The sequence below is a fragment of the Marinobacter sp. 1_MG-2023 genome (assembly GCF_030549045.1).
Lineage (GTDB): Bacteria > Pseudomonadota > Gammaproteobacteria > Pseudomonadales > Oleiphilaceae > Marinobacter.
On sequence record NZ_JAUOST010000003.1, the window covers coordinates 57,672 to 114,790 of the forward strand.

Annotated in this window: 53 protein-coding genes (1 of these 53 only partly in view); 32 read left to right on the forward strand and 21 right to left on the reverse strand. The window is 54.6% G+C overall.

Features of this window, described 5'->3' with window-relative positions; translation table 11 throughout:
• Positions 1-619, reverse strand: the 5' portion of a protein-coding gene (gene gmk, locus Q4606_RS09695) for a guanylate kinase (protein ID WP_303607394.1). 26 nt of this gene lie to the left of the window's left edge; the window shows 619 of its 645 coding nt (coding positions 1-619); its start codon is at positions 617-619; the stop codon falls past the left edge of the window.
• A 179-nt stretch (positions 620-798) separates the two neighbouring features.
• Here gmk and Q4606_RS09700 point away from each other — a divergent pair, with 179 nt between their 5' ends.
• On the forward strand, positions 799-1,686 hold the full coding sequence (locus Q4606_RS09700) for a universal stress protein (RefSeq protein WP_303607395.1): 888 nt from the start codon (positions 799-801) through the stop codon (positions 1,684-1,686).
• Entirely contained in the window at positions 1,686-2,501 is an 816-nt protein-coding gene (locus tag Q4606_RS09705; RefSeq protein ID WP_303607396.1) for an RluA family pseudouridine synthase, read from the forward strand. The genes Q4606_RS09700 and Q4606_RS09705 overlap by 1 nt, the downstream gene beginning before the upstream one ends.
• Positions 2,502-2,508: 7 nt before the next feature.
• On the opposite strand, the gene Q4606_RS09710 is transcribed toward Q4606_RS09705, so the two are convergent.
• Positions 2,509-3,375, reverse strand: a complete 867-nt coding sequence (locus Q4606_RS09710) for a YicC/YloC family endoribonuclease (protein WP_303607397.1) — start codon at positions 3,373-3,375, stop codon at positions 2,509-2,511.
• Positions 3,376-3,589: 214 nt separating this feature from the next.
• On the opposite strand from Q4606_RS09710, the gene rph reads away from it, so the two are divergent.
• Complete coding sequence (gene rph / locus Q4606_RS09715) at positions 3,590-4,306, forward strand: ribonuclease PH (RefSeq protein ID WP_303597641.1); 717 nt, start codon at positions 3,590-3,592, stop codon at positions 4,304-4,306.
• A gap of 154 nt (positions 4,307-4,460) precedes the next feature.
• On the opposite strand, the gene Q4606_RS09720 is transcribed toward rph, so the two are convergent.
• The gene (locus Q4606_RS09720) at positions 4,461-5,267 is read right to left on the reverse strand and encodes an exodeoxyribonuclease III (protein WP_303597640.1); all 807 of its coding nucleotides are present in this window, start codon (positions 5,265-5,267) and stop codon (positions 4,461-4,463) included.
• A gap of 81 nt (positions 5,268-5,348) precedes the next feature.
• Here Q4606_RS09720 and pyrE point away from each other — a divergent pair, with 81 nt between their 5' ends.
• Both pyrE and Q4606_RS09730 read left to right on the forward strand, forming a co-directional pair.
• On the forward strand, positions 5,349-5,987 hold the full coding sequence (pyrE, locus tag Q4606_RS09725; protein WP_303597639.1) for an orotate phosphoribosyltransferase: 639 nt from the start codon (positions 5,349-5,351) through the stop codon (positions 5,985-5,987).
• Between the two features lie 3 nt (positions 5,988-5,990).
• Positions 5,991-6,644, forward strand: coding sequence for a DUF4124 domain-containing protein (locus Q4606_RS09730; protein ID WP_303597638.1), 654 nt, complete (start codon positions 5,991-5,993; stop codon positions 6,642-6,644).
• 128 nt (positions 6,645-6,772) lie between these two features.
• On the opposite strand, the gene Q4606_RS09735 is transcribed toward Q4606_RS09730, so the two are convergent.
• Both Q4606_RS09735 and Q4606_RS09740 read right to left on the reverse strand, forming a co-directional pair.
• Entirely contained in the window at positions 6,773-7,189 is a 417-nt protein-coding gene (locus tag Q4606_RS09735) for a hypothetical protein (RefSeq protein ID WP_303607398.1), read from the reverse strand.
• A 197-nt stretch (positions 7,190-7,386) separates the two neighbouring features.
• Positions 7,387-7,725, reverse strand: a complete 339-nt coding sequence (locus Q4606_RS09740; RefSeq protein ID WP_303597636.1) for a DUF2782 domain-containing protein — start codon at positions 7,723-7,725, stop codon at positions 7,387-7,389.
• A gap of 87 nt (positions 7,726-7,812) precedes the next feature.
• Here Q4606_RS09740 and polA point away from each other — a divergent pair, with 87 nt between their 5' ends.
• Both polA and Q4606_RS09750 read left to right on the forward strand, forming a co-directional pair.
• Entirely contained in the window at positions 7,813-10,557 is a 2,745-nt protein-coding gene (gene polA / locus Q4606_RS09745; RefSeq protein ID WP_303607399.1) for a DNA polymerase I, read from the forward strand.
• A gap of 193 nt (positions 10,558-10,750) precedes the next feature.
• Entirely contained in the window at positions 10,751-11,113 is a 363-nt protein-coding gene (locus Q4606_RS09750; protein WP_303597634.1) for a hypothetical protein, read from the forward strand.
• 39 nt (positions 11,114-11,152) lie between these two features.
• On the opposite strand, the gene Q4606_RS09755 is transcribed toward Q4606_RS09750, so the two are convergent.
• The 3 genes from Q4606_RS09755 to Q4606_RS09765 all read right to left on the reverse strand — a co-directional run bounded on the left by Q4606_RS09755 (position 11,153) and on the right by Q4606_RS09765 (position 14,902).
• The gene (locus Q4606_RS09755; RefSeq protein ID WP_303607400.1) at positions 11,153-12,574 is read right to left on the reverse strand and encodes an OmpP1/FadL family transporter; all 1,422 of its coding nucleotides are present in this window, start codon (positions 12,572-12,574) and stop codon (positions 11,153-11,155) included.
• 121 nt (positions 12,575-12,695) lie between these two features.
• A complete protein-coding gene (locus Q4606_RS09760; RefSeq protein WP_303597632.1) occupies positions 12,696-13,817 on the reverse strand; it encodes a PilT/PilU family type 4a pilus ATPase in 1,122 nt (373 codons plus the stop codon).
• Positions 13,818-13,867: 50 nt separating this feature from the next.
• Positions 13,868-14,902: a type IV pilus twitching motility protein PilT gene (locus Q4606_RS09765; RefSeq protein WP_303607401.1), complete on the reverse strand. Its 1,035-nt coding sequence runs from the start codon at positions 14,900-14,902 to the stop codon at positions 13,868-13,870.
• A gap of 138 nt (positions 14,903-15,040) precedes the next feature.
• Between Q4606_RS09765 and Q4606_RS09770 the strand changes: the two genes are divergently transcribed.
• The 10 genes from Q4606_RS09770 (at position 15,041) to Q4606_RS09815 (ending at position 24,104) form a co-directional block, all read left to right on the forward strand.
• On the forward strand, positions 15,041-15,745 hold the full coding sequence (locus Q4606_RS09770) for a YggS family pyridoxal phosphate-dependent enzyme (RefSeq protein WP_303607402.1): 705 nt from the start codon (positions 15,041-15,043) through the stop codon (positions 15,743-15,745).
• Positions 15,746-15,807: 62 nt separating this feature from the next.
• Positions 15,808-16,641 carry a pyrroline-5-carboxylate reductase gene (gene proC / locus Q4606_RS09775; protein WP_303607403.1) on the forward strand — a complete coding sequence of 278 codons (834 nt, stop codon included), beginning with the start codon at positions 15,808-15,810 and terminating at the stop codon, positions 16,639-16,641.
• A 30-nt stretch (positions 16,642-16,671) separates the two neighbouring features.
• Positions 16,672-17,256 carry a YggT family protein gene (locus tag Q4606_RS09780; protein WP_303597163.1) on the forward strand — a complete coding sequence of 195 codons (585 nt, stop codon included), beginning with the start codon at positions 16,672-16,674 and terminating at the stop codon, positions 17,254-17,256.
• Positions 17,257-17,517: 261 nt separating this feature from the next.
• A complete protein-coding gene (locus Q4606_RS09785; protein ID WP_303607404.1) occupies positions 17,518-19,482 on the forward strand; it encodes a dynamin family protein in 1,965 nt (654 codons plus the stop codon).
• A 122-nt stretch (positions 19,483-19,604) separates the two neighbouring features.
• Complete coding sequence (locus tag Q4606_RS09790; protein WP_303597161.1) at positions 19,605-20,753, forward strand: homoserine O-acetyltransferase; 1,149 nt, start codon at positions 19,605-19,607, stop codon at positions 20,751-20,753.
• Entirely contained in the window at positions 20,750-21,355 is a 606-nt protein-coding gene (metW, locus tag Q4606_RS09795; protein WP_303597160.1) for a methionine biosynthesis protein MetW, read from the forward strand. The genes Q4606_RS09790 and metW overlap by 4 nt, the downstream gene beginning before the upstream one ends.
• 8 nt (positions 21,356-21,363) lie before the next feature.
• On the forward strand, positions 21,364-21,810 hold the full coding sequence (locus Q4606_RS09800; protein ID WP_303607587.1) for a DUF4426 domain-containing protein: 447 nt from the start codon (positions 21,364-21,366) through the stop codon (positions 21,808-21,810).
• 7 nt (positions 21,811-21,817) lie between these two features.
• Complete coding sequence (rdgB, locus tag Q4606_RS09805; protein ID WP_303597159.1) at positions 21,818-22,417, forward strand: RdgB/HAM1 family non-canonical purine NTP pyrophosphatase; 600 nt, start codon at positions 21,818-21,820, stop codon at positions 22,415-22,417.
• Between the two features lie 5 nt (positions 22,418-22,422).
• Positions 22,423-23,571, forward strand: a complete 1,149-nt coding sequence (gene hemW / locus Q4606_RS09810; protein ID WP_303607405.1) for a radical SAM family heme chaperone HemW — start codon at positions 22,423-22,425, stop codon at positions 23,569-23,571.
• The gene (locus tag Q4606_RS09815) at positions 23,571-24,104 is read left to right on the forward strand and encodes a hypothetical protein (RefSeq protein ID WP_303607406.1); all 534 of its coding nucleotides are present in this window, start codon (positions 23,571-23,573) and stop codon (positions 24,102-24,104) included. Before hemW ends, Q4606_RS09815 begins: the two co-directional genes overlap by 1 nt.
• A gap of 66 nt (positions 24,105-24,170) precedes the next feature.
• Here Q4606_RS09815 and trmB read toward each other — a convergent pair whose 3' ends face one another.
• The 3 genes from trmB to Q4606_RS09830 form a co-directional block, all read right to left on the reverse strand.
• On the reverse strand, positions 24,171-24,803 hold the full coding sequence (trmB, locus tag Q4606_RS09820) for a tRNA (guanosine(46)-N7)-methyltransferase TrmB (protein WP_303597176.1): 633 nt from the start codon (positions 24,801-24,803) through the stop codon (positions 24,171-24,173).
• Positions 24,804-24,985: 182 nt separating this feature from the next.
• Positions 24,986-26,512 carry a YifB family Mg chelatase-like AAA ATPase gene (locus Q4606_RS09825; RefSeq protein WP_303607407.1) on the reverse strand — a complete coding sequence of 509 codons (1,527 nt, stop codon included), beginning with the start codon at positions 26,510-26,512 and terminating at the stop codon, positions 24,986-24,988.
• A gap of 82 nt (positions 26,513-26,594) precedes the next feature.
• Positions 26,595-26,849, reverse strand: a complete 255-nt coding sequence (locus Q4606_RS09830) for an accessory factor UbiK family protein (protein ID WP_303597155.1) — start codon at positions 26,847-26,849, stop codon at positions 26,595-26,597.
• Positions 26,850-27,238: 389 nt separating this feature from the next.
• On the opposite strand from Q4606_RS09830, the gene glnK reads away from it, so the two are divergent.
• The 5 genes from glnK to Q4606_RS09855 all read left to right on the forward strand — a co-directional run bounded on the left by glnK (position 27,239) and on the right by Q4606_RS09855 (position 32,987).
• Positions 27,239-27,577 carry a P-II family nitrogen regulator gene (gene glnK, locus Q4606_RS09835; RefSeq protein WP_071264623.1) on the forward strand — a complete coding sequence of 113 codons (339 nt, stop codon included), beginning with the start codon at positions 27,239-27,241 and terminating at the stop codon, positions 27,575-27,577.
• 69 nt (positions 27,578-27,646) lie between these two features.
• Positions 27,647-28,915 carry an ammonium transporter gene (locus Q4606_RS09840; RefSeq protein WP_303597154.1) on the forward strand — a complete coding sequence of 423 codons (1,269 nt, stop codon included), beginning with the start codon at positions 27,647-27,649 and terminating at the stop codon, positions 28,913-28,915.
• 172 nt (positions 28,916-29,087) lie between these two features.
• The gene (locus Q4606_RS09845; protein WP_303607408.1) at positions 29,088-29,954 is read left to right on the forward strand and encodes a DUF4123 domain-containing protein; all 867 of its coding nucleotides are present in this window, start codon (positions 29,088-29,090) and stop codon (positions 29,952-29,954) included.
• Positions 29,954-31,801, forward strand: coding sequence for an alpha/beta hydrolase (locus Q4606_RS09850; RefSeq protein WP_303607409.1), 1,848 nt, complete (start codon positions 29,954-29,956; stop codon positions 31,799-31,801). The genes Q4606_RS09845 and Q4606_RS09850 overlap by 1 nt, the downstream gene beginning before the upstream one ends.
• A complete protein-coding gene (locus Q4606_RS09855; RefSeq protein ID WP_303607410.1) occupies positions 31,788-32,987 on the forward strand; it encodes a WD40 repeat domain-containing protein in 1,200 nt (399 codons plus the stop codon). The genes Q4606_RS09850 and Q4606_RS09855 overlap by 14 nt, the downstream gene beginning before the upstream one ends.
• Before the next feature lie 107 nt (positions 32,988-33,094).
• Here the strand turns inward: Q4606_RS09855 and Q4606_RS09860 are convergent, their stop codons facing one another.
• Both Q4606_RS09860 and speE read right to left on the reverse strand, forming a co-directional pair.
• Positions 33,095-33,646, reverse strand: coding sequence for a DUF6231 family protein (locus Q4606_RS09860; protein WP_303607411.1), 552 nt, complete (start codon positions 33,644-33,646; stop codon positions 33,095-33,097).
• A gap of 41 nt (positions 33,647-33,687) precedes the next feature.
• Complete coding sequence (gene speE / locus Q4606_RS09865) at positions 33,688-34,569, reverse strand: polyamine aminopropyltransferase (protein ID WP_303607412.1); 882 nt, start codon at positions 34,567-34,569, stop codon at positions 33,688-33,690.
• 214 nt (positions 34,570-34,783) lie between these two features.
• On the opposite strand from speE, the gene speA reads away from it, so the two are divergent.
• From speA to Q4606_RS09880, 3 genes are all read left to right on the forward strand, one after another.
• Complete coding sequence (gene speA, locus Q4606_RS09870; RefSeq protein WP_303607413.1) at positions 34,784-36,694, forward strand: biosynthetic arginine decarboxylase; 1,911 nt, start codon at positions 34,784-34,786, stop codon at positions 36,692-36,694.
• A 169-nt stretch (positions 36,695-36,863) separates the two neighbouring features.
• Complete coding sequence (locus Q4606_RS09875; protein WP_303597147.1) at positions 36,864-37,463, forward strand: sigma-70 family RNA polymerase sigma factor; 600 nt, start codon at positions 36,864-36,866, stop codon at positions 37,461-37,463.
• Positions 37,460-38,098: a ChrR family anti-sigma-E factor gene (locus tag Q4606_RS09880; RefSeq protein WP_303597146.1), complete on the forward strand. Its 639-nt coding sequence runs from the start codon at positions 37,460-37,462 to the stop codon at positions 38,096-38,098. Before Q4606_RS09875 ends, Q4606_RS09880 begins: the two co-directional genes overlap by 4 nt.
• 23 nt (positions 38,099-38,121) lie before the next feature.
• On the opposite strand, the gene Q4606_RS09885 is transcribed toward Q4606_RS09880, so the two are convergent.
• Entirely contained in the window at positions 38,122-38,865 is a 744-nt protein-coding gene (locus tag Q4606_RS09885; RefSeq protein WP_303607414.1) for an SDR family NAD(P)-dependent oxidoreductase, read from the reverse strand.
• 145 nt (positions 38,866-39,010) lie between these two features.
• Here Q4606_RS09885 and Q4606_RS09890 point away from each other — a divergent pair, with 145 nt between their 5' ends.
• The 3 genes from Q4606_RS09890 to Q4606_RS09900 all read left to right on the forward strand — a co-directional run bounded on the left by Q4606_RS09890 (position 39,011) and on the right by Q4606_RS09900 (position 43,664).
• On the forward strand, positions 39,011-40,786 hold the full coding sequence (locus tag Q4606_RS09890; RefSeq protein WP_303607415.1) for an acyl-CoA dehydrogenase C-terminal domain-containing protein: 1,776 nt from the start codon (positions 39,011-39,013) through the stop codon (positions 40,784-40,786).
• A 187-nt stretch (positions 40,787-40,973) separates the two neighbouring features.
• Positions 40,974-41,765: a tRNA cyclic N6-threonylcarbamoyladenosine(37) synthase TcdA gene (gene tcdA, locus Q4606_RS09895; protein WP_303597143.1), complete on the forward strand. Its 792-nt coding sequence runs from the start codon at positions 40,974-40,976 to the stop codon at positions 41,763-41,765.
• Between the two features lie 21 nt (positions 41,766-41,786).
• Positions 41,787-43,664, forward strand: coding sequence for a sodium:proton antiporter (locus Q4606_RS09900; protein WP_303607416.1), 1,878 nt, complete (start codon positions 41,787-41,789; stop codon positions 43,662-43,664).
• 4 nt (positions 43,665-43,668) lie between these two features.
• Here Q4606_RS09900 and Q4606_RS09905 read toward each other — a convergent pair whose 3' ends face one another.
• The 4 genes from Q4606_RS09905 to Q4606_RS09920 form a co-directional block, all read right to left on the reverse strand.
• The gene (locus Q4606_RS09905) at positions 43,669-44,652 is read right to left on the reverse strand and encodes an NADP-dependent oxidoreductase (protein ID WP_303597141.1); all 984 of its coding nucleotides are present in this window, start codon (positions 44,650-44,652) and stop codon (positions 43,669-43,671) included.
• 101 nt (positions 44,653-44,753) lie between these two features.
• Entirely contained in the window at positions 44,754-45,215 is a 462-nt protein-coding gene (locus Q4606_RS09910) for a thioesterase family protein (protein ID WP_303597140.1), read from the reverse strand.
• Positions 45,215-46,297, reverse strand: coding sequence for an SMP-30/gluconolactonase/LRE family protein (locus Q4606_RS09915; RefSeq protein WP_303607417.1), 1,083 nt, complete (start codon positions 46,295-46,297; stop codon positions 45,215-45,217). The genes Q4606_RS09910 and Q4606_RS09915 overlap by 1 nt, the downstream gene beginning before the upstream one ends.
• Positions 46,298-46,334: 37 nt before the next feature.
• On the reverse strand, positions 46,335-47,138 hold the full coding sequence (locus tag Q4606_RS09920) for an alpha/beta fold hydrolase (RefSeq protein ID WP_303607418.1): 804 nt from the start codon (positions 47,136-47,138) through the stop codon (positions 46,335-46,337).
• A 397-nt stretch (positions 47,139-47,535) separates the two neighbouring features.
• On the opposite strand from Q4606_RS09920, the gene Q4606_RS09925 reads away from it, so the two are divergent.
• The 3 genes from Q4606_RS09925 (at position 47,536) to Q4606_RS09935 (ending at position 50,800) form a co-directional block, all read left to right on the forward strand.
• On the forward strand, positions 47,536-48,585 hold the full coding sequence (locus Q4606_RS09925; RefSeq protein ID WP_303597137.1) for an AraC family transcriptional regulator: 1,050 nt from the start codon (positions 47,536-47,538) through the stop codon (positions 48,583-48,585).
• A complete protein-coding gene (cls, locus tag Q4606_RS09930) occupies positions 48,585-50,015 on the forward strand; it encodes a cardiolipin synthase (protein WP_303607419.1) in 1,431 nt (476 codons plus the stop codon). Before Q4606_RS09925 ends, cls begins: the two co-directional genes overlap by 1 nt.
• An 86-nt stretch (positions 50,016-50,101) precedes the next feature.
• Positions 50,102-50,800 (forward strand): GntR family transcriptional regulator, encoded by a 699-nt coding sequence (locus Q4606_RS09935; protein ID WP_303607420.1) that lies wholly within the window; start codon positions 50,102-50,104, stop codon positions 50,798-50,800.
• Here Q4606_RS09935 and Q4606_RS09940 read toward each other — a convergent pair.
• Both Q4606_RS09940 and Q4606_RS09945 read right to left on the reverse strand, forming a co-directional pair.
• A complete protein-coding gene (locus Q4606_RS09940) occupies positions 50,781-52,958 on the reverse strand; it encodes a patatin-like phospholipase family protein (RefSeq protein ID WP_303607588.1) in 2,178 nt (725 codons plus the stop codon). The genes Q4606_RS09935 and Q4606_RS09940 overlap by 20 nt on opposite strands.
• A gap of 67 nt (positions 52,959-53,025) precedes the next feature.
• On the reverse strand, positions 53,026-53,622 hold the full coding sequence (locus Q4606_RS09945) for a hypothetical protein (RefSeq protein ID WP_303607421.1): 597 nt from the start codon (positions 53,620-53,622) through the stop codon (positions 53,026-53,028).
• A gap of 227 nt (positions 53,623-53,849) precedes the next feature.
• Between Q4606_RS09945 and Q4606_RS09950 the strand changes: the two genes are divergently transcribed.
• Positions 53,850-54,215 (forward strand): hypothetical protein, encoded by a 366-nt coding sequence (locus Q4606_RS09950; RefSeq protein ID WP_303597133.1) that lies wholly within the window; start codon positions 53,850-53,852, stop codon positions 54,213-54,215.
• 30 nt (positions 54,216-54,245) lie between these two features.
• Here the strand turns inward: Q4606_RS09950 and Q4606_RS09955 are convergent, their stop codons facing one another.
• Positions 54,246-57,008 (reverse strand): transporter substrate-binding domain-containing protein, encoded by a 2,763-nt coding sequence (locus tag Q4606_RS09955; RefSeq protein WP_303607589.1) that lies wholly within the window; start codon positions 57,006-57,008, stop codon positions 54,246-54,248.
• Positions 57,009-57,119: the final 111 nt, after the last annotated feature.

The following is a 57,119-nucleotide window of genomic DNA, read 5'->3' on the forward strand; positions in this document are numbered from 1 at the left end:
AAAGCGTCGAGAGCAGATGCCCGTGTCGTTCCTGCTGGGCCACGATCTTCAGGCGCTGGCTGCGAACGATCGCCAGCAAGTCACCCAACGCATGGTGAAATTCATCGTTCACGACCAGGTAATCAAACTCAGCCACGTGGCGGCACTCTTCACGCGCTTCCTGGAGACGGAGCTCAACGACCTCGGAAGCATCAGTACCACGGCCCACGAGACGATCCCGCAAAACTTCAGACGAAGGCGGAACAATGAAAATGCTGACGCACTCAGGCACGAGGCGTCGTACCTGCCCCGCGCCCTGCCAGTCGATCTCCAGAATGACATCACTCCCCTGGGCAAGCATCTGACGGACCCAAACCTGAGACGTGCCATAGTAGTTACCAAAAACATCTGCATGCTCAAGGAAATCACCGCGTGCAATCATCGCCTCAAACTGGTCACGGTTGACGAAGTGATAGTTAATACCGTCTTTCTCGCCTTCGCGCATGGGGCGAGTTGTATGGGAGACAGATACTCCAAGCTTTTGGTCGGCATGCAACATTTCTGCTACGAGACTGGTTTTGCCAGCGCCCGATGGCGCAGAAATGACGAACAAAGTACCCGTTTCACCGACCTGACTCATGACTCGACAACTCCTGAACTGGATCTGGCCGCCATTAATGAGGGCCTGCAAAACCGGTAATTATACGGCCTTTGACCAAACACCGCATCCCGGACGCCTCGACAACTGATAACATTAGGTGAGCGGCAGGAAAAACCGCAGCATCGAACCCAGGCAAAACCAAATTACGGAAAGGCAGCATGGATAAACTTCTGATTGTCATGGACCCGGCCCACAAGCACCAGAAGGCTCTGGCTCGGGGAATCGAATTGGCACGCGCCACCGGGGCTCACCTGGAAATCGTGGCCTTCACTCACGAACACCTTGACGCCCTGCCGTCGGACCCGACTGTTCAGCAGCGCGCCCAAGAAGCCCTTATAGGCCTGCGCCAGCGCTGGCTGGATCAAATGCTGGCCCTTTCCGATTGCAGCGACCTGCAAGTTACCACGCACACAGTTTGGGAAAAGAACATACACCTGTGGATTATCGAACACTGCCACCCCAACCGCTTCAAAGCCGTGATCAAAACCGGAAGTCGTTCAGAAACCTTGTTGTACACACCAACCGACTGGCACTTGATAAGGGAGTGCCCGGTACCGGTAATGCTTGTTGCTGAACAGAAGTGGAACCATGCACACCCGATCCTGGCTGCGGTGGATCTGAGCTCCACAAAACCCGTCAAAAAAGCTCTCAATACTGAGATAATCGAACAAGCCGGGGCGCTGGCCAAAGCGCTCGGAACGGAACTCCATCTTGTTCATGCCCTGCATATATCCGAGTTGCTGGCAGACCTTGAGATCATCAACCTGCGCGAGCACGAACAGAAGCGCAGAGCAGCGCTGGAACCCGCCATCACACACCTTTGCAACACCTGGCACCTGAGCAGGGATCAGATTCACATGGCTGTTGGCCCCGCGCACAAGGTAATTCCCAGTACTGCCAGCAAACTTAAAGCCGATATGGTGGTTATTGGCACCAGCGGTAAAACCGGCCTGAGGGCCAGAGTCATTGGCAATACCGCAGAGAAGGTACTCACCCATCTGAGAACCGATCTGCTCGCCATCAAACCCCGAGATACTGGCCAGTAATGCGCAGAAAATTCGACGTCACAACCGAGCACCCCGAAACCGCAATTGAAGCTCTGAGCCGGAAATCAGGGCTTCCGCGCCAGCGCATCAAGGATGCGATGAACAAGGGCGCATGTTGGTGGACGCTTAAAGGAAAACAGGTAAGGCTTAGGCGCGCCACCAAAGAGGTCAAGGCAGGCACCCGGTTGCAGCTTTACTACGACGAGAACGTACTCGACCGGAAACCTGAAGCCGCAACCCTGATAGCGGACAAGAGCCGCTACAGCGTATGGTTCAAACCCCACGGTATGCTCGCGCAAGGCTCCCAATGGGGAGATCACTGCAGCCTGTTGCGATCGACAGAGCTCGAGCTCAAACGGCCGTGCTATCTGATTCACAGGCTGGACGCCGATGCAGCCGGGCTGATGCTCATCGCCCACGATTCAAAGGCAGCTGGAGCCCTCTCCCAGTGCTTTTCCGGGCGTACCATGACCAAACAATACCTGGCCAGAGTAACGGGGATTATTGACACCCGGGATCAGCTCATCGATACGCCCATCGACGGTAAAGTCGCTATGAGCCGGGTTACTACCATGGAAACAAATGAGACCGGCCCAACCAGCCTTCTGCAAGTCATCATCGAAACCGGCCGCAAGCACCAAATCCGCAAGCACCTCGAGAGCATAGGCCATCCCATTGTCGGTGACCGCCTGTATGGCAAACCCGCAAAGGTGCCCTTACAACTGTTGGCTGCGAGCCTTGAGTTTGACTGCCCCCTGAGCCGCCAGCACGTGAAACTCGAGCTGCCAGAACCGCTGAACAGGCTGGACACCTAAAACCGGATCACTCAACGTTCTGTACCTGCTCCCGGACTTGCTCGATCAGTACTTTTAAATCCACGGCTGCGCGGGTTACACCGGCATCAATGCTCTTGCTGCTCAGGGTATTTGCCTCCCTGTTCAGCTCCTGCATCAGAAAATCCAGCCGACGACCAATCGCTTCATCGCGCTTGAGAGTGTCGGCAACCTCACTGATATGAGCATCCAACCGATCCAGCTCCTCCGCCACATCGCTTTTCTGCGCCAGCATGACCATTTCCTGGGCCATACGCTCGGGATCAAGGTCGACTTTGGCCTTCTGGAAACGTTCTCGCAAATGCGCCTCCTGCGCTTTCAGAAGCCCGGGCATACCGTCGCGAACCCCAGCTACCAGGGCCTTCATTTGCGTCAGGCGACTTTCAAACAAAGGCCGCAAACGGTCACCTTCACGCTCCCGGACAACCGCCAGCTCCTCAACCGTTTTTCTGAATAGCTCTTTGGCGGCTTCCCGAACAGAGCTGAAATCCTGCTCAGGCACCGACAACACTCCGGGCCAGCGCAGAATATCCAGGGCATTGATGTGCGCAGGGTTATCCAGCATTCGATTAACGTGATTCGCGGCGTCGTTGACCGCCTTGGCTATATCCTCGTTAATTTCAAAACCTGGCGCGTCCGTATCAGAGGATTGCAGGCGAATTGATACGTCCACCTTGCCTCGCTTCAACTGCTTTCGCAGCTCCTCCCGGAACGGGTTTTCAAGCTCGCGGAGCGCCTCCGGTAACCTGAAAGACGGCTCCAGGTAACGATGATTGACGGTACGAACCTCGCAGGTCAGCGTTCCCTGACCGTCCTGAACATCCTTCCGGGCAAATGCAGTCATACTTCTGATCATGGCAGCTCCGGCCTTGTAGTTGATCACAATCGATTATGGAATAACCTGAGTCTAACAGGCCAGGATCACCTGCGGCGAACTCCTTTCAAACAACCACAAGAGCCCTTCCCGGCACCCCGATCTCTGAACCCAACGTGTTATACTCCGCGCCCTTCAAATACGAATCCGACCGGGACAGCCTCCCGGACACTTACCTCAGATATCAGGAAACACTATGCGTCCAAGCGGCAGAACACCCGAGCAACCCAGAGAGATCCGCCTTACCCGAAACTACACCCGCCACGCTGAGGGTTCCGTGCTGGTAGAGTTCGGAGACACCAAGGTCATCTGCACTGCCTCTGTAGAAAACAAAGTGCCACCCTTCCTGCGTGGTGAAGGTAAAGGCTGGATCACCGCTGAATACGGCATGCTTCCGCGCTCAACCGGCAGCCGCATGGGCCGCGAAGCCGCCCGCGGCAAGCAAGGCGGCCGCACCGTTGAAATCCAGCGCCTGATTGGCCGCTCACTGCGCGCCGCCGTAGACATGGAAGCTTTAGGTGAGCACACCATCACCATCGACTGCGACGTAATACAAGCCGACGGCGGCACCCGCACAGCGGCCATCACCGGAGGCTGTGTCGCTCTGGTCGACGCGCTTAACCATTTGGTTGAAACAAAACGCCTGAAGCGGTCACCGCTGAAGCAAATGATTGCGGCAGTGTCCGTTGGCATATACAAAGGAACACCGGTGGTTGATCTGGACTACCCGGAAGACTCCGAAGCCGAAACGGACATGAACGTGATCATGACCGACCAGGGCGGTTTCATCGAAATACAGGGAACTGCGGAAGCTGCACCATTTGTTCAGGAAGAGCTGAACAGCATGCTGGCATTGGCCAAGCAGGGCATTGAGAAGTTATTTGTACTGCAGAAAGAAGCGCTAGAAAGCTAAAGAAGCCAACAAGAAGTCGGGGTGTCGGCGCTGATGCCTTGTCCCCAGACTGTTGAAGGCCAAGGATGGCCGGAAACAAGCGTGCATGGACGTACTTGCAGCGTGTCTGGGGACAAGGCATCAGCGCTGACAAGTCCCCGAAACTCATGCCGATTTACAAGCCAATCTCTATATCGTAATCCATAATAACCGGCGCGTGATCCGAGAAACGGGTCGTGTTGTCAATCCAGCCATCCTGAATGGTCTTGCGAATACCTGGCGTCATCAGCTGGTAATCCACCCGAATGCCCGCATTCTTTCGCGAACCCTCAGCCTGCTCCGGCCACCAGGTGAACTGATTGCTCTGCTTGTTGATATCGCGGAACGCATCCACGCAACCCATCTCATCAAACAAGCGATCCAGCCAGGCCCGCTCGTGGGGCAGAAAGCCGGAGAAGTCCAATCTGTGGTAAAGAGGACTGGCATCCGTCACATGATGTGCCGTTTGCAGGTTTGCACCAAAAATAAATTGCCGACGCTTGCGCAGGGTTTTCTGCATATGCAGACCAAAAGCGTCCATAAAGTCATCTTTATGGTCGAGAACCGTCAGGTCGTCCTCACTGATCAGTTCTTCTTCACGGCCAAGGGCACAAGGCGCCAAAACGCAGGCGACCGAAACCTTGTCAAAATCAGCCTGAATAAAGCGCCCTTCCCGATCCGCCTGCTCATTGGCGAAACCGTACATGATGGCCTTAGGAAAATGTCGCGTGTAAATTCCCACGCCACCATCCTCATTCTTTTCGCCATCTATGAAGTAAGCCTCGTACCCTTCAGGAATGAGATTCTGATCCTCAATCTCATAGGCGCGCATACGGTGATCCTGAACGCAGACAACATCTGCATCCTGCTCGGCCAGCCAGTCAAAAAAACCCTTTTCAACGGCCCGGGCAAGACCATTGACGCTGATTGATACTACCCGCATACGTATTCCCTGATTCGGTTTGTGTGTATGATACCGTTTTTACGCGTTATTAAAAGATCCACACCCGCCAGAAGCCTTGCCATGTACGACTATCAACAAAAATTTATTGAATTCGCCATTCGCCGCAACGTACTTCGTTTTGGTGACTTTACACTCAAGTCCGGTCGCACCAGCCCATATTTCTTTAACGCAGGGCTTTTTAACACCGGGGATGACCTGCTGCAGCTCAGCATGGCCTATGCCTCAGCCATCGCCCGAAGCGGCCTGGATTATGACATCATTTTCGGGCCTGCCTATAAGGGCATCCCGCTGGCAACCGTGACTGCCATGGCATTGGCCCGCGAGGGTGACAGCAAACCCTTTGCCTTCAACCGGAAAGAAAAAAAAGATCACGGAGAAGGCGGTAATATCGTTGGAGCCCCGTTGCAGGGTAAAGTATTAATCGTCGATGATGTGATTACTGCCGGCACAGCCATACGCGAGTCCATCGACCTTATTCATGCCTCAGGCGCAGAGCCCGCGGGTGTATTGATCGCCCTGGATCGACAGGAGCGAGGGAACAGCGAGCTCTCCGCCATACAGGAAGTGGAGAGCGAATTTGGCATTCCGGTCGTAAGCATCATACGTCTGGAACAGGTTCTGGACTATCTTGAGAACAACCCGGAGTTTTCTGGCCACGCCGCAAAGGTTGCCAGCTACCGGGAACTTTACGGAGTCTGACTGATGCACAAACGCCTGACCGCATTTTCAGCCACGGCCTCTGCACTCTTGCTGACACTGGGTGTAGTAGCCCACACGAAAGCTGGCATGTACCGGTACACGGACGAAACCGGGCAGGTCGTGATCAGCAACACCATCCCCCAGCAAGCCACAAAGCGCGGCTACGACATTCTCAACTCAAACGGCCGCGTGGTGGAAGTCATACCGCCTGCGCCAACCGAAGATGAAATCGCCGCCCGCGAAGCAGAAAAGCAGCGCCAGGAAGAGCTAGCCATTCAGCGCGAGCAAGACGCCAAGCTACTAAAGCGCTTCAGTCACCCGGACCAGGCAATCAGGGCCATGCACCGTAAACTGGATGAACTTCGGGGCCTGGTTCAGCTCAAACGAGGCAATATCTCCGTTATCTCAAGCCAACTCGACAGCGAGCAAAGTCGGGCAGCCAATATGGAGCGCAGCGGACAAAAAATTCCGGATGCAACTCTCGACAAGATCCGCCGACTGGAATCGCAGATTCGCGATATCGAGAGAGAAATCTCCTGGCAAAATCAGGAAACAGATGCCCTGATGCAGTCGTATGAAGAAGATGTCAAAAGGCTTGAAAAAATCACCGGCGAAACCCGCACACTGCCATTGGACCCAGACAGTACTGCGGATTAACCCGCCTTCAAGGCACAAAAAACTGCACACGATTACTCAGACAACAAAAAAGGGCGCCAAGACTCAGCTTGGCGCCCTTTTTTTAAGCCAGCACACACTCCGCACTGACATTACTACCTCACCTTAAATCAGGCTGAAGCAGATTCTTTTTTCTCTGTAGTCTTTTTGGCAGCCGGCTTTCTGGCTGCTGGCTTTTTCGCCTGTACGGACTTCTTGGCATCCTGAGCTGCTTTGGAAACATCGTCAGCTGCGCCAGATACTGCGTCTGCGCCTTCAACGGCTTCTTTCTCAAGCTTTGCCACCAGATCGGCCGCGAAACTGCCGAAACGGCTGTTCAAGCTGCGTAGTTGGCCAAAAAGGCTGTCACTGTAGCCGTTGTAGCGGGTGCGCAGAGTCTTAACACTGTACTCACGCGCGCCTGATTCCAGCTTCTCTGCGTAGTCAAACGGCTTGGCCGCCAGCTTCTTCTGCTGCTCTTCTGCAGCGTTGATGCCTTTGTCTACGATTTCCTGAAGCTGTTCCTGATATGTTTTAAGTTTACCCATGTCACTTCTCCTTGGTTTACTGAAGTTCTCTTGAACTTTCCTCCTATCCTTTCCCATCAAGAAATAACTGCTTGCTGGGACCCAAGATGAAAGCCCTTCTCTGATCTTGTAACCAAGGTTACGGGGTAAAATTAGAATGTTCATACTAAAAGCAGACACTGCCCTACTCTACTGACTGGACTGGTCTGAGTAGAAAATCACCAGCGAAACAAAATCCAGCTCGGCACCAACATGTCAGAGTCTGTTTCGCGGATCCAACCACCACCCTCAACGGGCACCAGGTAATACTCAACGCCAACTTCCGGTACCACCTTTATCTCCATGAGCTGACCGTTCACACGGTACTCATAGAAAATCTCCTCATCGCCAGGCCGGATAACAATCTGTGGCCCCTCGCTGGAGGATTGATAGTCGGAAATCACGACCGGCTCTTTGGGCGTTTCAACGACAGCCTCATCCAAAGCACCACTTTCCTGCGCCAGAGCAGACCCAAGGCCGCAGACAAGCAGGAATGCAGAACAGACGATTCTTTTCATTTTCGTGATACCCTTTTATCCATCGAATTGAGTACAGAGTTGCACAAGCCAACCCACGCTTCAATCAGAATCCGGATCCGTTTTGACATGACTGAACAAAAGACCCCACCTGTGGTGCTTGTGGACGGTTCGTCCTATTTATTCCGTGCTTATCATGCACTTCCACCACTGACAACCAGCAAGAATCATCCTACTGGCGCCATTAAAGGCGTTATCGCGATGATCCGGCGCCTGGAGCAAGACTTCCCCGGCTCGAAGCTGGTTGTAGTCTTCGACGCCAAGGGCAAAACCTTCCGCCACGACCTGTACGACGAGTATAAAGCCAACCGCCCGCCCATGCCGGACGATCTGGCCATGCAGATTGCACCTATTCATCAGATGGTTAAGGCCATGGGGCTGCCACTGCTGATTGTAGAGGGCGTGGAAGCCGATGACGTGATCGGAACTTTGGCCGAGGAAGCCACCAGTAAAGGCATTGATGTCGTGGTATCAACCGGTGACAAGGATATGGCTCAGTTGGTCAGCGACCACGTAACACTGATCAATACCATGACTGAAACCCGGATGGACCGAAACGGTGTGCTAGAAAAGTTTGGCGTTCGCCCCGACCAGATTATCGATTATCTGGCTCTGGTTGGAGACAAGGTCGATAACATACCCGGCGTCAATAAGTGTGGCCCGAAAACAGCGGTCAAGTGGCTCGAGGCCTACGACAATCTCGACAGCGTGATAGAGCATGCAGGCGAAATCAAAGGCAAGATTGGTGAGTACTTACGAGAAGCCATAGATACCCTGCCTCTGAGCCGCGAGCTTGCCACAATCAAGATGGACGTTGCCCTGGACTTTGGCCTGGAAGACCTGAAAGAGCGGCAACAAAATGATGAGGAGTTGCTGGCCCTGTTCCGCGAGTACGAGCTGCGCAGCTGGATTGCCGAGCTGGAGGCCAAGGCACCGGAAACCGTCGAAGCCGGCAACAGCAAAACAGCAGAATCCATTGATAGCAGCACGGCAACACCCCTGGAAAAACGCTACAGCGTAATCGTTAGTCAGGAAGAGCTCGATGAGTGGGTAGAACGGCTAAGGAAATCCGAGCTCTTCGCGTTTGACACAGAGACCACCAGCCTGCGCTATATGAGCGCCGAAGTGGTGGGTGTGTCCTTCGCGGTAGAAGCGGGCGAAGCAGCTTATGTACCCTTCGGCCACGATTACATGGGAGCGCCAGAGCAGCTTGATCGCGACAAGGTGCTGGCTCAGCTCAAACCTCTGCTGGAAGACCCGAAGCAGAAGAAAGTTGGCCAGAATCTGAAGTACGATAAGAATGTACTGGCCAACCACGATATCTGCCTGGAAGGTATCGCTGAAGACACCATGGTGGAGTCCTACGTGCTCAACTCCGTGTCCTCCCGCCACGACATGGACACTCTGGCCAGGAACTACCTGGACGAAGAAACCATCACCTTCGAATCCATTGCCGGCAAAGGCGCCAAACAACTTACCTTTAACCAGCTGGAGCTGGAAAAGGCGGGCCCCTATGCCGCTGAAGACGCCGACATAACCCTGCGCCTGCATCAGGTTCTACGCCCACAGTTGGCCGCGACTGGGAAGCTGCAGTCAGTTTACGAGGATATCGACCTCCCCCTGGTGCCAGTTTTATCCCGCATGGAACAGCGCGGCATTCTGATAAAAGCCAACACTCTGCGCCAGCACAGCCAGGAACTGGCAGAGCGAATGGCCGAGCTGGAAAAAGAGGCCCATGACGTTGCCGGCGAGAAATTTAACCTGGGCTCGCCCAAGCAGTTACAGGCCATTTTCTACGAGAAGATGGGGCTGCCTGTGATCAAAAAAACCCCCAAAGGGGCACCCTCGACAGCGGAACCTGTCTTGCAGGAGCTGGCCCACGAACACGAGCTTCCGAGACTGATTCTCGAACATCGCAGTCTGAGCAAACTCAAATCAACTTACACAGACACCTTGCCAGAGCTGATCCACCACCGCACTGGACGTGTACACACCTCCTACCATCAGGCGGTTACGGCTACCGGGCGGCTCTCATCCTCAGAGCCCAACCTGCAGAACATTCCTGTCCGCACGGAACAGGGCCGGCGCATTCGTCAGGCATTTATTGCTGAGGAAGGCTGCAAACTTATCGCGGCTGACTACTCACAAATAGAGCTGCGGATCATGGCCCACTTGTCCGGGGACAAAGGTCTGCTGACAGCTTTTGAACATGGAGAGGACATTCACAAAGCAACCGCCGCAGAAGTCTTCGGTGTGGCCCTGGAAGACGTAAACGGTGATCAAAGGCGCAGCGCCAAAGCCATTAACTTCGGCCTGATTTACGGCATGTCCGCGTTCGGGTTGGCCCGCCAGCTGGATGTGGAGCGCAAGGTGGCCCAGCAATATATCGACCGGTATTTCGAACGCTACCCGGGGGTTTTGCAATACATGGATAACATTCGCAAACAGGCTCACGACGACGGTTATGTCGAAACCCTGTTTGGCCGACGTCTGTACCTGCCTGAAATCAATGCGCGCAACAAGCAGCTTCAACAGGCAGCCGAACGCACCGCCATTAATGCACCTATGCAGGGGACTGCCGCAGATATCATCAAGCGGGCGATGATTGAGGTAGACAGCTGGCTGCGCAAAGAGCACGCAAACAATGCCAGCATGACCATGCAGGTCCACGATGAACTAATCATCGAAGTGCGGGAAGAATCTCTGGAGGAGGTCAAGAAAGGCCTGGTTCAACGCATGTCTGCTGCCGCCAGCCTGAAGGTTCCACTCCTGGTTGAAGCCGGCACAGGTGACAACTGGGATGAGGCTCACTAACCTCAATAGCTGGAATGTAACGCCCTGTTTCTGTTCGCATTTAGCATGAAGTGCACGGAAATGGGGCACACTTTCCCCTGCAGCCTCCCACAAACCGGTGATTCTGCTACACCGCTTGATCGGCACGAAACCTGCTTTAATCCGCAGGTCCGGGATAAACCCCGATGTAGTGACACCGATGTGAGGCCCTTCCATGAACCCTATAGCCACCGAACGCAGCTGGTTGTTCGACCCTTCTCTGCTAAAACTGGTACACCAGTGCCGGCGTCTGATTCAATCGGAATTTGGAGTAAAACTTCATTTCGATGAAGCAGATCTCGAGCAACACCTGGCCGACTATGCGAGCAAAACACGCTCCCGTCATCTGATTCATACCTGGGAAACACTAAAACGGAGAGTGCCAGAGTTGCAGACACAGGACGAAGAACAGAACCCGACGCCAAAAACGTACAGGGGGCAAGCGATCATGGAAGATCAACGTGAACGAAAAGAGGAAAGCTTCGGGGAGGAGCCCCAGCACAAGAAGAGAATATACCGGGGGCAAGTGGTAGGCTGACTCCGGAAACGGAACCAGCCTCCCAGCACTACAAATGGATCAGAAAGCTTTACTGATCTGGATAGCAGCGCTCCAGGCTTCAAGCTCGTATTCGCCCTCGTATACTGAGTTCGGGTCCCTCGGGTTCGGGACAGTGCCTGCAGGCGTTAATACGTAGGATTGATCCGAAACTTTCGGATCGTCCGTAAACAACAAGGTGCCTACCGCAGCATCTATTGTCCAGCCGCTCTGCGCCGGCTTCCATTGTGCACCGAGTGTCAGCCAGTGACGATCACTGGAAGGAATACGCGCCGTAACGTATTGGTCTACCGGCGACTCGTCCCAGGCATAACCTGCCTTGAATGCCCACTCAGGCGTTGCCTGGTAAATACCACCTACGTTGAGCTGCCAGGTATTCTTCCATTCTTCAGGGATGTGTGTCAGCTGGTCGGGCATGCCACCCGGGCTATTGGATGTCAGCGGCTTGCTGGAATCACGCCCGTATATATCGAGAGATTCGAACCGGCTCCACCGTGCATAAGTTGCACCTGCCAGAACCGTAAACTCACCGTTCAACCTGTGCCGGATGCTGGCGGTGATGCTTTCTGGAATAGCCAACGGCACGCTTGCAGGCTCTGTAGAATCAATCGCTCCAACAAAGCCCGAGGCCGGATCCACTGCCGCGAAGTCTGTAAACTTGGCATCGCCTTCCAGCTCGAGTTCAGTACCGGTTTGTGCCTTGAGGCCAATCTGGGTCTGGCTATTCAGCTCGTAAAGGAAACCAACCTGGAAGGTCACGGCAACATCGTCACCCTCAATGTCCGCGTATCCTTGCTCTGGCGTTCCAGGAACAACATTGCCTCCAGCCCCGGCAATCGTGCCCGAGTTATCTACAAACTTCGTGAGTTTGCCTTCAACGTAAAGCACGTTAAGGCCAATACCCATCGACAAACCCTGACCGTTATTTACCGAAATGGCCGGCGTAAATGAAAGCGCTGTCAGCTCGGTTTTGTCCGCAAAGTAGCGGCCAACGAAATCGTCGTCATAATCTGCAGCCAAACCGTATGGCGCGTGGATGCCGAAGCCCACATCAATCGAATCGTTGACTTCATGAGTCAGATAAAGGTTTGGCAAAAGCGCCGGGTCTGCGATATCACCGCCAGTCGTACCCTGAACTTCGCTTTGGGGGTAAGCGGAAGGGAGCTGACTGTTTGCCCTTGCTCCGTCTTTTGCCTCAGCATCAATATCCAGAATCGCAGCACCAAAAGAAATATTGGTGCCTTTGAGTTGGCTCATGCCCGCCGGGTTGAAATAAACAGTGGTCGCGTTTTCCGGGTTCGCAGCAGCACCGGCATTAGCCGTACCCATGGCGCTGGCACTTTGCTCGTTTAGGGAAAAACCACCCGCAAAGACGCTGGCAGGGGCGGCTACTGCGGCCAGCGTTGCCAGCCGAACAGCACGGGTAAGAAGTTTGGATTTCATAACAGCGGCATCTCCTTTGTATTGTAGGGCGGAGTATACGCAGCTGTTACCGGTGGCCTCAAATGCTAAAGCTACTGATTTGATAAATTAACCATTTTCGGCCATTACCGGCATGTTGGGGTCAGGTATCCTGAATGGTCAACTTATCAACAGAGGATGACAACTTGTCTGCACCCTGGGCATCCGTACCCAGTTTTATCATCAGCCGCAGGTCATTAGCCGAGTCGGCGTGAGCCAGCGCATCTTCATAAGTAATAGAGCCTTCGGCATAGAGCTCATACAGGGCCTGGTCGAACGTCCGCATGCCAGATTCATTTGACTTGGACATCAACCCCTTGAGTTTATGCACTTCACCTTTACGAATCAGATCCGCTACCAGCGGCGTGTTGATCAGCACTTCAATAACGGCCTTACGGCCTTTGCCGTCCGGTGTCGGAATCAGTTGCTGAGCCACGATCGCTTTGAGGTTAAGAGAAAGATCCATCCAGATCTGGTTGTGCTGCTCCGCCGGGAAAAACTGGATGATACGGTCAAGCGCCTGGTTAGCATTGTTTGCGTGCAGCGTGGCAAGGCAAAGATGACCCGTCTCGGCAAACTGGACTGAGTACTCCATGGTCTGACGGGTACGCACCTCACCGATGAGGATAACGTCGGGCGCTTGTCGAAGCGTGTTTTTCAGTGCCACTTCGAAACTCTCGGTATCAATTCCGACTTCCCGCTGCGTCACGATGCAGCCCTGATGCTGATGCACGAATTCGATAGGGTCTTCTATGGAAATAATGTGCCCACGACTGTTCCGGTTACGGTGCCCCAGCATCGCCGCCAGCGACGTCGACTTGCCGGTACCCGTCGCCCCCACAAACATGATCAGGCCGCGCTTGGTCATAGCCAGCTCTTTGATTATTTCTGGCAGCGACAGCTCGTCGATCTGAGGAATTTTTACTTCTATTCGCCGCAGTACCATGCCACACAGGTTGCGCTGGAAGAACGCACTCACCCTGAAACGGCCGATCCCCCGGGCACTGATAGCAAAGTTACACTCGTGAGTCTCCTCAAACTCGATCCTCTGCTTTTCATTCATGGCGCCGTAAACAAACTCCCTCGTCTGCTCCGGCGTTAACGCATTTTTGGTAACAGGCAACACCTTGCCGTTCACCTTCATACTGGGCGGTACACCGGCCGTAACAAAGAGGTCTGAGCCTCCTTTTTCTACCATCAGTCGAAGAAGCTTTTCGAATTCCATTTTTAATTACCTATTTTCTTTTTATACACCGACTCGCTACAAGCAGAGGATCAGAAATTATCAGGCATTTTCGCCTTGGCCCGGGCAGCATCTCTTGAGATCAGGCCTTTCTGCAGCAAGCGTTCCAGACACTGGTCCAGCGTCTGCATACCCAGAGAGCCGCCTGTCTGGATTGACGAATACATCTGGGCGATTTTATCTTCGCGAATCAGGTTACGAATCGCAGCGGTGCCAATCATGATTTCATGGGCCGCTATACGACCACCGCCCATTTTCTTCATCAGAGTTTGGGAAATAACTGCCTGCAGTGACTCCGAAAGCATGGAGCGCACCATGGACTTTTCTTCCGCCGGGAACACGTCTACCACGCGGTCAATGGTCTTTGCCGCTGAGGTTGTATGCAGGGTACCAAATACAAGGTGACCCGTTTCCGCAGCGGTCAGTGCCAGGCGTATGGTTTCAAGGTCCCGCAGCTCACCTACCAGAATGATATCGGGATCTTCCCGCAGCGCAGAGCGCAGAGCTTCGTTAAAACCCAGAGTATCCCGGTGCACTTCCCGTTGGTTCACCAGGCACTTTTTGGAGTCATGCACGAATTCGATCGGGTCTTCTATAGTAAGAACATGCTCGTAGCGGGTGTCGTTGATGTAATCCATCATAGCCGCCAGGGTGGTGGACTTACCGGAACCGGTCGGCCCGGTGACCAACACGAGCCCACGAGGCACCGAGGAAATATCCTTGAAAACCTGGCCCATGCCGAGGTCTTCCATAGTCAGAACTTTCGAAGGAATGGTACGGAATACGGCACCCGCCCCGCGATTCTGGTTGAAAGCGTTAACACGGAAGCGGGCGACGCCCGGCACTTCGAAGGAAAAGTCTGTTTCCAGAAATTCCTCGTAGTCCTTACGCTGCTTGTCGTTCATGATGTCGTATATCAGCCCATGAACTTCTTTGTGCTCCAGGGGCGGGAGGTTGATACGGCGAACATCACCGTCAACACGGATCATCGGGGGCAGGCCGGCAGAAAGGTGCAAGTCAGACGCACCCTGTTTCGCCGAGAAGGCAAGCAGTTCAGTAATGTCCATAGAAGTCCTCGGAAGGCTTTTCTTTCACACAGGTAGCGTCTGTCTGGCACAACCCGCCCGTGATCACTTGGCATTTCAGTGACCTGCGAGTAACGTATCGCCATCGAACCGGCAGACCAAACGCGACTATTTGATAATATGAGCAGCATAGCAGACAACATCGGGAGCGTAACCCGACGCATACAAAAAGCAACATTGCAGGCGGGCCGGGAGCCAAATTCTGTGAGCTTGTTAGCGGTCAGCAAGACGCGCTCGGCAGACGAACTACGAGAAGCCGTGGCTGCCGGCCAACTGGCATTCGGGGAAAACTACCTTCAGGAAGCCCTGGATAAAATTGCTGCACTCGCCGATCTGGCGGATATAGAATGGCACTTTATCGGCCCGATACAGTCCAATAAAACCCGGCAGATAGCGTCGGCCTTTTCGTGGGTGCACAGCGTGGACCGCCTTAAGGTTGCCCGCCGCCTCAGCGAGCAACGAGAAACAGGTTTGCCACCCTTGAATATTTGCCTTCAGGTCAACATCAATAATGAAGAAAGCAAATCAGGGTGCCAGCCGGACGAATTACCTGAACTCGTATCAGAAATCGGTCAGCTGCCGGGCCTGAACTTGCGCGGGCTTATGGCGATCCCCGATCCGGAGCAGGGCGAATCTGACCTGCGGGCAAGTTTTCGCTCGCTTGCCAATACGCTGAAAAAGCTGCGCCAGGAATACCCGGAAGCCGGGCCACTGGACACCTTATCCATGGGCATGTCTGGTGATCTCGAAATGGCGGTTGCAGAAGGTGCCACCTGGGTTCGTATTGGCACGGCCGTTTTCGGCGCACGTGCATACAAGAGCTGAATCGACCGGTTCCTGCTATTATCGGATCCGAATGTCTAACCGAATAACCGTTGGAGCAGACCTTGAGCAAATCACCAACCATTTCGTTTATCGGTGCCGGTAATATGGCCAGCGCTATTATTGGCGGCATGCTGGATAGCGGATTCAAAGCCAGCAATATATGGGCAAGCGCGCCAGATGATGGCCACCTGCAATCCATTCGCAAACGTTTTGGGATAAGCGTAACAACAGACAACCGCTACTGCGCTCAGCAGGCAGACATGGTTGTGCTGGCGGTGAAGCCTCAGGCAATGGCGGACGTTTGCCGCGACATAGCCCCCATTGCCCAGAATACTCGTCCATTAATGGTATCGATTGCAGCAGGCCTGGGTGCGGATACACTTGACGAGTGGCTTGGTGGCGGCCTGCCTATAGTAAGAGTCATGCCAAACACCCCATCGCTGGTTGGCAAGGGAGCGGCTGGTTTGTTTGCTAACTCCAGTGTGAGCGACGCCCAGAAAACAATGGTTCAATCAGTTTTTGAAGGCATAGGCATTGCCGTTTGGGTTGAGGATGAAGCCCTGCTGCACGGAGTAACCGCACTCTCAGGCAGTGGCCCTGCCTACTTTTTCCTGATGCTGGAAGCCCTTGAGGCAGCGGCAACCAGCGCCGGCGTAAATCCCGAAACCGCTCGACAGCTGGCCATTCAAACCATGGCAGGTGCCGCCGAGATGGCTGCCAGGAGTGAACACGACCCAGCTCAACTGAAGAAAAACGTCATGTCGCCGGGAGGCACAACCGAGCAAGCCGTCAATACATTTGAAGAAGGCGGGATGCGCGACCTTGTAAACAAGGCATATGGCGCTGCGTACAAGCGCTCGGAAGAAATGGCCAAAGAATTGGCAGGTAAAGAGTAAACCAGTCACTGACAACGGAGAAACGGCTACATGCTGGCAGACATCCTGATTACGATCCTGCTGATCGCGTCCACCTTTTACATGACAGTCATACTGCTGCGCTTTTTGCTGCAACTGGCCCGAGCTGACTTCTATAACCCGATTTCCCAATTTGCGGTGAAGGCCACCAACCCTTTACTCAGACCCCTCCGTCGATTCATACCTGGCTGGGGCGGAATTGACGGCGCAGCTCTGGTTCTTGCCGTTCTTATTCAGGCGGCCACCTTCTTCCTTATTCTCATTGCCCTGAGCGGCGGCATTCCATCGTTTAACCCTCTCATCCTTCTGGTTTGGGGCGCGGTGGCGGTTCTGGATCTGATCGTCAAGATATATTTCTGGTCGGTTATTGCTGTTGTTGTCGTCAGCTGGATTGCCCCTGGCAGCAGTCACCCGGCAATACAACTGGTCGCCCAGATTACAGAACCTGTCATGCGCCCGGTGAGGAAACTGATGCCATCCATGGGCGGCCTGGATCTGTCACCCATTATTGTTTTCCTGATCCTGAACGTGTTGTCTGTTGTTATTGATCATATGAAAGTCGCGGTCGGCCTCGGAGCCATTGGCCTGGGACTGTAAACTCCGTCACAAACAAACAATTTGTAACAGTTCTCCACAAAAAGCCTCAGCTGAAAGCCGCACCTTCACTTTGTTGATTTTGCGGCTTTTTTTATGAAAATCATGTCGACAACAGCCACACATCTGCAAACACCCGGCCGCAAAAACCCACGGAACAAGCTAGTATTAACCGTAATTAATTCATGCGTCACCATTCGTCGCCACGTGGATCCCTGTGAATCTGTCCGGGGAACGCCAGCAGTCGTGTAGAAGGAAAATCCGATGAAGCATCAGGGACACCTGACTCAACAGGTAGAGGCGTACCACAACTGGAAAAAGGAGCTGATCCGCCAGATCGGCCGCTACCGGTTGTGGCTCCAGGATAACAACCTGTTCTCTGAAGACATCAGCACGCGGATCCGCAATGGCCTTGAGCTGTTGATTGAGGATGAGCTCACCATTGCATTTGTTGGTGAATACTCCCGCGGCAAAACAGAGCTTATAAATGCGCTGTTTTTCTCGGAGTTTGGTCAACGCATGCTGCCCTCTCAGGCCGGCCGCACTACCATGTGCCCGACAGAGCTGTTCTTTGACCGCAGTGCCAACGAAAACTACCTGATGCTGCTCCCCATAGAGACTCGCACCGGCAGCCTGTCGTTACAGCAACTGCGCAAACAACCTGAACGCTGGGTAAAGCACAACCTGAATGAGCGTGACCCTGAAATCATGCGTGAGATCCTGGGGGAAGTTGCCCGGGTTAAAAGTGTTGAGCCCGCTCAGGCGCGAGCACTCGGGTTTGACGAAGGCATGCTTGAGCATGACCGCAACAACCCCGGCAACGTTCTGGTACCTGCCTGGCGTAATGCGCAGATCAGTATTCGTCACCCGCTATTCGAGCGCGGCCTGCGCATTCTTGACACTCCAGGTCTCAACGCGCTGGGCTCCGAGCCAGAACTCACCATCAGCATGCTGCCAAAAGCTCATGCCGTCATCTTTGTGCTGAGCGCAGATACTGGCGTTACTGCCAGTGATATGACCATCTGGAAAGAGTTCATAGATACCGAACACGCCGATCACCGTGCCGGCCGTTTTGCGGTATTGAACAAGATCGATGTTTTGTGGGACGACCTGCAGGGCGAGAAGCACACTAACGAAGCCATTGATCGCGTGCGTGGATATACCGCGGATCACTTGGGCATCCGGCAGCAGGATGTAATCCCCCTTTCCGCCAAGCAGGGCCTGGTGGCCAGAGTCAAGAAAGACACCAACCTGTTTGCCCGCTCCAACATCAGCAATCTGGAACAATTGATCATCCAGCGCATCCTGATGCACAAGGAACAATTGATCACGCAAAGCCTGATCAATGATCTGCTGGGTATGCTGCAAAACAGCCAGGCTGCGATGCAAACTCGCCTCGACGCTCTCGAAGAAGAGTCTCAAGCCTTTTCCGGCACAACCATGGACAAGGCGGCCCTCGCCAGACTGGCCGACCGCGCCCAGAAAGATTACGAATTTTACTACAAGAAGCTCATCACTCTGCGCTCCAGCCGTCGGTTGATGGGGTCCCAGGGGGACATGCTAAAAAGCCTGGTAGCAGAAGGTCGCTTTGAAGCTCATGCCGAACGCGTGCGGAAAAGTATGTCGAAAAGCTGGACCACGGCAGGCATGAACAATGCCATGGACCAGTTTTTTGAACTCCTTGAAAGCGATTTCACCAACTTGCTCAGCGAGGGCCGCCTTGCGGAGAAAATGGTCGGTGCCATCTATCGCCGGTATAACGAGGATACCCGTGCCCGACATCTGGAGCCCATTCCATTGCGTGCCGGCCGCCATGTAATTGCTATCAGGGAGCTGCGCAAAAAAGCCCGACGCTTCCGGGTCAGCCCGAAAAACCTGCTTACTGAGCAGTCAGTTCTGGTCCAGCGGTTTTTTAATGTGATGGTAAGCGAAGCCAGAACCCTGCATGCACGTGTTCGCCAGGATGTAGAGCGCTGGCCATCAGAGGCACTGCTACCGATCATGCAGTACTCCATGGAACAGAAACAATTGCTGGAGCATCAGATCCGGCGCCTTCGGGACATGGTACGAAGCGATCGAGATGGCCGTTTCGAGCGTGAGCGGCTAGGCAATACCATCAGTGACTTGCGTCGGCAACTGGAACTGGCTGATGCGATGCAGCGACAAATCCGCAAACCGGCCCCCACGATGATCCAGCAAAAGGTCGTTAATATCTCTGGTGCTATCTAGCCCCATATAGCCTGTCGGTTGCAGCCATGACGGCCCGCCTTTAAACTGCTTTGCTGGTAGGGGTTTTTGCCCCAACCAGCAAAGCAGTCACTAACGGACCGAACCAGGAACCTTTCGCACCGATGCCCGATCCCATGCCCGTGGATTCTGTCGGGGTAGTCACCCCACAGACGTATCATTTTGAAACACCCATAGAACTGGCGTGCGGACAAGCACTGGAACATTATGACCTGGTGGTTGAGACCTATGGCGAGCTCAACGCTGATCGCACCAACGCCGTGCTCATATGCCATGCACTGAGCGGGAACCATCATGCTGCTGGCTACCACTCCGTTGACGACCGCAAACCAGGCTGGTGGGACACCTGTATTGGACCGGGCAAGCCCGTGGATACCAATCGTTTTTTTGTAGTCAGCCTCAACAACCTGGGTGGCTGTCACGGCAGTACGGGCCCCAACTCAACCAATCCGTCTACGGGCAAGCCCTTCGGCCCGGACTTTCCAGTCGTCACCGTTGGCGACTGGGTAAAAAGCCAGGCCCTGCTCGCAGACCGCCTGGGCATTGAATGCTGGGCAGCGGTCGTAGGCGGTTCTCTCGGGGGCATGCAAGCCCTGCAATGGAGCCTGGATTACCCGAATCGGCTGAAGCATTCTGTGGCTATAGCCTCCAGCCCGCGCCTGACAGCACAAAACATTGCATTCAACGAGGTCGCGCGGCAAGCCATTACTTCAGACCAGGAATTCCATGACGGCCGCTACTACGATTTCGATACCCTGCCCCGCCGCGGCTTGATGCTGGCGAGAATGGTGGGCCACATCACCTACCTCTCGGACGCCTCAATGGGTGAAAAATTTGGCCGCGAGCTGAGAGACCAGGCCTACAAGTTTGGCTACGATGCCGAGTTTCAGGTGGAAAGTTATCTCCGCTATCAGGGCGAACGCTTCTCGGAGATCTTTGACGCCAACACCTACCTGCTGATGACCCGGGCGCTGGATTATTTTGACCCCTCTTATGAGTTCGGCGGAGACCTATCCAAAGCGCTTGCCAAAGCCAGTTGTGAGTTTCTTGTGCTGTCGTTCAGCACAGACTGGCGCTTTACACCGGCCCGTTCTGAAGAAATGGTAAACGCAATGATTTCAGCCCGCCGTAAAGTCAGCTATGCCGAAATCGATGCGCCATGGGGCCACGACGCATTCCTGATTCCCACGCCGCGCTACACCGATATCTTCACCGCCTATATGGACCGTGTTGCCAGGGAGGTGGGCGCATGAGGGCAGACCTTGAAATCATTCAGCAGTGGGTTAAGCCAGGCCACCACGTACTGGATCTTGGCTGCGGCGACGGCACCCTGCTCGACTTCCTCAAACGGGAACGCAATGCCAGTGGCTTTGGCCTGGAAATTAATCCAGACCATATCACCACCTGTATGAACCGTGGTGTATCAGTGATTGAACAGAACCTGGACACCCAGGGGCTGGACAACTTTGAAGATAACAGCTTTGATATTGTTCTGATGACGCAGGCATTGCAGGCCGTGCGCCGACCAGACAAGGTACTGGATGAAATGCTGCGCCTTGGCAACGAAGGCATCGTCACTTTCCCTAACTTTGCTCACTGGCGCTTGCGCTGGGGGTTGGCTCTCAGCGGCCGTATGCCCGAATCCGATGCTCTTCCGTATAAATGGTATAACACCCCCAACATCCGGCTTTGTACCTTCAAGGATTTTGAGGCGCTGTGTCGGCAAAAAGGCATCCGCATCAAAAGCAGGCGTGTAGTGGACGGTCAGCACCAGAACAACTGGCTAGCGCGCCTTTGGCCAAACCTGTTAGGGGAAGTTGCCATTTACCGTATTACCCGGGAGAAAACAAAATGATGAATAGAATGTTGCACAGCATTTTCACCATTGCGACAGCTGCCTTTCTCACTGCCGCTGCCAGCCTGCCTGCCCATGCCGGCTCCGAAGATTTTGGAGATTACCAGGTAAACTGGAGCGTGCTGAACAGCACTTTCCTGCCCCCTGAGACAGCGAAGGAAAACAAACTCCAGCGCAGCAAAGGCATTGGTCTGGTCAATGTTTCAATCATGCAGGAAAATGAAGATGGTGTTCTAAAGCCCGTAGCTGGACAAGTAGAAGGCAAGGTTTCAAACGACATCCAGCAAGTGAAGTTTCTGGCATTTCGCAGAATACAGGAAGGCGACTCGGTCTACTTTATTGCCCAATACCAGTACTCACCCGGCGAATTGTTGACGTTCAACATTACCGCTCGCCCTACCGGTCATAACCAGGACCTGCAGGTACGGTTCGCCCATACCCTTTTCAACGACTGAGCGAACTATGTCTGAGCAAATTGTTATCGCCAGCAACAACAAAGGCAAAATCAACGAGTTCACTCACCTCCTTGCGCCACTGGGATTCGTGCCCGTACCGCAAGGAGAGTTGGGCGTTGGCGAGGCCGAAGAGCCGGCGGTCACCTTTGTCGAGAACGCTATTCTCAAAGCCCGCCACGCCGCCCGGGAAACCGGTTTACCGGCGCTTGCTGACGACAGTGGTCTGGCCGTTGATGCACTGGACGGAGCCCCCGGAGTGCGCTCCGCACGTTACGCCGGGTCCGACGCTTCCGATCTCGATAACCTGAATGCACTTCTGGACGCCATGGCCGATGTGCCCGACGGCCAGCGCGGAGCTCAATTTCACTGCGTACTGGTGTACCTGCGACACGCCGACGACCCAACGCCGATTGTCTGTCACGGCCGCTGGCCAGGCTCAATTCTCAGGGAACCGGCGGGCAATGGCGGCTTTGGCTACGACCCTGTCTTCCTTTGCCCGGAACACAATTGCAGCGCATCAGAGTTGTCACGGGAAGAAAAGAACCGGATAAGCCACCGGGGCCGCGCCCTGACATTACTCATGGAACAACTCGGGGCGGAGTCCTGAACCCGGTGACCTCAATCGTCCCGGCATCGGTCATTCCCCCTCTGAGTCTGTACATTCATGTGCCCTGGTGCGTGCGCAAATGTCCGTACTGTGACTTTAATTCTCATGCCATCCAGAGCGATCTCCCCGAATCCGCCTATCTGACTGCCCTGCTTGAAGACCTGGACCAGGATCTTGCATTTTCATCTGGCAGACCTATTGAAACCGTTTTTATTGGCGGAGGAACGCCTTCGCTGATGAGCGGCGGCTTCTACAGCAAGCTGTTCAAGGGCCTCTCCGAGCGCCTCACTTTCGCAAAGGATGCAGAGATTACGCTTGAGGCCAACCCAGGCACACTGGAGGAGGGCCGTTTCGAAGCCTTCCGGGAAGCCGGCATCAACCGTCTGTCTATTGGCGTGCAAAGTTTCAACCCGGCTCATTTGAAATCACTGGGGCGCATCCATGACAGCGCAGCGGCGCACCGGGCGATCGACACGGCGAGAAAAGCGGGCTTTGATAATTTCAATCTGGACCTGATGCACGGCTTGCCCAACCAGACGCCTGATGAAGCTCTTGAAGATCTCAGATCTGCCATGAGCCATGAACCACCGCACCTGTCCTGGTACCAACTGACGTTGGAGCCCAACACCGAGTTTTATAGCCGTCCACCGCATCTGCCGGATGACGACCTGCTCTGTGAGATCGCCGATCAGGGCGGGGAGTATTTGCGTCAGCAAGGCTTCAACGACTATGAAATATCCGCGTGGTGCCGGGCAGGCAAGGCCTCACGGCACAACCTGAACTACTGGTCGTTCGGTGACTATATGGCACTGGGTGCGGGCGGCCACGGTAAAATCAGCCTGCCAGATCGCACGATCAGGCGTTACTGGAAAACACGGCAACCAGATGCCTACCTGAACCGGATCGGCAGCCGCACCTCCGGAAGCGCAGAAATCGATGCAGAGGAACTTCCTCTCGAGTTTCTGATGAACGCCCTGCGCCTTCGGAAAGGAGTGGATGAAAGCCTATTTTTCGAACGGACGGGTTTACCCCTGACATCCATTGGGGTACAACTTCAGAAACTGCGTGACGATAAACTGCTGTTCACAGATCGACTTCAGGCAACAGCCCTGGGACAAAGGTATCTGAACAGTCTTTTGGAGCGTTTTCTGTAATGGACACAGAAAAGGAATTACCTGCTTTAACTAAAGGCCTGAAAGCCTGCCTGGTTATGACTTTGCTTCTTCTGGTTGCTTTACTGGTGATCAACCAGCCCCTGAAAACAGGGTCGGCACATCAGGGCATTGTCAGCTATCAGTTAGCGGGGAGCGCCGAGCAGGCGCTGGCTATTGTGCGAAGCTGGGGCGACGAAGGCCTGCAATGGGCGAAACTTTCTCTGTGGCTGGATTTTCTGTTTATCCCTGTTTATTGCCTTACGCTTATATTGCTGACCCGGCACTGCACCCGGGACAGGCCCGGTGTTCGCGAACGCAACGCTGCGCGCTGGATTCGAACGCTCTTTATCGCCGCCGGCCTCGCCGATGCCACGGAGAACGTTTTGTTGCTGAATAATCTGGAGGCCCCCGCGGATGCCATCAGCGTGGCCGCTGCCATCAGCGCATTAGCCAAGTTTACCGCTCTGACGCTTGGCATCGCTGGGCTGGTGATCATTCGTGCAGCCCGGCGCCATCCACTGGAGCCGGGCTGAGTCAGGCGGAGAAAACAGCCACTCAAAGAGCGTCAGCCAAGACTTGACGGGGCTTCAGCCAAAATCTCAATTGGTGCGGTGGAACAATAGATCCCACACGCCATGGCCCAGATTTTCACCGCGCTTCTCGAATTTGGTAATCGGGCGATACTCTGGGCGCGGAGAAAATCCGCCCTGCTCCTGAGTATTGGCAAACCCTTCAGAATCACCCATAACCTCCATCATGTGCTCAGCGTAGTTCTCCCAATCTGTTGCAAGATGCAGGATACCGCCCACTCTCAATTTGTGACGGATACGCTGCACAAACTCAGGCTGCACTAGCCGGCGTTTGTGATGTTTCTTCTTGTGCCAGGGATCCGGGAAAAACACCATTACCTGATCCAGGCAGGCATCCGGCAGGCACAAATCAATCACATCGTTGGCGTCTATATTGTAAATACGGATGTTCTCAAGCCCGCGATCCTCAATTTCCTTGAGCAGTGCGCCTACGCCCGGCAGGTGAACTTCCACGCCGATGAAATCCTGCTCCGGTGCGGCTTCAGCCATTTCTGCCAGAGAACGCCCCATACCGAAACCGATTTCAAGATTGAGCATGGCATCCCGGCCAAACACCTGACGCGGATCAATCACGCCATCCTCACGGCTCAGGCCAAACTTTGGCCAACTGCGCTCATAGGCCTTTTTTTGGCCTTCTGTCATGCGCCCCTGACGCAGCACGAAACTGCGGACACCCCGGCGCGTCGTTATTGGCGAATCACCGGCTGCCTGTTTCGGGGCACTATCATCTTGCGGCTCTTTCTGATCAGTCATCTGCAATCCTTAACCGCTGGCTGCGGTTCTGCTTAACGGTATTTGCAAACAGTTTAACAGAGTAGGACCAGTCAGGCGGATACCACAGTGCCGTGACCGGCCTGGCGATCAAACTGACGGTAACCCAGGGCTTCCGCCAAGTGCGACTGCGAAACGACATCACACCCCTCGAGATCCGCCAATGTGCGCGCCACCCGAAGTATTCTGTGCAGCGCCCGGGCCGACAACCCAAGCTTTTCCATAGCAGCTGAAAGCAACATTTCGCCGGAACGCTCAAGGCTACAGGCGTGTTGCAAGTCACGCCCCGATAAGGTGGCATTAATACATCCGCGCAGCGACTGACGTTCTCTGGCAAGCACAACTCGCTCACGCACCACAGAGCTGGTTTCGCCGCCGCCACCGGTGTGCATAAGTATGTCGCCCCCCTGCACCGGCACCTCTACATGGAGGTCAAATCTATCCAGCAGGGGGCCTGAAATTTTCGACCGGTAACGCATCACCTGCTGTGGCGTGCACTGGCATTCAATGGTCGGGTGCCCGCTGTAGCCGCAGGGGCAAGGGTTCATCGCGCCAATGACCTGAAACCGCGCAGGGAAAGTAACCTGACGCGCGGCGCGGCTAATGGATATTTCTCCGGTTTCCATAGGCTCACGCAGCACTTCCAGAACCCTGCGGTCAAATTCTGGCAGCTCGTCAAGAAACAAGACTCCGCGATGTGCCAGGGAGATTTCTCCTGGCCTCGGGCTGCTTCCACCACCAACCAACGCCGCGGCTGAAGCGGTGTGATGGGGCGACCTGAACGGGGGCTGGCGCCAGCCTCCTGTTCGTAGCGGATGCCCGGCCACTGAGTGCACACTCGCAACTTCCATGGCATGTTCATTCTCCAGATCCGGAAGAATTCCAGGCAAACGACTCGCCAGCATACTTTTGCCCGTGCCTGGCGGGCCGAAAAACAACAAATTGTGGCCGCCCGCCGCAGCCACCTCAAGAGCCCTGCGAGGAACTTGTTGCCCCTGCACATCCACAAGATCCAGCGTACCTGGCACAGCCTCCGACTCAGGCATAGTACCGGGCACCGGAACCAGCCGGGCGCGACCACACAGATGCTCACAGACTGCCAGTAAATGGCCCGCCGCCAGTACATCATCCTGGCTCGCAAGAGCGGCTTCTTCGGCGTTAGCATTCGGTATAAGTAAACTCCGGCCCTCCTTGCGCGCGGCCAGCACTGCAGGCAACACACCCTTGAGTGGTCGGAGCGCACCATCAAGCGAAAGCTCTCCTAGGAATTCACAGGAAGATAAACTTTCTGTCGGAATCTGTCCGGAGGCAGCAAGAATGCCCAGTGCAATCGGCAAATCGAAACCACCACCCTCTTTGGGCAGGTCTGCAGGCGCAAGGTTGATGGTTATTCGGCGGGCGGGAAATTCAAAACCTGCATTAAGCAGGGCACTTCTTACACGCTCCCGGCTTTCGCGTACACCGGTTTCCGGCATGCCCACAATAGAGAGTGCCGGTAAGCCACCGGAAAGGTGCACCTCGACGGTCACCTCCGGTGCAGAAACGCCAATGGATGCGCGGGAATGAACGACAGCAAGCATAACAACCTTCCATGGTTTTCCAATATCTTATAGGGCCCTGGTTACCAGACCTATCCGGCTTCCTGCCGGAAACTACCAGGGTTTATTCTGCGCTCAGGGACTTTTCCAGCTCAGCAACCCTTTTCTCAAGAGCCTCGACCTTTTCGCGGGTTTTCATAAGGACCGCTTGCTGGCCATCAAACTCTTCCCGGGTTACCAGCTCCAGGCGAGACAAAACAGCCATGACTGTTGCACGAGCCTGGGTTTCAAAATCATCCCGGGCAGCACGAGCCATATCCGGGACAAACTGACCAAACTGCCCCTGTAATTGGGCGAAAATATCCTGGGGACCTTTCACGCTTCACCTCACTGATTTGAATAATGTCCGGTTTCGACCAAAAGAGCAGCGCCAAAGCCGTTTTGCAGGAGTGTATCACACCGCCAGCCCTGCCATAATGTGTGCGGTGAGCACTCTATTGGTCACGCCAGCCGTTAGCCCGCTCCAACCTGGGTCACGGGATCTCGTTACGCACCACATTGGTGCAGCAGCTGGTGCCCAAGCTGGTAGAAGATCACCGCATTAACACCATAGAACACTGATTTTAAATAATTTTTTTGCGTTGGCATACCCGGTGCTATAGCTCTCGTACGCATTCCGCACAAGTGACGTGCGAAGCGACAGCACCCCGAACTCAACAACCGGCCGTGGGGCTCTCACGTTGAGACGGTTTTACCAAGGAGAAAGCAATGAAACTTGTGACAGCGATCATTAAGCCTTTCAAACTGGATGATGTCCGTGAGGCACTATCCGAGATAGGCGTACAAGGCGTAACCGTCACTGAGGTCAAAGGCTTCGGGCGGCAGAAAGGTCATACAGAACTTTATCGTGGCGCGGAATACGTTGTGGATTTTCTGCCAAAGGTAAAAGTGGAAGTGGCCATTGGTGACAACCTGCTGGACCAGGTTATTGAGTCCATCACCAAAGCCGCCAATACCGGGAAAATCGGTGATGGCAAAATCTTTGTAACAGAACTGCAACAGGCTATCCGGATCCGGACTGGCGAAACAGGCGAAGAAGCGGTTTGATTCTGATCTGACCACGTAACTGCCAACGCAAAAAAACTAATTCGAAGTGCCTCGTGCGGAGGGCATCCTATGGAAAGCAATATTTTTCACCTGCAGTATGCAATAGATACCTTTTATTTCTTGGTGTGCGGCGCCCTGGTAATGTGGATGGCCGCCGGCTTTGCCATGCTCGAGTCAGGGCTTGTAAGGGCCAAGAACACAACTGAAATTCTCACCAAAAACGTCGCTCTATTCGCGGTCGCCTCCATCATGTATCTGGTGTGTGGTTACGCAATCATGTACGACGGTTCCCTGCTTCTGGCAGGCATAGAAAGCACAGACCCGGCTGCGGTTCTGGGCGACTATGCCGCTCGTGAAGATGGCTTTGAAGGTGGCTCCATCTATTCGGGTGCTGCTGACTTCTTCTTCCAGGTCGTGTTCGTGGCTACTGCCATGTCAATCGTATCCGGCGCGGTCGCTGAGCGCATGAAGCTCTGGGCATTCCTTGCCTTCGCTGTCGTAATGACCGGTGTAATCTACCCGCTGGAAGGCTCCTGGACCTGGGGCGGCAAGGACGTCTTTGGGCTCTACAACCTCGGCGATCTTGGTTTCAGCGACTTTGCCGGTTCAGGCATTGTTCACATGGCCGGTGCGGCTGCTGCACTTGCGGGCGTAATCTTGCTCGGAGCCCGTAAAGGCAAATATGGCCCCAATGGCGAAATCCGCGCCATCCCCGGTGCTAACCTGCCTCTGGCTGCATTGGGTACCTTTATCCTTTGGATGGGCTGGTTCGGCTTTAACGGCGGTTCGGTTCTGAAGCTGGGCGATATCGCCAGCGCCAACTCGGTTGCCATGGTGTTCCTAAATACCAACGCAGCCGCTGCCGGCGGTGCAATAGCGGCTCTGATAACCGGCCGTTTGCTCTTCGGCAAAGCGGATCTGACCATGCTCCTCAACGGTGCGATTGCAGGCCTGGTAGTTATCACCGCCGAGCCCTCTACGCCTAGCGCTTTGGTCGCAACCCTCTGGGGCGGTCTGGGCGGCATAGCCGTTGTATTCAGCATCATCTTCCTGGACAAGCTGCGTATCGATGATCCTGTAGGCGCCATTTCAGCTCACGGCGTATGTGGTTTTATCGGGCTGATGCTGGTTCCTATCACTAACAGTGGTGCTACTTTCAGCGGACAATTGATTGGCGCTGTAACCATCTTTGTCTGGGTGTTCCTTGCCAGCCTGCTGGTCTGGGGCATCATCAAAGCAGTGATGGGTGTACGTGTCACCGAAGAGGAAGAGTACGAGGGTGTGGACCTGTCCGAGTGCGGCATGGAAGCCTACCCGGAGTTTGTCAGCGGCAAATAATCGCCTTTGACGAAAAACAGAAAGGGGTGCCTGAAAAGGCGCCCCTTTTTTCATTTTCGAGAACTATGTAACTAAGTGGGAGAACCGCAAATCCCGACAGATGACAGTGTTTCAACGTTCGGCTACTATCACACTGCATTTACTGGTCATCTAAGGATAGATGAAGGCAGCCATGAAGGACTCCCCAGCCATGAGCCAGGAAGCTCAGACCCACACCTCGTTTAGTTATCACCCAGGCTCGATGGCCGAAGGCGCCAGTGGGTACCTGGTAGATCAGTCAAAGCATCCCGATGCTTTACGCCTGTTATTTGAACACGACTCCACACCGGTTTATGACCTGCCGTATATCCACTCGGAATACCGCGAACTAGCCTCCGATGGCCCTCTGGTTATCCAACCCGTATCGGCCCGCAGTAAAGAATGGCTTCATAAGTGGATGGCCGAGGGTAAAGCACTGGCACTGTTTGGCCAGGCGTTGACTCTGGAGGCAACCTGCGATCACTTTGTCTGTCTGAACACCGTGTTCAGCCCTGGGGGTGAAAGCCTTTTTCGTTACGCGGACCCAGCAACACTGGTCAGCCTTGCAACATCATTGTCACCCCACCAGCGTCTGCGGATTCTCGGCCCGCTAACTGCCATCCACGGTTGCCATGCGGGTGCCAACTGGTCGCTTTCGAAGGCCCAACCCAAAGCACTTCCGGATGAATTGTGGGATCGGAACCCTGCCCCTCTTGAATTGACGCAAGAGAATCTCGCATCCGCAGAGGCCTATCGGCGCGGTTTGCTCGCAAATGCCTTGGCCGAAAACAATGGATTGCAGAAACAGACCGTGTCTGGCTGGTTCCAGCAATTGGAAACGCTGGGGGCAACGAGTGAGCAAGGCTTGGTTGAAGGCGCCGGAATATTGATCATGCGGGGCTTCACCAGAACGCTAAACGACGGAGAGATATCGACCCTAAGCAAAACCAGGCAAGGAGCCTGCTGGTCAGACGTACTGGAAGCGCTTGCGACGCTACCGCAATCACAGGAAGGAACCTGATGACACCCACGAACAATCTGCCATTTTCACCCAGCACTGCGCCTCTCGGAGCCCACGGAACGCCAGTCTGCAAGCACGAAACCGCAAGTGTACTTTTGCGCCGCGTCGACAATCTCCTGCGACCAAGAGCATTGCTCAATGCAGGCAGTATCAAAGATGAAAGCGGAAAATTCGTAACCGCCGCACCACAAAACGGCTCAGAGCATACACCAGATAATGCCGAGGCCCGTTTCACCCAACTTGTCACAGGCAACGCTCGATGGCACTGGCCGGAGGAGCAAGAGGGGGAACATTTAATCGGGTTCGATACCCTAGGCAAACAGCTCCGTTTCCGCCCCGGCCAACTGCTCGGCGAAGGGGTAAAGCTGACCGTCATCCAGGGCGAGCTCAAGGCAACCGCAATACACCTGCCACCACCAGTGATCATTAACCTGCGCGAAGCGGCACCCGCATCTGAAGACTTGCTGACGGACGAACAACTGAAGTATTTCCGGGAAAACGGCAATAATGCGCTCATTTTTATGCACGGCTACAACGTCCCCCATGGTGAGTGGGGACGGCTTGGCTGGCATTCCAATAAAGCCACGGCCTGGCAAGACCCGCAAACGGTAAACGATGAATACCTGAATGGCGCTGGCGCCCATAACTGGGCGGTCCATATGGAATACCGGTTAAACCGCGCAGCGGGTTTCGACGGCGAGAACTGGATGCCCTATAGCCGCATCATCAACGTTTCCTGGCCGGGCAATACGGGCTCAACTGACTTCATGCAGGCGGAGCTTAACGCAATGACTGCGGGACGGCGCCTGGCTCCGCTATTGCTGCAATTGGCAGATGCAGGCATAGCCATAAACCTGATTTCTCATTCACTTGGGGCTCGGGTGGCGCTCACCGCCCTGAACATTATGGGTGCCATGGGTAAGCGAGACCTGGTTGACCACCTGTTTCTCTGGCAGCCGGCCGTCGCAGACAATGCGCTGACCAATGACAGTAACCGTGATGTACACCCCCTGGGGCTGGGAGTATTCCCCAATGCCCATAAGGCAGCACGGAAAATCGTTGTGCTGCACTCCCGTGGCGACGGCATTCTCGGGCCCGACAGCAGTGAAGATGATGACTGGTGGTGGCGGGTCATTTCACCCGTTTCCTGGGCCGCAGTTAAAGCATGGGATATCGCAACTGCAGACGACCCCATGGATGAAATACTCGGTAAATTACGGGGTGCTTATGACAAAAAATGGTGGACCTTCCCAAGCTTCCTCGACAACGGCTTCCGGCCAGCAATCGAAAAGCTTTACAAAGACTACTTACCGCTGACTTTCGAAGCGTGGATGACCGCTCACCCACAGCGCTCTCTGGCTCCCTACCTCCGCCTGAAACAGACAGTGAAAGAAAATTGGGTGAGGTTAGAAAAAGACATCCTTGCTGAAGCGACTGCCTTGTGGCAGCCCTGCATCGATTGTCTGCGCAACGGTGAGCGGCCACCTGACTACACCCTGCTAGCCCCCCTGAACCATCGAGCCGGTGTTAGTCCCCAGGTGGCCAGAGATTTTGTTTTGCGCTTGAAAAAACTTGCGGTGAATAACTGGTTTCCTGCGCAGCCTCCGCGGCCTGCGCTGGGGTATGTGGGATTTGAAGAGCTATTAGACAAGAGCGCAGCGGGATTTGATGCTTTTATTGCGCGCAATTACGATCAAGGTAAATTCACCCCCATTGATCAAACTGGTTGGTTATTCAGCCACTCAGGGATGCGGATTCCCAGTGAGGACGTATTCAACCGTTCTTATAAAGATGAAATTATTGAGCGTCTGAAAAATCAGGGGAGAAAGCAGTTTGGACGGTATTAAATCTCACTATCGCTGGGTCTTACCCATCGCAGCTATATTTATCACGCTTCTGGGCGCTAAAGCCGCAGGTCTTTTCGGTACGACCTATGGTCCAGTCATGTCAGCTGGCATCTCAGATGACGGGCGATACATTATCAGCTCCCACCGCAGCAGCCACTTAGTGCTTTGGGACATCAAAAAAGAGCGCTATAAAGCACTGGCCGACGACGCCAATATTTACAGTGCCTTTTTTATATCGGGCCAACATGCATTTCTTTGGCAAAACCATAGCAACGTCGTAACCGTTCAAACTGTCGACGGCGAAACATTGGAACAGTTCCAACATTTCCCCACCTACGGGCATGCAATGGATGCCAGCCTTGCTCATTACCTATCCGCCACTGAGTCTTGGAGCCTGTTCCACGGGCATGGTGATTCACTAAAACCGATTCTGCGAGACGGAGACAGCCCAAGCCTGACGGGAAGCGGCAAACTTCTGAACCTTAGCCTTTCAGGTAGTGACTTTTTTATCACTGCAGGCAAAGGGTTAGACTTTATTGATGAGCGGCCCATAAGCGATAACACACCAGCCATTCGCCCGACCAATAACCAGCTTTCGTCCTCCAACTTTTCCGGTGTGGTTCTCTGGAGCTATGAAACATTGAGCCCCGTTCATAAATTTTCTGGCAACTCATCCAAAACCCACGCAACGATTAGCCCAGACGGACAATGGGTGGTCAGTAGTGATGAAGCAGGCATAGGACTTTACTGGAACACCGACGCTCCCGACGAACGGCATCGACTGGCCAGATTTTACGGCGGCGTTTTTCAAGATAATCTTCCGGAAGGACTTCCCGACAGCGACTATTACGACAACAGCAAGCTAATCGATGCTCCACCGGGACTAAACGATTTCACCATCGCAGTAGCCTTCATCCACAACAGCGAATACTACCTCCGCTTCGGCAACAACAGCCACATCGCGGCCCTGTTCAAAACCGGCAGCCCCTGGCCTGTAAAATACTTTGATCTTGGCGAGTCACCCGAACTGGTCACCTACGGCAGCCAGTACGACCGCAACACCGCCATTGCCACCTCGCCGGAAGCGGGCATTCTGGCGATGGGGCACAAGGCCGGCGGTGGTATCAGTGTGTACCAGTTTGATCCGGACGAGCTGGCACTGGAGAGGGTCTGGGTGGTGGAATAGGTTTCTGAGTCAATCCGCTTGTGCCCTGAAATTCCTGGCCGAAACCTGAAACCCGCAGCAGCATACCGGGCTGCCTCAGCCTGGCAGTTGCTCCCCCGGATTATCGTTTACCAGCGTGCCTTGTCCCACATTTCCGGGTTAGCCCAGTACCGGGGGTTATTCCAGTCTCGTCGCCGGTTGTAACTATCGATGTTGTAGGTATACAGAGTACGCGCTGGAGTCCCCTCCAGGTACGCCTGGCGCTGGAAACCCAGGCCAAGAAAATCACTCAGTTGCCAGTCCGAAGCGTCGGTCATAATCACGGCTATCCGGTGCGTGCCAAAATTGCGTAACTGGCCGAGCAGCAGAGTGCCTTCTTCACGACTCAACTGCTCAAGAGCACCCTCAATCAGGGCCAGATCGTGGGTATGCGACGACGGCAGAGCCTTCCTGGACTCTGACAGCAATAGTTCGGTGTAGTGTTTGTCCGGGTACTGTTTATGCCAAGCACTCCCCAAACGCACCGGCAGTGTGCCACATACCAGCAGCGTATCCGGCTGGCAATTGTCCAGGGTTTGCGCAAGCGCCTGCTGGGGCGTCATACGAGATTCGTTTTGCTCTATCACTTTAGCCACTCCCATGAGGGTGCCGGCAGAGCCTACCCGTCCAGGCTGGAGCAACTGCCGCTCTCGCAGATCTGGATGGTCGGGTAGCCCCTAAATCAGCCTTCTGTAGGGCGCACTTCATCTTCCAGCGCATCGATCATAAACTGGGGCATAGCGAGTGCGCCGTGATGAATGCCAGCGTTGTAGTAACGGGTAACGAAGGGGCGGTTGTTTGCGTCGTCTTCACGAAAATACTTTATCGGATTCTCTTTGCTGGCCATGGTGCAGCTCCACCAGCCGGTGGGGTACACGGGCTGCGGAAACGGTAACGTTTGCACATGCTCGAAGCCGGCTTTGCGCATGTCGGTATGGATATCTTTAATGATGGTGTTGGTGTGTAACAAAGGGGATTCGCTCTGCTGCACAATAATGCCACCTTCACCCAGCGCCAGCATGGCATCGCGATAGAAGTCGAGAGCAAACAAGCCTTCTGCCGGGCCAACCGGATCGGTACTGTCAATAATGAGGATGTCGATGCTGCCGGGATCTACTTCCCGCATCCATTGTATGCCGTCGCCGAAGAAAAAGTTGGCTCGTGGGTCCTCATTGGATTCGCACAGCTCGGGGAAATACTCCTCTGACGTACGGGTCACTCGTTCGTCGATTTCAACCTGCCAGGCTTCTTCCACGGCAGGGTGCTTCAGAACTTCTTTCAGGGTTCCGCAGTCTCCACCGCCTACGATCACTACATTTTTTGGATTTTTGTGGGTAAACAAGGCCGGGTGAGTCATCATCTCATGATAGAGAAAGTTGTCCCGAGTGGTCAGCATCACACAACCATCCAGTACCATCAGGTTGCCGAACGTCTCTGTCTCGTAGATTTCCAGTTTCTGGAACGGCGTCTGCTCTTCGTGCAGCTTCTTTTTCACCTGCAGGGAAAATGCAGTCCCCTGATCCTGGAATACCTCAGTAAACCAGTTGTTGTTCAGCGTAGTCATAGCGTTCTCCTGCAAAACCTGGAATTTGGTCAAAGGGCGTATTGTAGAGGCGCGGATCGGCCAGCCAAAATATTTGTTGGTCATTGCTGTAATTCCGCACATCCGCAGGCGCGATCAACAAGGTGGGAGGCTTTCAGGGGCAGAAGCCAGGCCCTACAATAACAGCCATTCAGCCGGCCTGCCCGGCTCCGGTTTTCCCAGAAGGATAGCAGTCATGAGTAATTCCAGCGCTTCCCCGGCTCACAAGGTTTATAACATCGCCCACTGGAGCGATGGTTATATAGGTGTCAACGCGGAAGGCGAGGTTCTCATTCGGCCAAACCGTGGCAAGAGCGAGGCGGAAATCAATCTGCCGGAGCTGACCCGCTCTTTGATGAACTCAGGGCTGCAGCTACCCATACTTATCCGCTTTGCAGACATTCTTCACGACCGGGTGAACAAGCTGTGTAACGCGTTCAACAAAGTTTCTACAGAACATTGCTATACAGGACAGTACACCGCTGTTTACCCCATCAAGGTAAACCAGCAACGCCGAGTAGTTGAAGAGCTGACAGCCGCAGAACCCGCCGCGAGTAATGGGCAGATTGGTCTGGAGGCAGGCAGCAAGCCGGAACTGATGGCGGTATTGGCTCTGGCAAAACAGCCCGGCTCCGTCATCGTTTGCAATGGCTACAAGGACAGAGAATACATTCGCCTGGCGTTGATCGGTCAGAAGCTCGGTCACCGGGTGTTTATTGTGGTTGAGAAGCAGTCGGAACTTCCGCTTATTCTGGAAGAAGCCAAAAAGCTCGAGGTATCCCCGCTAATTGGTGTACGTGTTCGCCTGGCAACCATTGGCAAGGGTAACTGGCAGAACACCGGCGGTGAAAAATCCAAGTTCGGGTTATCCGCCAGCCAGGTTCTGGACGTGGTACATACACTCCGCGAAGCCGGCGAGCTGGAAACACTTCAGCTCCTGCATTTCCACCTGGGCTCGCAGATTGCCAATATCCGCGATATACAGACAGGACTGCGGGAATGCGCGCGCTTTTATAGCGAACTCCGACAGATGGGTGCACCGGTGAATACCGTTGATATCGGCGGCGGCCTGGGTGTTGATTACGAGGGCACTCGCTCACGCAGCGCCTGTTCCATGAATTACAGCATGCACGAGTATGCCTACAACGTGGTGCACGTATTACAGGCTGAATGTGATCGCCACGGGCTTCCCCATCCCGATCTGATCAGCGAATCCGGACGCGCGCTGACAGCACACCACTCAGTTCTGGTCACCAACGTGATTGATCACGAAGAGCCGGAAGACCTTTCCGTCACAGAGCCAGAACAGAATACTCCGGCGCCTCTGCAGGACCTCTGGCGAGATCTGGAAAGTCTGGAAGACCCTGAATCCCCGCGTTCACTCGCCGAAATTTATCACGACGTCCTGCATGCCATGTCGGATGTGCATGGCCAGTTCGCCCACGGCATGCTCTCACTGCAAGAGCGGGCAGACTCAGAAATACTCTATATTCGCTGCTGTCGGTTGCTGCAGAGCCAGTTGGACAAAAACAGCAGGGCCCATCGGGAAATCATTGATGAGTTGAACGAAAAACTGGCCGCAAAACTGTTCGTTAATTTCTCGCTATTTCAGTCTTTGCCCGATGTATGGGGCATAGACCAGATATTCCCGGTCATGCCGGTAAATGGCCTGAATCGGCCGCTCAGCCGACGCGCAGTAATTCAGGACATCACTTGTGATTCTGATGGCCGGATTGACCGCTACGTTGATGGCCAGGGCACGGAAACCACCCTGCCCTTACCTGAAGACGAACCAGGAGAGCCTTTATTGATGGGTTTCTTTATGACAGGCGCCTATCAGGAAATTCTGGGGGATATGCACAACCTCTTTGGCGACACTCACTCTGTGGATGTGCGCCTGAACGACGCGGGCGGCTTCGACACCAGTTCCCCCATTATTGGCGATACGGTTGCGAACGTGCTCAGGTACGTAAACTTTGAGCCGGACAACCTTCTGTCGGCGTATCGCAGCAAATTTTCCGCAAGCCAACTACCGGAAGATGTTCAGGTAGCCTTGATGCAAGAACTCGCCGCGGGGCTTGAAGGCTACACCTATCTGGAAGACTAAGCGTTTCCTGAAATCCTGGCCCCGAAAAGCCGTTTGAAAAATAACTTTTACAAAAAGCTGATCCGCACTCAGACCCGACGCGTAGTTATCAAGACTGACAAATCCAGGGCGAGTGCATAGAATGATAAGCAGAACGAATTTGAATCATGCGACTGTCGAGGAGCGTCCGGTGACCACACTGGATAAAAAACCAGCACACGGTGAGGGCCGAAAAGATCCCTGGAGCCAACTGTTGGTGAAAGTGGGGAAAAGCCAGGACCGCCAAGCCTACCATTCATTGTTCGAGCATTTCGCACCGCAGCTTAAGTACTACGCCATGGCAAACGGCATGGCCAGCCATGCTGAAGAGCTGGTGCAGGAAGTGTTTGTATCCATCTGGAGGAGAGCCAGCCTCTATGACTGGCACAAGGCTGCAGCATCAACCTGGATCTTTACCATCGCACGTAACCAGCGCATTGATATGCTACGCAAAATGCGTCGCACCAGTGCAGAGATGCAGGTTGAGACCGAAGATCTATGGCAGATACCGGGCGAGGATGAGAACGAGCCAATAACCTCACTGCACCGTCTGATGTCAGAGCGCCGCGTGAGAGACTCGCTCAAAAACCTGCCAGAAGAACAGATTACCGTGATCGCCAAGGTATACATGGAGCAGAAGTCCCATCAGATGGTAGCTGACGAGTTAAATATCCCCCTTGGGACGGTCAAAAGCCGTGTGCGCCTGGCGCTGAACAAGTTGAAAGTGATTTTGCAGGATCAGAACGTATGACACGGCATCACCCCGACAGTATTCAACTGATGGAATACAGCGCCGGCAATTTAAGCGAGCCTCATGCACTTTGCATTCGCTTGCACCTCAATGAGTGCGCTCTTTGCCGAAGCCGGGTCGATACTCTCGATAGCCTGGGTGCAGTGATGATGGAACAGCAGCCAAAAGTCAGTGTATCCGAGTCGATGTTTGACAGCATTCTGGCGAAGATCGACAGTGATCCGGCGCCCCAGCCGGTAATAGAGACTGCGCCCAGAATCAGCATTCTTCAGAAATTGCTGGGAGACGACATCAACAATCTGCCCTGGAAGCGTCAACTGGGTGATGTCAGCGTGCTGGATATTACTGAAAAATTTCCGGGCCAGAAGGAACAGGTTGTCCTCCAGAAACTGGTTTCCGGAGGCAAGGCTCCGGCCCATACCCATCGCGGCACCGAGACAACCATTGTGCTGCAAGGTGCTTTTGCCGACCAGAAAGGCGTTTTTAATCAGTGGGACTTTGTTGTTCTAACAGATCAGGACGAACACAAGCCAGTCGCTGTCGGGTGTGAAGACTGCATCACTCTTTCGGTGCTGAGCGCTCCGGTCAAATTGACTGGAACCTTTACCCGCATGCTGAACCCGTTCATACGCTGATTTTGTTGTCACAATGGCCGCATTCACCAGGGAAGCTCTGAACCATCCCAGCTCAGGAAGTGGCCATTATCCCCTGAAGTAATCCCCTCAATAACCTTCACCAGATTCCCGGCCGTTTCAGCGGCGCTGTGCACCTGTAGCTGCGCCAGAGACTGCCTGAAGGGCTCGCTGAGGGCTGAGTCAGTAGTTCCGGGGTGCAGTGACACACAGGCGACAGGCTTGCAGCGGCGCGGCAATTCCACAGAGAGCGTTCGCACCAGCATGTTTAACGCAGCTTTCGAGCTTCTATACGCATACCATCCCCCTAGACGGTTGTCTTCAATCGAGCCCACTTTGGCGGAAATGGCCAGAATCCGCTTCAGCTCACGGTGCCTTAGCCAAGGCAATAACGCCTGGACCAACATAGCAAAGCCGGTTGCGTTTACCGCGAAGGCCCGGGCCATGCTGTTCGCTTTCATATCCTCAAGCCGTTTTTCCGGGAACACGGGGCCGTCGTGAAGCAAACCTGCGGCGTATATGAATGTATCGATGCCCGTCGTCGCAGGAATCGTTTTTTCAAGAGCCCGGGCAACGTCACCCGGAGACTGATCATTCTCCGCATCCCACGCCAACACCGTTAAACGGCTATGACTGCGTAACGATTCAGATACCTTTTCTGGGTCGCGGGCCAAACCTACCACTATAGATTCCTCATCGCGCTCCAGCAGCGCCTCGGCTAAAGCCCCACCAATCGCGCCGGAGATGCCGGCCACTAAAATTCGCTTCATGATATTCCTCCACTCTGGTCTCAACCATATACGAACAACTTGCGCAGCAGACCGCATGACCGAGTGAACCACAAAATTTAAACAGTCGTATGAAATAGCTCTGATACCTCTTGATGGCTTGATAACCTCAGTAAGGAGAGTGCTCATGCAATACCAGGCCCCGGCAAATGATCTTCGTTTTCTGCTGTTCGATGTACTGGGTTTAGACCAGCTTCATGAGCTGGAAAAGTACGCCGATGCAACACCGGATCTTATCTCCGCAGTTATTGACGAAGCCGGTAAATTGGCCGCCGAAGTGATTCAGCCAACCAATCAGGCCGGCGACCGCGAAGGCTGCGACTACGACCCGAAGACCCACGAAGTTAAAACACCGGAAGGCTTCAAAGAGGCTTATAAAAAGTTTGTAGAAGGCGGCTGGACAGCGCTGGATGCACCCTTGGAGTTTGGCGGACAGGGCTTGCCTCACACTCTGAAGTTTGTGGTTGATGAGATGGTCTGCTCCACCAATCTGTCGCTGGGCATGTACCCGGGCCTGACCCATGGTGCAATCAGCGCGCTTTACGCCCACGGCTCCGATGAGCTGAAGCAGACCTATCTGGAAAAGCTGGTTTCCGGCGAATGGACAGGCACCATGTGCCTTACCGAACCCCAGTGCGGCACGGATCTGGGCCTGATTCGCACAAAAGCGACGCCAGACCAGGATGGCAGCTATGCCATTGAGGGCACCAAAATCTGGATTACCGGCGGCGAGCACGATCTTACCGATAACATCGTGCACCTGGTGTTGGCCAAGCTGCCTGGTGCGCCAGACACAACAAAAGGCATTTCCCTGTTTATTGTGCCCAAGTTTCTGCCGGAGTCCGGCGAACGCAACCCGGCATTCTGCGGTGGCCTGGAACACAAGATGGGCATCAAGGGCTCCGCGACCTGCGTGATGAATTTTGAAGGCGCCAAGGGCTGGCTGGTAGGTGAAGCCAACGATGGTATGCGTGCCATGTTCACCATGATGAACGAAGCCCGCCTGATGGTTGGCATGCAAGGCCTTGGCCTTGCCGAGATGGCGTACCAGGAAAGCCTCAACTTTGCGCGCGAGCGCTTGCAGAGCCGCTCGCTGAGCGGACCAAAGAATCCGGATGGCCCGGCTGATCCAATTATCGTGCACCCTGACGTGCGCCGTATGCTGATGCGCCAGAAAGTTCTGAATGAAGGCATGCGTGCACTTGCTCTGTTTACCGGTCATCAGCTGGACCTCTCGGTTGCCCACCCGGACGAATCTGTACGCGAGTCGGCCGATGATCTGGTGCAGTTGCTCACGCCTGTGGTCAAAGCTTTCCTGACCGACGAAGGCTCCAACAATGCGAACACTGGGTTACAGGTGCTTGGAGGCTCAGGCTTCACCACCGATTGGCCGCTGGAACAACTGGTTCGTGACGGCCGTATTGCGCGCATCTATGAGGGCACAAACGGCATTCAGGCGATGGATCTTGTCGGCCGTAAACTGAGTCTGAAAGGCGGGCAACTTGTACGCACCCTGTTTGGCGTGCTCTCGGGCTACCTTAAGGACAACCCGAAAGCTCCCCATCGCGAACAACTGAAAGGGGCTATGACTGCACTGGAAACTGCAACCATGTGGCTGGCAACAAACGCACCTAAAGATCCCGAGCAGGCCGGGGCTGCCGCCACGCCTTATCTTCGTCTGATGGCACTGACGGTTGTCGGTTATATGTGGTCTCGAATGGCTAACGTGGCCAGCCAGCAGCTTGCAGCCGGAGAAGGCAACAAGCCATTACTTGAGAGCAAACTCGTGTCTGCCCGCTTCTACTTTGAAAAGCTGCTTCCGGAAATCCACTGGTTGCTGAGCGACATCGAAAGTGGAAAAGACACTCTCATGGAGATGGGAGATGACCACTGGGCGGCCTGAGCCTATGTGAGTGACTGCACGTCCGGGCTCCTGACTTTTTGATTAAAAGCGACTGGCCCGGATTATTATATTGAAAGCCACGCACCGCGTGGCTTTTTTTCGGGTGTTTTCGGTCTGCTCCGGCACTGGGGTATAATCGCGGCCTTTGATTATCTCCGGCTAGCATCCGGATACAAACGGAGACCGCATGAACGCCGACGATTACGCTTTCCGCTTTGGCGGCATTGAACGGCTGTACGGACGCCGTGCCCTGCAGGCCTTCCGCGATGCCCATATCGCCGTTATCGGTTTGGGCGGAGTAGGCTCATGGGCAGCGGAGGCGCTGGCTCGCAGCGGTATTGGCACCATAACCCTGGTCGATATGGATGATATCTGTGTATCCAATACCAATCGCCAGCTGCACGCGCTGGAAGGTCAGTATGGACGCACCAAGACCGATGCCATGGCGGATCGGCTGAAAGCCATCAACCCACATGCGGATATCCGGATTCACTTTGGATTTCTTACCCTGAAAAACCTGACAGAGCTGATCACACCTGACATGACAGGTGTAGTTGATGCCATCGACAGCGTAAAACCAAAGGCTGCACTGATTGCCCATTGCCAGCGTGGAAAAATTCCGATCATATGCGCGGGCGGCGCCGGAGGCCAGACAGACCCCACCAAGATCCTGGTAGCGGATCTCAGCAAAACAACTCAGGACCCTCTACTGGCCAAGGTTCGTAACCTTCTTCGTCGAGAATACGGTTTCTCACGTAATCCCAAGCGACGCTTTGGCATTGAGGCCGTATACTCAACGGAACAGCTCACGTACCCGGCCGAGGATGGCGAAGTCTGTCTGCAAAAGCCTGCAACTGCCGGCCCCTCACGGCTGGACTGTGCGTCTGGCTTTGGTGCCGCTTGCCCGGTTACGGCCAGTTTTGGTCTGTTCGCAGCCTCAAGGCTGTTAAATCGTATTGCACGACGCACCAACCAATAACCAAACGGATACCCAACCTTTATGCCAGCCAGTACGGTAGTGATTCTTGCAAGCATCGGTATCCTCTCATTATCTTTTCAGTGGCTCGCCTGGCGCGTGCGGGTGCCCGCCATTCTGTTTCTGCTTGCCGGCGGGATTCTTGTAGGTCCGGTATTGGGCTTCCTTAACCCGGACGAGGTATTCGGGGATCTGCTGTTTCCGATGGTTTCACTCGCCGTTGCCATCATTCTGTTTGAAGGCAGCCTGACTCTGCGCTTTGATGAAATTCGCGGACACGGCAAAATGGCCCGTAATCTCATACCGGTTGGCTCCATTGTCACCGGCATTATCGGCACCCTGGCAGCACGCTGGGTTCTCGATATTTCCTGGGCCGTCGCCATGCTCTTTGGCGCTATCTCCATTGTTACCGGGCCTACGGTTATTGCACCGTTGCTGCGCTCAGTGCGCCCGACCGCCAAACTGGCGAACATTCTGCGCTGGGAAGGCATCATCATTGACCCGGTCGGCGCCTTACTGGCGGTTCTGGTGTTCGAGGGCATCGTTTCCTGGGGCCAGGGCAACGTGTTCGGTCACTCCCTGTATATTTTTGGCAAAACCCTGTTGATCGGCTTTGCCCTCGGGGCCTTGGCGGGTTATCTGAACGGCCTGGTGCTGCGCAAGCACCTTATGCCGCATTATCTGCACAACGCAGCCACGCTCACGTTCATGCTGGGCGTCTATGCATTCTCCAATGAAATGGCCCACGAGTCCGGCCTGCTCACGGTGACTGTGATGGGCATCTGGTTGGCCAACATGAAGCAGGTCTCCGTCGACAGCATTCTTGAATTCAAGGAATCCCTGAGCGTGCTGCTGATTTCGGCACTGTTTATCATTCTGGCTGCACGGGTAGAGTTCGCTGCCATTGCAGATCTGGGGTGGGGGCTGGCCGTGGTGCTGGCGGTGCTGATGCTTGTGGCCCGGCCGCTTAGCGTATTTCTATCAGCTATCGGCACCGGGCTGAACTGGCGGGAAAAACTGTTTCTAAGCTGGATTGCTCCGAGAGGTATTGTGGCTGCAGCCGTTTCTGCCCTGTTTGCGTTCCAGCTACAAAAGCTTGGCTACGAAAGCGCGGCAGCCCTTGTACCCATGGTATTCGTACTGATTATTGCCACCGTTACCCTGCAAAGCCTGACAGCCCGGCCTGTCGCCCGGTTGCTGAAAGTTACTGAGCCTGCAGAGTATGGATTTCTGATACTTGGCGCCAACCCGGTTGCCCGCATGATTGGCCAAGCACTGAAAAAACATGAGGTTCCGGTCGCCCTGGCAGATACCAACTGGGAGAACGTGCGTCAGGCACGCATGGATAATCTTAAGGTGTACTTTGGCAACCCGGTTTCCGAGCATGCATCAACCCACCTTGACCTTACGGGAATCGGGAACCTGCTGGTCATCTCCCCGTACAAGCATATGAATTCACTGGCGACTTACCACTTTCTGGACTGGTTTGGTGACACCAATGTGTTCAGCCTTTCAGAGGGTGATCAGGATCAGAAGGCGAGGCACCAGACCGCGGGGAAAATTCAGGTAACTCGTGGCCTGTTCAACGACGTGAGCTATGCCAAGCTTGCCAGTCTGGCGAGCCAGGGCTATTCAATAAAAACCACTCAGCTCAGTGAGGAATTCGAGTACAACGACTTTCTGGCACAATATCGGGGGCAGGCATTGGTGTTGTTTGTATTCGACAGTAAGAGCCGTATCAAGCCGGTGCGTAATATGGACGACTTGAAGCCAGGTGACGACTGGATACTGATCAGTCTGGTGCCTCCCCAGAACCACAAAGAACGCAAAGATAAGGGAAATGGGACAGAGCCTTCGGCCTTGAAGGTAGAGCCCTCAGCGGGCCCTGACCCAAGAAGCTGAAAACCTAGCGGCAGTCCAACACCAGCTTGCCACGCACATGCCCACCTTCGAGCAGTTCGTGGGCCTGTGCTACCTGGTCCAGCGCAAAGGCTTTCTCTATGTGCACCTTCACGTCGCCGTCTTCAATAAGCTCGGCAATTTCATCCAGGTGAAACACATCCGGACGCACGGTCATGCCATGTGCTCTTAACCCCAGCTCTTCGGCAGCGCTCACGATTTCATCTGCCGTAATCGTAGGGATAGTGACCAGCATGCCATTTTCACCAAGGGTACGCAGAGACCGCTTGCCGGTTTCGCCGCCCACCAGATCCAGCACCAGGTCCAGTCCGAAACACTCATCAGCGATATCGGTGGTGTGATAGTCAATAACTTCGTGAACACCAAGTTCTGAAAGAAAGTCCCGGTTGCCCGCTGAAGCAGTGGCAACAACATGTGCCCCTCTCGCCAACGCGAACTGCACGGCAAGATGCCCTACCCCACCGGCACCGGCGTGCACCAGAACTTTTTGCCCAGGCTCAAGCTTCGCCACTTCAAACAGTGCCTGCCACGCTGTAAGCGCTGCAAGCGGCAGAGCTCCGGCTGTTACCAGGTCCAGTTCTTCGGGCACGATAGCCAACTCATCAGCAGAGGCAATGGCATACTCAGAATAGCCCCCGCCATTCAACGGAAAGCCAATCATCCCCATAACCCGGTCTCCGGGTGCTAAAGTGGTCACGCCATCCCCAACGGTAACTACCTCCCCGGCCACGTCGTATCCGGGGACCCAAGGCAGCGAGCCTTCAATCTGCTGTGCCACAAACCCAAAACCTTTGCGGGTTTTCCAGTCGATGGGGTTAAGCCCGGCACCGTGAACACGAATCAATACCTGCTCCTCCTCCGGGGAAGGAATATCCGAGCTTACTACCTGCAGAACATCACGGTCGCCAAATTGGTGGTAAACCACCTTTTTCATGGCAGATTCAGTCTGCTGATCAATAGGTGTATCCATGGGTATCTCCGGAAAAGGGCGCCGATAGTAAAGGGTTGCGACGGGGTGCTTTGTATTCTTTCAGGTTACCAGAAGTTGCCGGCAATAGTGACCCGGCTAGGCTACAGACCTCGACCTCCGGCAACACAGGCTGCAGTCAGAATATCTGCAAACTCTTTCGGTGCACGGGAAGGCCGCTGGGTTTTCAGGTCCACACAGGCGTGGGTCGATACTGCCCGCACCAGGGTTCTGCCATCTTCGGGGCGTACCAGCTGGAACTGCCTCGCAGAGCGGAAGCGGCCATCAAAGCCGGTGAGCCAGGTTCCCATGATCAGCCGATCACCCGCATTGGCAGATGCCAGGTAGTCGATTTCAGTTCGGGTGATGGCCATGGCCTTGCCAGTTGTCTCATGCAGCTCCCATGTCATCCCCAGGCTCTCGACATGCGCCCAACTGATGTCTTCCAGCCAACGCACATAAACAACATTGTTGGCATGTCCTAGCCGGTCGGTGTCGTCCGCAACCACCTGAATCTCGAGAATGAAAGGGTCTGGTAGATCCCACTGCACTGGCTGCTCTGTCATCACTGCCCTCCAAGGCCTGGAATGGCCTGCAACGTTAACCGCCCTATACGGTCGTTGTGAAGTGAACCAAAATACAGATGGCCACCGTGGGGGTTCACCGACGTAATCTCCTGGAGGTGCTGACCCCGGGTGTCATGAAGGCTGGTGATAACTTTGCCATTGCGATCAAACGCAACAACCAATCCGTATTCCTGGGGTTTCGGTTGCAGGGCTTGCGGTAATTTCGCCACCAGCTCCTTGAGCCAGGGAAGCGGATGCAAGCTATCAATACTGGCATTCCGGAGTGTCGGAAACGCGACCCAGAACCTGCCATTTTCATCCACCGCCAGGTTGTCGGGGAAGCCCGGCAGATTATCCACAAATACCTCAGCCTGTCCGGCTTTCGGACCTTTAATCCAGTAACAATGGATTCGGTACTTCCAGGTTTCATTCACCAGCACATAGTCGTCGTCTGGCGCCACGGCAACGCCATTGGCAAAATGCAACTTGTTCAGCAAAACTTCGGTTTCACCGGTTTCCGGGGTGTATCGCAGCAGCCGACCGTGGGGCCTCATCTCAAGCAGGTCCAGTTGGTAATCCGGTTGCTGAAAACGAGAGCTGGCATCGGTGAAATAGATCCGGCCGTCCCCTGCGATATCAACGTCGTCGGTAAACCGGAACGGTATGCCCTCAGCCTCAGCGGCAAGCACGCTGATGTCGCCATCGGGCGTGATGGAAAGCAGACCCTTCCAGGCATCAGCGACAATCAGGTTGCCACTGCGGTCAAATACCAACCCAAGGGGACGGCCTCCTGTCGACAGCCAGTTTTCAACCCGGCCGTCCGGAAACACCCGCACAATGTAACCGTCCTGAGTGCCTGTGAAGACGACACCCTCGGCGCTAACGGCTGTATCTTCAGGCCCATAGACCTGCCCCAGCGCCAGCAACTTTGCCTCACCCAAATGTTCATTCGGCGCCAGCAAGTCGGTCATAGGCTCAGGAGCCGGCGGCTGCCATGCCAGAGCATCGACCGGCGACTTTGCAAGCAGCAAACCACCCAGCAAAACAAACACGACCAGCAGCCCGGCCATCAACCACTTCATACGCTTAACCTGCCCGTTATCCGTTTTATTTTCAGGGTCAGTCTGAATTATTCCCTTCCAGAAAGCGCCGGCACAGCGCTATAAACTCGTCGGTCTTCTCAGCGTGCAGCCAGTGCCCGGCCCCCTCAATTGTGCTTATCTGAGCCTGTGGAAACAGCCGATAGATTTCACTCCGGTGCTTCTCCTGAATATAGGCCGAATCGGCACCTTTCAGGAACAGAACAGGGCCGTTATATGGGCCATCGCCATCCGGCGCCTTGGCCAGGTTGGGGTAGCAGGTCTCAATCGCGTGCAGATTCAAACGCCACCTATAAACGGGCCCACCATTGACTTGTGCATCGTTCGGGATGCGTACAAGGTTCATAAGCAGAAACTGCCGTATAGCGGCCACATCTACAAACTTCGCCAGCTGAGTATCAGCATCTCTGCGTGAACGCACTTTCGTAAGATCAACCTGTTTGAGTCCATCGAGGATGGCATCATGACCCGGCTTGTACGACACAGGTGAAATGTCGGCGACAATCAGCTTTTCAACGCGCTCCGGGGCTTGTAACGCGACCTGCATGGCAACCTTTCCGCCCATCGAATGTCCCAACAGGCATGCCTTGTCGATACCCTGCTCATCCATATAGGCAATTACATCTTCTGCCATAGACGGATAATCCATGGTGTCAGTATGAGGGGAACTCCCATGGTTGCGCTCGTCCAGAGCGTGAACCTGCCACTCACCGTGCAGTTTCCGGGCAATACCACCGAGATTCTCGAGGGACCCGAACACCCCGTGCAAAAGGATCACGGGAGAGCCTTCTCCGGTAATTCTGTGGTTCAGTTTTACGCTCATGGGCAGGCAGTCTCCGTCAGGAATTGTATTGTTTGAGTGCCGATACAGTACCACTGCCAGTAACACGAGCAAATAAAGTGGGGGCGAGGGGCTTTTCTTGGGGTAAAAAAAGACCGGGCAAAGCCCGGTCTGAAGGTCATAGACGTTGTATCTGAATACTTAGCAGCAATACATATCGCGCAGATATTCAGCAAGTGCTACAACGTTTTCACGCTCACGCTCGGTGCTGGGTACAAAAATCCTGTGTTCCATAAAAGCCTCCTGGCTCGACCTTCGATTACTTCAACCTGATGGATAGATGCTATCGTTGGAGGAGGTAAAACCCGTTGACAGACTGTCCCTTTCGTTTGACATTTTGTATCAGCATCCATGACACCCCGTTAATGAGACGGTTAATGTGACCACTGCGCCAAAGGACACCACAACGACACTCTTCGTGGCTGCTTCCAGTACACTGGCACTCGTGCACTACCTTAGCCGCCAGGGTGTTCTGGACAGCCCTCGTGTAGAACAGATTCTCGGCATGGATATGCCCGCGCTTAAAGACCCAGACCGGCGGGTACCAGCGCAGGCGCACTACAGACTGTGGGATCACGCAGAACAAGTCACCGGAGACCCGGCGGTGGGACTGAACGCCGGCCAGGTTATCGACCCTGAACGCATGGGTCTGGTTGGCCACGTTTTCTTCAATTGCGACACTCTGGGTGAGGCGGTAACCCAGTATGTTCGCCTGCACAGGCTGATCAACGAATCGGTGTCCCTGAGCTTCGAGCAGACTGAGAACCAGGCCATCCTGACCTGGCAAGCAGATTCCCCCGAGAATTACTGCCGTCAGGATATGGACCGCACCCTGGCGGCCGCCTTGTGTCGGACCCGACATTTCATTTACTCGGGAATAAAGGCCGAATGGGCGGAAATTGCTCATCCGCGACCGGAATACGCAGACCTGTACGAAAAACTGCTAAAAGGCCCGGTAACTTTCGGGGCGGCAGCAACCCGGCTGGCATTCAATACCCGCCACCTAAGCCACCCAATTCCACACCGCAATCCTTACGTGTATTCAGCGGTCCTTCGCCAGGTCAATGGGCTACTGGCAAGGTTGCAAACCCGACGCTCATTTGGCCGCAAAATACGCCGATTAATATCGCGCCAGATGTCGACGGATAAAATCGATGCGGATACTCTTGCCCAGCAATGCCATATGAGCCGCCAGACTCTCTACCGGAGATTGAAAAAAGAAGGGCTGGGTTTTCATGAGCTGGTCGAACAAGTGCGAAAAGACAAAGCCCTGCGCTACGTTGCTTCTGACCACTACGCCCTGGGGGAAATCGCTTTCCTTCTCGGGTTCTCAGAGCTGAGTGCTTTCAGTCGGGCCTTCAAACGCTGGACGGGTATCGCACCGGCTCAGTACCGGGCCCAGCACCTCTCCCGAGAAAACGAGCAATGATGCCTGACACCTCCTTACTCGCCATACTGGTCAGCCTGTTTTATCTGGGCTCCGCTGCCTGTATCTATCGTATTTTGCTCACCTACCGTACCACCCAGGGCGCTATCGCCTGGATTATCAGCCTCCTCGGGCTGCCCTATGTTGCGGTGCCACTGTTTCTGGTTTTTGGTCGCTCGCGCTTCGGTGGATATATCAAAGCCCGACGAATGGGCGACCAATCCCTCTCTGAGCTGCTTGACCGGTTTGAAGAGCAAAAAACCTCTCTCTCCACCCCCGAACAGGAGCAGCTTGATAAACAGTTACAGGTTCTCTGCAAGCTTGGGCGACAGCCCTTCACTGAAGGCAACCGGTGCGCCTTGCTGCGCGATGGCGAGGCGACTTTCGAGGCTCTGATCTCAGCCATGGAGAACGCAACATCCTATATTCTTCTCGAGTTCTACATTGTCCGTTCAGACAAGGTTGGCCAGCGCATCAAAACCATCCTCGAACACAAGCTGGCAGAAGGCGTGCAGGTCTGGTTTCTGTACGATGAAATCGGCAGCGTCGGGCTGCCCCGAACTTACCTCAAAGAACTTACAAAAGCGGGTGCCCGCGTTGCGTCCTTTGGTGATGGCAATATGCGTCGCCGACGGTTCCAGATGAACTTCCGAAACCATCGGAAACTCCTGGTCTGTGACGGTAAAATCGGGTTTGTCGGCGGCATCAACCTGGGTGATGAATACCTGGGCACCGCGATGGATCAGGAGCCCTGGCGAGACACCCATTGCCGCATCGAAGGCGCCGCTGTCAAGGGCCTCCAACTTGCCTGGCTGGAAGACTGGAACTGGGCCAGTAACGAATTCCCCGACCTGGACTGGGCGCCAGAAAGCAAGCTACCGGGAGATGAACGGGTTCTTGTACTGCCCACTGGGCCTGCCGACACATGGGAAACCTGTGCGTTGTTTTTCCTCAACTGTATAAACAATGCACAGACTCGCATCTGGATAGCTTCGCCCTATTTTGTTCCGGACTTCCAGATTGTGAATGCCTTGCAACTCGCTGCTCTTCGGGGTGTGGATGTAAGAATCATTATCCCGGAGAAATCAGACAGCCAGCTTGTTCGCCTTGCCGCATATTCTTACCTGGTTCAGGCGAGTCAGGCGGGCATAGGTATCTATCAGTATCAACCGGGTTTCATGCATCAGAAGGTGATTCTGGTCGACACGGACTACGCTGCCGTGGGCACCGCAAATCTCGACAACCGCTCCATGCGCCTGAACTTCGAGATCATGGCGATCAACACTTCCGGATCCTTTGTTTCCGAGGTGGATGCCATGCTCACAGATGATCTTATTCATTGCCGCAAGATGACCGAGCAGGACTACGAAGGTCGTTCCATTATGTTCCGGTTGACCTGCCGGGCGGTTCGCTTACTCGCACCATTACTGTAGGTAGCTCAGGGATACTGGCTCCGAAATATGCGAATATGCGACTATTCCTCCCTCATTCCGCCAACCCAGCCCAGTGAACAGCTTTCATGAACGCTTTCAAACCCCGAGTTACACTGACCGAGCAGGTCGCCCGCCACATCGAAAACCTGATTGTTTTCGGCCAGCTTGACTCAGGTGAGCGCATTTATGAGGCCTCCATGGCCAAACAGATGGAAGTCAGCAACGGTTCAATCCGCGAAGGCCTGTTACTCCTTGAAAAACGCCACCTGGTAACCAACGTGCCGCGTAAAGGCGCTTTTGTTACTACTCTGGACCGTTATTTTGTACACAGTCTTTATGAAACACTGGAACTGTATCTGACCCACACCGGCCGAAAGCTTGCCAGACAATGGCAGCCGGAGGATCTGAAGCGGTTGGAGGAGCTTTATCAGAAAATGGAAGACTGCTTCAAAAGGAACGATTTGACGGCGTTCCTCGATCTGGGCGTTGAATATACCCAGGCTTCTCTGGCCTATGCCGATAACTATTTCATTCTCGCGGCAATTGATGATCTGTGGCCGTCAGCCAGACGCTGCGCCTTCGTAGCGTTCAACCAAGGTGGAAAGCGCGTGCTGGAAGATAACCTGGCGCACATGCGGGAATCCATCAGCGCGATCAGAGACAGGGATGAAGACAGGCTGGCATCAGTCCTTCATCGGTATGCCGTTCAGCAGTGCCAGCAGGTATGCGAGGCAGCCCCTTCCGCAGGAGCCCTTGCCGGGGCCTCTAGTAAAATAGCTGAGTAAACGAAAACCCGATATTCATGTACGCAGCCCAGTTATCTTTATTACTGTAAGCCGTTGCTATCTGCACAGGGCCGAGAAAGGTGTCCACACCTGCAAATAGGCTCCAGGATCTCACGGAGCTATTCCACCCGGCATCACTCAGAGAATCCCAGGCGTTTCCGGTCTCCAGCCCCATACCTGCAAACCAGGGGACTATCGGGCCGCCGAATGCCTGACTGGCATAGACTGATCCCATAGCCGCACTGTCACCCGTAATCTGGCCCGGGGCGTAGGCGGATAAACGTCGAAACCCACCGAGACGCACTGCATTTTCGATACCCGCATTACCTCGGGTGACCGTATGAGCATAGAGCAGTCCCGTTAAGGTAAAGCCCCTCCAGCTACCCGTTCCGAGCACCATCCCTGTTACCGCATCAAAATGCCGGTCGGAACCCAGGTCTTCCCGTTCCAGCCGGCCCCGAATTCCAGCAAAGGCGCCTTCGCGTGGGAAAAACGCATCATCGAGGGAGTCGTGAACCAGTTGAAGGCTTACATTGCCCTGGTGAACCGCGCCTTCGGGTGCCACTGCCGCACCAATCTGATTATCCACGGTGGCGTATCCGCGGGTGTAGGTAAACCGGGCCTCCCCGTTTCCACCGAGTTCCGTTCCCAGGCCAACATCGACCTGACGGAACGCAACATCCAGCTCGGCCACACGTTCACCCTCGGCGTCATACACGCTGAACGTATCACGGGAGTACTCAGCACCCGTCACCAGAAAACGCTCATATCCATAATCAAGAGGCTGATACCACTGGGTGCGGATACGCGGCTCCGTACCTAGCTGTAAACCGGTCTGCCACTCGGCCCCAAGCTCATTCAGTTCTGTCATACGCAGGGAAGTTGCAAGATTGAAACGGGTATCACCATCAAAGTTATCCTCGTAGTTGAGGCCAAACGACAGATAATTAGGGCCCCAGCTCTTCTCCTGGACCTTAATTTTAAGCACCGTGCCATCCACTGCCGACGACAGGGAGTAGGACACTATCTCGTAATAGCCCAAACCGTAGATGCGCTTGAGATCTTCTTCCAGGGCTTCAACATCCAGCGGCTCGCCGGTTTTCTGACGTATTCTCTCCCGAAGGAAGTCCCGACCCAGACGACGATCATGCTCAACCTCAATACGGGCAACAGACCCAGCGCTATAGTCCGCGGAGGCCAGTCGTGACCGGTATGCGTGCCAGGCCTCGTTTGATACGACAAGTGCGTTCAGATCCACTGCGTGTTCACGGGCGCCGCTGGCCCCCAACTCAAACAGCAGCGGAGCGTTGTAGAAGTCTGCAGAGCTTTGGCCTTCCAGGTCCGGCCGGATAAGCACATCCTGTTCGCCCAACATTTCAAGCTGCTGGTCGGCATTGCGCCGGGTCATGATGGTCGTCAGTTGGCCGAATACGGAGAAGGCTTCACGCAATTCGTCGGGCCCCATCAAAGCATCGGTGATATCAACAGCGATAATAATGTCGGCCCCCATTTCACGGGCAACACTCACCGGCAGATTATTCGCTATGCCACCGTCGACCAACAAACGGCCATCAAGATTGACCGGGGCGTAGACTCCCGGAATACTCATACTTGCCCGCACGGCGGTAGCAATGTTGCCACTACCGAGCACCACCATATCGCCGGTTTCCAGGTCCGTAGCAACAGCGCGGAACGGAATGGGTAAACGATCGAAATTCTCGACAAGAGCAACGTTGTGGGTCAGTTCGTTGAGAATAAAGCCAAGATTCTGACCGGAGATAATGCCAGCCCCAAGGTGCAGACCGTCCAGGCTAATGCCAAGACCCGGTGTCACTGGGAATCTCCACTCGCCCTGTTTCCGACGGACTGGTTTGTACGCACGGCCGGGGTCATCCCGAAAACTCGACAACCAGTCCATATTTATAAAGCGCTGTTCAATCTCCGCAACCGACATACCCGAAGCATAGAGTGCGCCCACCGCAGAACCTGCGCTGGTTCCCACCACCATATCCACCGGAATATTCATTTCTTCCAGTACCCGGAGAACACCGACGTGAGCCATGCCTTTGGCGCCGCCGCCGCTGAGCACGAGACCAACCTGCGGACGTTCAGTTTCGGGATTACTGGCCGCCGCGGGAAGCGATGTGAGAAGCGCCATAACCAGGCAAAAGAGGGTTATCCCCGTTGATTGGTTCAAAACGTGGCAGCCCCCTCGGGCTCGATATTCATTTATTGTCCGGCTTATCATCCGCCAACGAAAGGTGCGAGACGTCTGGCACGATCGGCGGCGGCAGCTCACGCTTGACACCTATATCACTGCCAGCCGGTGCCAGCGTCCAGTCATCAAGGTGCTGAAACATGGGAGCCTCTGTCTCCTCAGATTCCATCAATGTGACACCGACAGGGTCGAGGCCAAGCGCTGACCCTGCAAGAATGTCATCTACCTTTTCACCGGCTACCGGCAAACGATCACCCGGTTCTACATCTGGAGCACCTGAGGAGGGCTGCGGGGTTGCCGAGCGGGGAACGGCTTTCGCCGGCTCCGGTGCCGCGTTGTCCGGCTGGGCTGACGGGCCTGGTTTTGCCTGAGCCTGAGCGCCTTGCATAGGTTGAACATAGGCAACCATGCCGTGTTTTCTCAGCACCGCGCGATACTTTTCTGCCTGCTCCTCATCCAGCTTATTCCGGATAACCACCGGGCTCCCACTGAACATGCGCTCTATCTGATCAATACTGGCCTTGAACAGCGCGCGTGCATTATTCCGCGCTGTTGCCATATCCGTGTCGGGGACACACTCACCCTTGAATACGAGCTGAAACATGGGCCTCTCTCCTGCAGTCGATTTTCGTTTCATGATAGTTGATAGAACAACGCCAGGGGAGCCCTGCGCACCCGTAACACCGAGCTAAATGTATGCAGACTGCAAACAATTGAAAAAGGTTCAAGAGATACCGCGCAAAAAACGACAGTCTTTGCAATAATCAATCGTAACCAAACATTACATTCTGTTACACTCGAACCGGGACACCTTCCGGGGAGCTTAACAATATGAACATCCAGAACCTGATCCGTGCCGCAGCCGCTGTATTCCTGCTCTCTGCGCCCGCCGTCCAGGCCGAGAATCTGGACGTTGTAATGAGCCAGGTCTTCCACCAGGATCACGCCACCTACATCGGCTTTGAAAGCGTTGAGCGTGAAGATATCCCGGTGTCCGCCGCAGTCGAGCGCAAGTATCTAATAGTGGATTTCCGACTCGCCGCTGCTCAGCCAGCATCAGAGCACCTCCAGGCCAGTGTTCACAAAGTCTGCATGGCTTTGCTGAAAGATCGGGAATTGATCCGCAACCTGTCTGATTCCGGCTATGACATGGTCTCTGTGGCCTTTGATCGCCGCTCTCAGTTCGACTGCCTGTAAAATTGCCCTATAAAGAACTGGGTTGCCGGCTTAATCATCTCGCCCTAGCAGTTTTGGAAAAGCTTCCAGGGCGCTATTGACCGCATCCAGGTTGAAGGCTTCCACATCTGCCATCAATTTTTCACCAAAGCTCGTAACAGACCGTGAACGATAATGTTGCCCCCATTCCTGCACCCGGGAGGCGAAATATCTCATTTCTTCAGGATCACCACTCTCCCGCACAGCTTGCCACTCGTCACCAAAGTCAGCCGTCAGCTGCTCTTGCAGCCAGCCCCGCTCTTGCATACTCAGGGTTTGTGCCAGTAATCGTTCAGATTCCTTGGTCTCGCCGTCGTCTTCTGCCTGTTCGCCGGTGGCCTCAACCTGGGGCAAGGTGAGCGTGAACACAGAGCCGCCGCCCGGCTCGCTTTCTACTTCCAGTTCACCACCCATCATCCGGGCCAGCTTCCGGCTAATGGCAAGCCCAAGACCAGTACCTCCGTAGCGCCGGGTGTTTTGTCCTTCCTGTTGTTCAAACGCATCAAAAATCCTGTCGCGCTGATCGGAAGGGATTCCAATACCCGAATCTGTCACCTTGACCGTGAGCCGGTAAGTCTGGTGCTCCGGCACCTCACCGGTTTCAGCATTGGCTGCACGTACGGTTGCCCGCACGGCCACCCCGCCCTCATGTGTGAATTTTATAGCGTTACCGACGAGGTTGAATAACACCTGACGGAAGCGGGTTTCATCCAGCATCATGGTGGCAGGCATGTCTGACCCGACACTTACTTCCAGGGTTATGCCCTGCTCACGAGCGCGCAAATCAAATATGTGGCGAACATCATCAAGCAACCGGCGCACGGATACCGGTGAGTAGTCCAACCGCATTTTCCCGGCTTCAATACGCGAAAGGTCAAGAATGTCGTTAATCAGCATCAGCAGGCTGCGACTGCCCGCTCGTATGGCATCCAGATAGTTGCGCTGCTGGGGGTCGGTCACGCTGTTACTTAACAGATCCGAGTAGCCGATCACTGCATTCATGGGCGTCCGTATCTCATGGGACATATTGGCCAGAAACTCACTCTTGGTCCGGCTGGCAGCCTCGGCCTCCCTGGCCAGGCGCTCCGCCTCCAGCTTGGCAGCCCGCAGCTCATCTTCACTACGGCGCAGCGCGTTTTCAGAGCGGATACGCTCATCCACCTCCCGTGACAGCTTGCGATTCCAATACAGAAAGATAAGCACAACCACAATAGCGATCAGGACAACCCGACGAACTACCGTATAATCAGTTTCCTGCTCGATATCCAGGTGGATCCAGCGATTGTATATGGCTTCGGTATCGGCAGGTTTCAGGCTACCCAACGCCTTGTTCAGAATGCGGTGAAGCTCAGGGCTATCTTTGCGAACCGCGAGCCGAAGGTCATACTGGTAGGGCGTGATACTGGTGATCCTCAAATTGGTAAGGCCCAACCTGGCAACTGTATAGCTGACGGCCGGAATATGGGTCACCATCACATCAAGATCGCCATTGGAGAGTGCCAACAACCCGTCCTCTACCGTTGCCATCGGATAGAGATCCAGGTTCGGATGGTTGATAAGCAGGTAGTCATGGGCCGCGTGTCGGTTAACCACCCCGACTCGCTCACTGCGCAGCTCCCGCAAATCTCCGATAAAACGCCCATCATCCCTTATCGCCAGAGCAATGGGCACATTTACATAAGCCCGGGTGAAAAGAAACGACTCCTCGGTTCGCGGTGTGCGTGACAAGCCGGGCAGAATATCCACATCTTCTGAGACAAGTGCCTGCTCGGCAGCGACACGGTCCTCCAGAATCCTTTCCTCAAACCTTGCGCCCAACTGGTTTTCCAGGCGGGCGACAAGATCTGGCACAAGCCCGGTGGCGCGACCGTCCTGAGCGTATTCAAACGGCGGCCAGTCAGAGCGATAGGCCACCTTGAGATCGGGGTGGCGTTTGAGCCAGTCAATATCGGATGCCGAGAGCTCCACCCCGCTCTGTTCCAGCGCGGTCAGGTCTACCTGCAGCCATGATTGACGGATAACCCTGTGCTCTTTATGAGTAATCGCAGCTACCGTCTGGTCCAGGACATGGAACAGGGGCCCTTTGCTATCATCTACCTCGAATACAACGTCCACCGATTTCTGGTCAAGCAACACCGACAGGCCAATACCATTGATCATAGCTGACTGAAGGTAGTCGGAAACTACAGGTACCGGCCCAAGAAAGGCATCGGCCTGACCAGACAGCACGTGCCCTACAGCCTCGCTCAGGCTCTGAACGGGCACTGGCGTAAAGCTGTTTACAGAATCAAGCATGGTGTACTGGTTGGGATCACCTTCAACTACGGCTATGCGGCCATCTTCCAGATCGGCCAATGAACGAATGGCTGCATCGCCGGCGCTGACAAACAAGCCATAGGTGAGCGACATCAAGGAGCTGGTATAGCGCTTTCCGTCGGGCAAAGGAGTGCCTGGTACTCTGGTGGTCAGAAGCGCATCGGTTTCCGGCTGATCCGCCACTGGCCCCGCATTAGCACCATTGTTGATAACGACCGGCTCGATTGCCAGACCCAGCTTGTCGGAAAGACGCGCAAGATAGTCGATATAGGTTCCGGCAAGAATCCCGTTCCCTGTATCAAACACCAGGGGTACCTGGTCTGCTCGCACACCAATCCGTAGATTTTCCTGCTCACCGACCCAGGCCAACTCCTTGCTGCCCAGAACCGGTGCCGGTGATACCTGAGGCGGATCCGCCGAAACCACTGGTGAAAAAACCAGCAACAGCCAGCTACACATGAACAGAAGAGTGGCCTTCACTGGATATCCTCGGGGTTTACGCTACATTTCAGGGAACCATACCTGCAAATCGGCAAAATTTCATTCATGCAATCGTTAACCGGGAGAACC

What these genes read in the sequence shown, in the direction of transcription:
- Q4606_RS09945 (WP_303607421.1), bottom strand. Translation starts at nt 53,622, where the DNA reads ATGTTTCAGCTCGTATTCAAGGGTGAGTGTGTCCCCGACACGGATATG.
- cls (WP_303607419.1), top strand. Translation starts at nt 48,585, where the DNA reads ATGCCTGACACCTCCTTACTCGCCATACTGGTCAGCCTGTTTTATCTG.
- tcdA (WP_303597143.1), top strand. Translation starts at nt 40,974, where the DNA reads ATGAACGCCGACGATTACGCTTTCCGCTTTGGCGGCATTGAACGGCTG.
- speE (WP_303607412.1), bottom strand. Translation starts at nt 34,569, where the DNA reads ATGACTACGCTGAACAACAACTGGTTTACTGAGGTATTCCAGGATCAG.
- Q4606_RS09720 (WP_303597640.1), bottom strand. Translation starts at nt 5,267, where the DNA reads ATGCGGGTAGTATCAATCAGCGTCAATGGTCTTGCCCGGGCCGTTGAA.
- Q4606_RS09790 (WP_303597161.1), top strand. Translation starts at nt 19,605, where the DNA reads ATGCCCGATCCCATGCCCGTGGATTCTGTCGGGGTAGTCACCCCACAG.
- Q4606_RS09950 (WP_303597133.1), top strand. Translation starts at nt 53,850, where the DNA reads ATGAACATCCAGAACCTGATCCGTGCCGCAGCCGCTGTATTCCTGCTC.
- Q4606_RS09755 (WP_303607400.1), bottom strand. Translation starts at nt 12,574, where the DNA reads ATGAAATCCAAACTTCTTACCCGTGCTGTTCGGCTGGCAACGCTGGCC.
- Q4606_RS09800 (WP_303607587.1), top strand. Translation starts at nt 21,364, where the DNA reads ATGTTGCACAGCATTTTCACCATTGCGACAGCTGCCTTTCTCACTGCC.
- pyrE (WP_303597639.1), top strand. Translation starts at nt 5,349, where the DNA reads ATGTACGACTATCAACAAAAATTTATTGAATTCGCCATTCGCCGCAAC.
- Q4606_RS09825 (WP_303607407.1), bottom strand. Translation starts at nt 26,512, where the DNA reads ATGCTTGCTGTCGTTCATTCCCGCGCATCCATTGGCGTTTCTGCACCG.
- polA (WP_303607399.1), top strand. Translation starts at nt 7,813, where the DNA reads ATGACTGAACAAAAGACCCCACCTGTGGTGCTTGTGGACGGTTCGTCC.
- Q4606_RS09840 (WP_303597154.1), top strand. Translation starts at nt 27,647, where the DNA reads ATGGAAAGCAATATTTTTCACCTGCAGTATGCAATAGATACCTTTTAT.
- Q4606_RS09905 (WP_303597141.1), bottom strand. Translation starts at nt 44,652, where the DNA reads ATGGATACACCTATTGATCAGCAGACTGAATCTGCCATGAAAAAGGTG.
- Q4606_RS09785 (WP_303607404.1), top strand. Translation starts at nt 17,518, where the DNA reads ATGAAGCATCAGGGACACCTGACTCAACAGGTAGAGGCGTACCACAAC.
- rph (WP_303597641.1), top strand. Translation starts at nt 3,590, where the DNA reads ATGCGTCCAAGCGGCAGAACACCCGAGCAACCCAGAGAGATCCGCCTT.
- Q4606_RS09850 (WP_303607409.1), top strand. Translation starts at nt 29,954, where the DNA reads ATGACACCCACGAACAATCTGCCATTTTCACCCAGCACTGCGCCTCTC.
- metW (WP_303597160.1), top strand. Translation starts at nt 20,750, where the DNA reads ATGAGGGCAGACCTTGAAATCATTCAGCAGTGGGTTAAGCCAGGCCAC.
- Q4606_RS09730 (WP_303597638.1), top strand. Translation starts at nt 5,991, where the DNA reads ATGCACAAACGCCTGACCGCATTTTCAGCCACGGCCTCTGCACTCTTG.
- speA (WP_303607413.1), top strand. Translation starts at nt 34,784, where the DNA reads ATGAGTAATTCCAGCGCTTCCCCGGCTCACAAGGTTTATAACATCGCC.
- Q4606_RS09920 (WP_303607418.1), bottom strand. Translation starts at nt 47,138, where the DNA reads ATGAGCGTAAAACTGAACCACAGAATTACCGGAGAAGGCTCTCCCGTG.
- trmB (WP_303597176.1), bottom strand. Translation starts at nt 24,803, where the DNA reads ATGACAGAAGGCCAAAAAAAGGCCTATGAGCGCAGTTGGCCAAAGTTT.
- Q4606_RS09815 (WP_303607406.1), top strand. Translation starts at nt 23,571, where the DNA reads ATGGACACAGAAAAGGAATTACCTGCTTTAACTAAAGGCCTGAAAGCC.
- Q4606_RS09910 (WP_303597140.1), bottom strand. Translation starts at nt 45,215, where the DNA reads ATGACAGAGCAGCCAGTGCAGTGGGATCTACCAGACCCTTTCATTCTC.
- Q4606_RS09780 (WP_303597163.1), top strand. Translation starts at nt 16,672, where the DNA reads ATGCTGGCAGACATCCTGATTACGATCCTGCTGATCGCGTCCACCTTT.
- glnK (WP_071264623.1), top strand. Translation starts at nt 27,239, where the DNA reads ATGAAACTTGTGACAGCGATCATTAAGCCTTTCAAACTGGATGATGTC.
- Q4606_RS09885 (WP_303607414.1), bottom strand. Translation starts at nt 38,865, where the DNA reads ATGAAGCGAATTTTAGTGGCCGGCATCTCCGGCGCGATTGGTGGGGCT.
- Q4606_RS09900 (WP_303607416.1), top strand. Translation starts at nt 41,787, where the DNA reads ATGCCAGCCAGTACGGTAGTGATTCTTGCAAGCATCGGTATCCTCTCA.
- Q4606_RS09935 (WP_303607420.1), top strand. Translation starts at nt 50,102, where the DNA reads ATGAACGCTTTCAAACCCCGAGTTACACTGACCGAGCAGGTCGCCCGC.
- Q4606_RS09740 (WP_303597636.1), bottom strand. Translation starts at nt 7,725, where the DNA reads ATGAAAAGAATCGTCTGTTCTGCATTCCTGCTTGTCTGCGGCCTTGGG.
- Q4606_RS09710 (WP_303607397.1), bottom strand. Translation starts at nt 3,375, where the DNA reads ATGATCAGAAGTATGACTGCATTTGCCCGGAAGGATGTTCAGGACGGT.
- Q4606_RS09705 (WP_303607396.1), top strand. Translation starts at nt 1,686, where the DNA reads ATGCGCAGAAAATTCGACGTCACAACCGAGCACCCCGAAACCGCAATT.
- Q4606_RS09880 (WP_303597146.1), top strand. Translation starts at nt 37,460, where the DNA reads ATGACACGGCATCACCCCGACAGTATTCAACTGATGGAATACAGCGCC.
- Q4606_RS09770 (WP_303607402.1), top strand. Translation starts at nt 15,041, where the DNA reads ATGAGCAGCATAGCAGACAACATCGGGAGCGTAACCCGACGCATACAA.
- rdgB (WP_303597159.1), top strand. Translation starts at nt 21,818, where the DNA reads ATGTCTGAGCAAATTGTTATCGCCAGCAACAACAAAGGCAAAATCAAC.
- Q4606_RS09955 (WP_303607589.1), bottom strand. Translation starts at nt 57,008, where the DNA reads ATGTGTAGCTGGCTGTTGCTGGTTTTTTCACCAGTGGTTTCGGCGGAT.
- Q4606_RS09940 (WP_303607588.1), bottom strand. Translation starts at nt 52,958, where the DNA reads ATGGCGCTTCTCACATCGCTTCCCGCGGCGGCCAGTAATCCCGAAACT.
- Q4606_RS09915 (WP_303607417.1), bottom strand. Translation starts at nt 46,297, where the DNA reads ATGAAGTGGTTGATGGCCGGGCTGCTGGTCGTGTTTGTTTTGCTGGGT.
- Q4606_RS09765 (WP_303607401.1), bottom strand. Translation starts at nt 14,902, where the DNA reads ATGGACATTACTGAACTGCTTGCCTTCTCGGCGAAACAGGGTGCGTCT.
- Q4606_RS09700 (WP_303607395.1), top strand. Translation starts at nt 799, where the DNA reads ATGGATAAACTTCTGATTGTCATGGACCCGGCCCACAAGCACCAGAAG.
- Q4606_RS09735 (WP_303607398.1), bottom strand. Translation starts at nt 7,189, where the DNA reads ATGGGTAAACTTAAAACATATCAGGAACAGCTTCAGGAAATCGTAGAC.
- Q4606_RS09760 (WP_303597632.1), bottom strand. Translation starts at nt 13,817, where the DNA reads ATGGAATTCGAAAAGCTTCTTCGACTGATGGTAGAAAAAGGAGGCTCA.
- Q4606_RS09750 (WP_303597634.1), top strand. Translation starts at nt 10,751, where the DNA reads ATGAACCCTATAGCCACCGAACGCAGCTGGTTGTTCGACCCTTCTCTG.
- Q4606_RS09890 (WP_303607415.1), top strand. Translation starts at nt 39,011, where the DNA reads ATGCAATACCAGGCCCCGGCAAATGATCTTCGTTTTCTGCTGTTCGAT.
- Q4606_RS09845 (WP_303607408.1), top strand. Translation starts at nt 29,088, where the DNA reads ATGAAGGACTCCCCAGCCATGAGCCAGGAAGCTCAGACCCACACCTCG.